This window comes from Nocardia sp. NPDC058114 (assembly GCF_042884695.1).
In the GTDB taxonomy this organism is placed as follows: Bacteria; Actinomycetota; Actinomycetes; order Mycobacteriales; family Mycobacteriaceae; genus Nocardia.
The window spans coordinates 1-57,671 of record NZ_JBHVTK010000011.1 but is presented as its reverse complement, the minus strand read 5'-3'; the positions used below and the strand labels follow the sequence as shown (position 1 = coordinate 57,671).

At 68.5% G+C, this 57,671-nt stretch carries 50 protein-coding genes (1 of these 50 running past the window's edge); 18 read left to right on the top strand and 32 right to left on the bottom strand.

The window, feature by feature from the left end; genetic code table 11:
- On the bottom strand, positions 1–1,143 hold the 5' portion of the coding sequence (gene lepA / locus ACFVVI_RS30100) for a translation elongation factor 4 (protein WP_387447717.1). 732 nt of this gene lie to the left of the window's left edge; 1,143 of the gene's 1,875 nt are visible here — the first part of the coding sequence; it begins with the start codon at positions 1,141–1,143; its stop codon lies off the left edge, out of view.
- Between the two features lie 114 nt (positions 1,144–1,257).
- Here lepA and ACFVVI_RS30095 point away from each other — a divergent pair, with 114 nt between their 5' ends.
- Complete coding sequence (locus tag ACFVVI_RS30095) at positions 1,258–1,809, top strand: type II toxin-antitoxin system PemK/MazF family toxin (RefSeq protein ID WP_387447716.1); 552 nt, start codon at positions 1,258–1,260, stop codon at positions 1,807–1,809.
- Positions 1,810–1,864: 55 nt separating this feature from the next.
- On the opposite strand, the gene ACFVVI_RS30090 is transcribed toward ACFVVI_RS30095, so the two are convergent.
- The 4 genes from ACFVVI_RS30090 to ACFVVI_RS30075 all read right to left on the bottom strand — a co-directional run bounded on the left by ACFVVI_RS30090 (position 1,865) and on the right by ACFVVI_RS30075 (position 6,154).
- Positions 1,865–2,641, bottom strand: a complete 777-nt coding sequence (locus ACFVVI_RS30090) for an aquaporin (protein ID WP_379314116.1) — start codon at positions 2,639–2,641, stop codon at positions 1,865–1,867.
- A gap of 66 nt (positions 2,642–2,707) precedes the next feature.
- Positions 2,708–3,550, bottom strand: coding sequence for a transglutaminase domain-containing protein (locus tag ACFVVI_RS30085; protein ID WP_378637428.1), 843 nt, complete (start codon positions 3,548–3,550; stop codon positions 2,708–2,710).
- Positions 3,547–4,524 carry an alpha-E domain-containing protein gene (locus ACFVVI_RS30080; protein WP_101463949.1) on the bottom strand — a complete coding sequence of 326 codons (978 nt, stop codon included), beginning with the start codon at positions 4,522–4,524 and terminating at the stop codon, positions 3,547–3,549. The genes ACFVVI_RS30085 and ACFVVI_RS30080 overlap by 4 nt, the downstream gene beginning before the upstream one ends.
- Positions 4,525–4,528: 4 nt before the next feature.
- Positions 4,529–6,154, bottom strand: coding sequence for a circularly permuted type 2 ATP-grasp protein (locus ACFVVI_RS30075; protein ID WP_378994041.1), 1,626 nt, complete (start codon positions 6,152–6,154; stop codon positions 4,529–4,531).
- A 310-nt stretch (positions 6,155–6,464) separates the two neighbouring features.
- On the opposite strand from ACFVVI_RS30075, the gene rpsT reads away from it, so the two are divergent.
- Together rpsT and ACFVVI_RS30065 are read left to right on the top strand one after the other, a co-directional pair.
- Positions 6,465–6,725, top strand: a complete 261-nt coding sequence (gene rpsT, locus ACFVVI_RS30070; protein ID WP_056821462.1) for a 30S ribosomal protein S20 — start codon at positions 6,465–6,467, stop codon at positions 6,723–6,725.
- A 110-nt stretch (positions 6,726–6,835) separates the two neighbouring features.
- Positions 6,836–7,090 (top strand): hypothetical protein, encoded by a 255-nt coding sequence (locus tag ACFVVI_RS30065; RefSeq protein WP_378637424.1) that lies wholly within the window; start codon positions 6,836–6,838, stop codon positions 7,088–7,090.
- On the opposite strand, the gene ACFVVI_RS30060 is transcribed toward ACFVVI_RS30065, so the two are convergent.
- The 4 genes from ACFVVI_RS30060 to ACFVVI_RS30045 all read right to left on the bottom strand — a co-directional run bounded on the left by ACFVVI_RS30060 (position 7,091) and on the right by ACFVVI_RS30045 (position 14,199).
- Complete coding sequence (locus tag ACFVVI_RS30060) at positions 7,091–8,299, bottom strand: LCP family protein (RefSeq protein WP_387447715.1); 1,209 nt, start codon at positions 8,297–8,299, stop codon at positions 7,091–7,093. It abuts the gene before it with no gap.
- A 178-nt stretch (positions 8,300–8,477) separates the two neighbouring features.
- Positions 8,478–9,449 (bottom strand): DNA polymerase III subunit delta, encoded by a 972-nt coding sequence (gene holA / locus ACFVVI_RS30055; RefSeq protein WP_387447714.1) that lies wholly within the window; start codon positions 9,447–9,449, stop codon positions 8,478–8,480.
- 202 nt (positions 9,450–9,651) lie between these two features.
- Complete coding sequence (locus ACFVVI_RS30050) at positions 9,652–12,648, bottom strand: ComEC/Rec2 family competence protein (RefSeq protein ID WP_387447713.1); 2,997 nt, start codon at positions 12,646–12,648, stop codon at positions 9,652–9,654.
- A gap of 510 nt (positions 12,649–13,158) precedes the next feature.
- On the bottom strand, positions 13,159–14,199 hold the full coding sequence (locus ACFVVI_RS30045) for a ComEA family DNA-binding protein (protein WP_387447712.1): 1,041 nt from the start codon (positions 14,197–14,199) through the stop codon (positions 13,159–13,161).
- A 180-nt stretch (positions 14,200–14,379) separates the two neighbouring features.
- Between ACFVVI_RS30045 and ACFVVI_RS30040 the strand changes: the two genes are divergently transcribed.
- Positions 14,380–15,342, top strand: a complete 963-nt coding sequence (locus ACFVVI_RS30040; RefSeq protein ID WP_387447711.1) for a DUF2332 domain-containing protein — start codon at positions 14,380–14,382, stop codon at positions 15,340–15,342.
- A 5-nt stretch (positions 15,343–15,347) separates the two neighbouring features.
- Here ACFVVI_RS30040 and lexA read toward each other — a convergent pair whose 3' ends face one another.
- From lexA to ACFVVI_RS29980, 12 genes are all read right to left on the bottom strand, one after another.
- Positions 15,348–15,998: a transcriptional repressor LexA gene (gene lexA, locus ACFVVI_RS30035; RefSeq protein ID WP_387447710.1), complete on the bottom strand. Its 651-nt coding sequence runs from the start codon at positions 15,996–15,998 to the stop codon at positions 15,348–15,350.
- A gap of 33 nt (positions 15,999–16,031) precedes the next feature.
- Positions 16,032–16,526: a GNAT family N-acetyltransferase gene (locus tag ACFVVI_RS30030; RefSeq protein ID WP_387447709.1), complete on the bottom strand. Its 495-nt coding sequence runs from the start codon at positions 16,524–16,526 to the stop codon at positions 16,032–16,034.
- Between the two features lie 72 nt (positions 16,527–16,598).
- A complete protein-coding gene (locus ACFVVI_RS30025; RefSeq protein ID WP_387447708.1) occupies positions 16,599–17,441 on the bottom strand; it encodes a DegV family protein in 843 nt (280 codons plus the stop codon).
- A gap of 3 nt (positions 17,442–17,444) precedes the next feature.
- The gene (gene octT / locus ACFVVI_RS30020) at positions 17,445–19,154 is read right to left on the bottom strand and encodes a diglucosylglycerate octanoyltransferase (RefSeq protein WP_387447707.1); all 1,710 of its coding nucleotides are present in this window, start codon (positions 19,152–19,154) and stop codon (positions 17,445–17,447) included.
- Positions 19,144–19,803: a histidine phosphatase family protein gene (locus ACFVVI_RS30015; RefSeq protein WP_101463961.1), complete on the bottom strand. Its 660-nt coding sequence runs from the start codon at positions 19,801–19,803 to the stop codon at positions 19,144–19,146. The genes octT and ACFVVI_RS30015 overlap by 11 nt, the downstream gene beginning before the upstream one ends.
- On the bottom strand, positions 19,800–20,216 hold the full coding sequence (gene rsfS / locus ACFVVI_RS30010) for a ribosome silencing factor (RefSeq protein WP_056821472.1): 417 nt from the start codon (positions 20,214–20,216) through the stop codon (positions 19,800–19,802). The genes ACFVVI_RS30015 and rsfS overlap by 4 nt, the downstream gene beginning before the upstream one ends.
- Positions 20,217–20,262: 46 nt before the next feature.
- Positions 20,263–20,904 carry a nicotinate-nucleotide adenylyltransferase gene (gene nadD, locus ACFVVI_RS30005; RefSeq protein WP_101463962.1) on the bottom strand — a complete coding sequence of 214 codons (642 nt, stop codon included), beginning with the start codon at positions 20,902–20,904 and terminating at the stop codon, positions 20,263–20,265.
- A 44-nt stretch (positions 20,905–20,948) separates the two neighbouring features.
- Entirely contained in the window at positions 20,949–21,872 is a 924-nt protein-coding gene (locus tag ACFVVI_RS30000; protein WP_387447706.1) for a hypothetical protein, read from the bottom strand.
- 239 nt (positions 21,873–22,111) lie between these two features.
- Positions 22,112–22,453: an MmcQ/YjbR family DNA-binding protein gene (locus ACFVVI_RS29995; protein ID WP_358071889.1), complete on the bottom strand. Its 342-nt coding sequence runs from the start codon at positions 22,451–22,453 to the stop codon at positions 22,112–22,114.
- An 11-nt stretch (positions 22,454–22,464) separates the two neighbouring features.
- Positions 22,465–23,862 (bottom strand): VWA domain-containing protein, encoded by a 1,398-nt coding sequence (locus ACFVVI_RS29990; protein WP_378994039.1) that lies wholly within the window; start codon positions 23,860–23,862, stop codon positions 22,465–22,467.
- On the bottom strand, positions 23,859–24,737 hold the full coding sequence (locus ACFVVI_RS29985; RefSeq protein WP_358071885.1) for a MoxR family ATPase: 879 nt from the start codon (positions 24,735–24,737) through the stop codon (positions 23,859–23,861). Before ACFVVI_RS29985 ends, ACFVVI_RS29990 begins: the two co-directional genes overlap by 4 nt.
- Positions 24,734–25,999: a glutamate-5-semialdehyde dehydrogenase gene (locus tag ACFVVI_RS29980; RefSeq protein ID WP_387447705.1), complete on the bottom strand. Its 1,266-nt coding sequence runs from the start codon at positions 25,997–25,999 to the stop codon at positions 24,734–24,736. The genes ACFVVI_RS29985 and ACFVVI_RS29980 overlap by 4 nt, the downstream gene beginning before the upstream one ends.
- A 166-nt stretch (positions 26,000–26,165) precedes the next feature.
- Here ACFVVI_RS29980 and ACFVVI_RS29975 point away from each other — a divergent pair, with 166 nt between their 5' ends.
- The 11 genes from ACFVVI_RS29975 (at position 26,166) to ACFVVI_RS29925 (ending at position 38,924) form a co-directional block, all read left to right on the top strand.
- On the top strand, positions 26,166–27,041 hold the full coding sequence (locus ACFVVI_RS29975) for a ribokinase (RefSeq protein WP_387447704.1): 876 nt from the start codon (positions 26,166–26,168) through the stop codon (positions 27,039–27,041).
- Positions 27,042–27,122: 81 nt separating this feature from the next.
- Positions 27,123–28,346, top strand: a complete 1,224-nt coding sequence (locus ACFVVI_RS29970) for an RtcB family protein (RefSeq protein WP_378993764.1) — start codon at positions 27,123–27,125, stop codon at positions 28,344–28,346.
- 62 nt (positions 28,347–28,408) lie between these two features.
- Positions 28,409–30,532 carry a RecQ family ATP-dependent DNA helicase gene (locus tag ACFVVI_RS29965; RefSeq protein ID WP_387447703.1) on the top strand — a complete coding sequence of 708 codons (2,124 nt, stop codon included), beginning with the start codon at positions 28,409–28,411 and terminating at the stop codon, positions 30,530–30,532.
- A 143-nt stretch (positions 30,533–30,675) separates the two neighbouring features.
- Positions 30,676–31,065, top strand: coding sequence for a hypothetical protein (locus ACFVVI_RS29960; protein WP_387447702.1), 390 nt, complete (start codon positions 30,676–30,678; stop codon positions 31,063–31,065).
- 216 nt (positions 31,066–31,281) lie between these two features.
- Positions 31,282–31,719, top strand: coding sequence for an EXLDI protein (locus tag ACFVVI_RS29955; protein WP_387447701.1), 438 nt, complete (start codon positions 31,282–31,284; stop codon positions 31,717–31,719).
- Positions 31,720–31,748: 29 nt separating this feature from the next.
- Positions 31,749–33,923 (top strand): MMPL family transporter, encoded by a 2,175-nt coding sequence (locus ACFVVI_RS29950; protein ID WP_378993758.1) that lies wholly within the window; start codon positions 31,749–31,751, stop codon positions 33,921–33,923.
- A 63-nt stretch (positions 33,924–33,986) separates the two neighbouring features.
- Entirely contained in the window at positions 33,987–34,946 is a 960-nt protein-coding gene (ligD, locus tag ACFVVI_RS29945) for a non-homologous end-joining DNA ligase (RefSeq protein ID WP_387447700.1), read from the top strand.
- A 151-nt stretch (positions 34,947–35,097) separates the two neighbouring features.
- Complete coding sequence (locus ACFVVI_RS29940; protein WP_387447699.1) at positions 35,098–36,048, top strand: D-isomer specific 2-hydroxyacid dehydrogenase family protein; 951 nt, start codon at positions 35,098–35,100, stop codon at positions 36,046–36,048.
- A 192-nt stretch (positions 36,049–36,240) separates the two neighbouring features.
- Positions 36,241–36,972 carry an ESX secretion-associated protein EspG gene (locus ACFVVI_RS29935; RefSeq protein ID WP_378993752.1) on the top strand — a complete coding sequence of 244 codons (732 nt, stop codon included), beginning with the start codon at positions 36,241–36,243 and terminating at the stop codon, positions 36,970–36,972.
- 36 nt (positions 36,973–37,008) lie between these two features.
- Positions 37,009–37,383: a hypothetical protein gene (locus ACFVVI_RS29930; RefSeq protein ID WP_387447698.1), complete on the top strand. Its 375-nt coding sequence runs from the start codon at positions 37,009–37,011 to the stop codon at positions 37,381–37,383.
- Positions 37,380–38,924, top strand: coding sequence for a hypothetical protein (locus ACFVVI_RS29925; RefSeq protein WP_387447697.1), 1,545 nt, complete (start codon positions 37,380–37,382; stop codon positions 38,922–38,924). Before ACFVVI_RS29930 ends, ACFVVI_RS29925 begins: the two co-directional genes overlap by 4 nt.
- 105 nt (positions 38,925–39,029) lie before the next feature.
- On the opposite strand, the gene proB is transcribed toward ACFVVI_RS29925, so the two are convergent.
- From proB to ACFVVI_RS29880, 9 genes are all read right to left on the bottom strand, one after another.
- The gene (gene proB / locus ACFVVI_RS29920) at positions 39,030–40,145 is read right to left on the bottom strand and encodes a glutamate 5-kinase (RefSeq protein WP_378993746.1); all 1,116 of its coding nucleotides are present in this window, start codon (positions 40,143–40,145) and stop codon (positions 39,030–39,032) included.
- A 105-nt stretch (positions 40,146–40,250) separates the two neighbouring features.
- The gene (obgE, locus tag ACFVVI_RS29915; RefSeq protein WP_378993744.1) at positions 40,251–41,714 is read right to left on the bottom strand and encodes a GTPase ObgE; all 1,464 of its coding nucleotides are present in this window, start codon (positions 41,712–41,714) and stop codon (positions 40,251–40,253) included.
- A gap of 122 nt (positions 41,715–41,836) precedes the next feature.
- Positions 41,837–42,103: a 50S ribosomal protein L27 gene (gene rpmA, locus ACFVVI_RS29910; protein WP_056821498.1), complete on the bottom strand. Its 267-nt coding sequence runs from the start codon at positions 42,101–42,103 to the stop codon at positions 41,837–41,839.
- Between the two features lie 24 nt (positions 42,104–42,127).
- Positions 42,128–42,439 carry a 50S ribosomal protein L21 gene (gene rplU, locus ACFVVI_RS29905; RefSeq protein WP_067456085.1) on the bottom strand — a complete coding sequence of 104 codons (312 nt, stop codon included), beginning with the start codon at positions 42,437–42,439 and terminating at the stop codon, positions 42,128–42,130.
- A 260-nt stretch (positions 42,440–42,699) separates the two neighbouring features.
- Positions 42,700–45,885, bottom strand: coding sequence for a translation initiation factor IF-2 N-terminal domain-containing protein (locus ACFVVI_RS29900; protein ID WP_387447696.1), 3,186 nt, complete (start codon positions 45,883–45,885; stop codon positions 42,700–42,702).
- 533 nt (positions 45,886–46,418) lie between these two features.
- Complete coding sequence (ndk, locus tag ACFVVI_RS29895; RefSeq protein WP_266298471.1) at positions 46,419–46,835, bottom strand: nucleoside-diphosphate kinase; 417 nt, start codon at positions 46,833–46,835, stop codon at positions 46,419–46,421.
- A 52-nt stretch (positions 46,836–46,887) separates the two neighbouring features.
- Positions 46,888–47,229: a DUF4233 domain-containing protein gene (locus tag ACFVVI_RS29890; protein WP_378994037.1), complete on the bottom strand. Its 342-nt coding sequence runs from the start codon at positions 47,227–47,229 to the stop codon at positions 46,888–46,890.
- Between the two features lie 56 nt (positions 47,230–47,285).
- Complete coding sequence (locus tag ACFVVI_RS29885) at positions 47,286–48,656, bottom strand: bifunctional folylpolyglutamate synthase/dihydrofolate synthase (protein ID WP_387447930.1); 1,371 nt, start codon at positions 48,654–48,656, stop codon at positions 47,286–47,288.
- A 107-nt stretch (positions 48,657–48,763) separates the two neighbouring features.
- A complete protein-coding gene (locus tag ACFVVI_RS29880) occupies positions 48,764–51,442 on the bottom strand; it encodes a valine--tRNA ligase (RefSeq protein ID WP_387447695.1) in 2,679 nt (892 codons plus the stop codon).
- Between the two features lie 299 nt (positions 51,443–51,741).
- On the opposite strand from ACFVVI_RS29880, the gene ACFVVI_RS29875 reads away from it, so the two are divergent.
- A complete protein-coding gene (locus ACFVVI_RS29875; protein WP_379314004.1) occupies positions 51,742–52,434 on the top strand; it encodes an AAA family ATPase in 693 nt (230 codons plus the stop codon).
- Here ACFVVI_RS29875 and ACFVVI_RS29870 read toward each other — a convergent pair whose 3' ends face one another.
- Positions 52,435–53,382: a YegS/Rv2252/BmrU family lipid kinase gene (locus ACFVVI_RS29870; protein ID WP_387447694.1), complete on the bottom strand. Its 948-nt coding sequence runs from the start codon at positions 53,380–53,382 to the stop codon at positions 52,435–52,437.
- Positions 53,379–55,007 (bottom strand): FAD-binding oxidoreductase, encoded by a 1,629-nt coding sequence (locus ACFVVI_RS29865; protein ID WP_387447693.1) that lies wholly within the window; start codon positions 55,005–55,007, stop codon positions 53,379–53,381. Before ACFVVI_RS29865 ends, ACFVVI_RS29870 begins: the two co-directional genes overlap by 4 nt.
- A gap of 196 nt (positions 55,008–55,203) precedes the next feature.
- Here ACFVVI_RS29865 and ACFVVI_RS29860 point away from each other — a divergent pair, with 196 nt between their 5' ends.
- Together ACFVVI_RS29860 and ACFVVI_RS29855 are read left to right on the top strand one after the other, a co-directional pair.
- Entirely contained in the window at positions 55,204–55,812 is a 609-nt protein-coding gene (locus ACFVVI_RS29860; RefSeq protein WP_387447692.1) for a TetR/AcrR family transcriptional regulator, read from the top strand.
- Positions 55,812–57,371, top strand: a complete 1,560-nt coding sequence (locus tag ACFVVI_RS29855; protein WP_387447691.1) for an FAD-dependent oxidoreductase — start codon at positions 55,812–55,814, stop codon at positions 57,369–57,371. The genes ACFVVI_RS29860 and ACFVVI_RS29855 overlap by 1 nt, the downstream gene beginning before the upstream one ends.
- The last annotated feature ends 300 nt before the right edge of the window (positions 57,372–57,671 follow it).

Here is a 57,671-nt window from a genome sequence, read left to right as displayed (position 1 = left end):
CTCGCGCTGCAACCGCTCGCGGGTGATCTCCATGTGCAGCAGACCGAGGAAGCCACAGCGGAAGCCGAAGCCCAGCGCCACCGAGGTCTCCGGCTCGTAGGTGAGCGCGGCATCGTTGAGCTGCAGCTTGTCCAGCGCGTCACGCAGATCCGGATAGTCGGAGCCGTCGACCGGGTACAGACCGGAGTAGACCATCGGGCGCGGCTCGCGGTAGCCGGTGAGCGCTTCGGTGGCGCCGTTGCGGGCGCTGGTGACGGTATCGCCGACCTTCGACTGGCGCACGTCCTTCACGCCGGTGATCAGGTAACCGACCTCGCCGACGCCGAGTCCCTGGGTGGCCTTCGGCTCGGGTGAGACGATGCCGACTTCCAGCAGTTCGTGGGTCGCGCCGGTCGACATCATCTTGATCTTCTCGCGTGGGGAGATCTTGCCGTCGACCACGCGGATGTAGGTGACCACACCCCGGTAGGTGTCGTAGACCGAGTCGAAGATCATCGCGCGGGCCGGTGCGTCGGCGTCGCCCACCGGAGCGGGGACGGCCTCGATCACCTTGTCCAGCAGCTCGGTCACGCCGACGCCGGTCTTGCCCGAGACCCGCAGCACGTCGCCCGGCTCGCAGCCGACGATGTGGGCCAGCTCGGCGGCGTAGCGATCGGGATCCGCGGCGGGCAGGTCGATCTTGTTGAGCACCGGAATGATCGTGAGATCCTTCTCCAGCGCCAGATACAGGTTCGCGAGAGTCTGCGCCTCGATGCCCTGGGCGGCGTCGACCAGCAGGATCGCGCCCTCACAGGCCTCGAGCGCGCGAGAGACCTCGTAGGTGAAGTCGACGTGGCCCGGGGTGTCGATCAGGTGCAGGACGTAGTCGGTGCCGTCGACCTGCCACGGCAACCGCACGTTCTGCGCCTTGATCGTGATGCCGCGCTCACGCTCGATGTCCATCCTGTCCAGGTACTGGGCACGCATGGCCCGCTCCTCGACCACACCGGTCAGCTGCAACATCCGATCGGCCAGGGTCGACTTGCCATGGTCGATGTGGGCGATGATGCAGAAGTTCCGGATCCGGGACGGATCGGTGAACGTCGTATCGGCAAAACTGGAAGCCACTCCACTCCTCGCGGGGTATAGGCGAACTGCGCCCATCGTCCCATGCGCCCAGCTACTCCACTCGCACCGGTGCACCCGACCGCGTCATTCCTGCGAGCCCGGGCCCTGTCGCCGGTGCACCGAAGTGCGAGTCGGCGTTATATTTCACAGATGGCCAGCAGTTGGAACAGTCTCGGCAAGCAGCTCGGCGTCATCGCCAAGGAGCAGGGGCCCAAAATCGTGCGCAAGCAGGGGCCACGACTGCTCGAGAAGCTGGTGGACGCACTGGCGACCAAGCAGGGACCCGCCGTCGCGGTGCGCCCGACGGCCTCGACCCCCGTGCCGACGGCGCATCGCGCCCGCCAGATCGTCTACTGCCCGCAGCTCGACGGGCGCGCCGACCCCGGGGAGATCGTGTGGACCTGGGTGCCGTTCGAGGAAGACCCGACCAATGGCAAGGACCGGCCCGTGCTGGTGGTCGGGCGCGACCGCAAGACTCTGCTCGGACTGATGCTGTCGTCGAAGGCCGACCGCGCCCACGACCACAACTGGGTGGGCATCGGCACCGGCCCATGGGATCACGACGGCAGGCCGAGCTGGGTACGGCTGGACCGGGTACTCGACGTGCCGGAGGACGGCATCCGGCGCGAGGGCGCGATCGTCGAGCGCAAGACCTTCGATCTGGTCGCGCACCGGTTGGTAGCCGAATACAGCTGGAGCTGAACGACAATCGAACCCCGACCCGGAGACATCCGGATCGGGGTTCGACGGTTCGTAGCTAGGAGTGCACGTCCTTGGACCGGCCGAAGATCAGGCCGTAGAGCAGTGCGCCCAGCGCCCCGCCGATCAGCGGGAACACGATGAACGCCCATATCTGCCCCATCGCCCCGTCCTGATACGGCGCGACGCCCAGGCTGCGCGCCGGGTTCACCGAGGTGTTGTCGATCGGCAGCGAGACCAGGTAGATCACCGTGAGCGTGACGCCGATCGAGAGCCCGGCCAGCGGCACATCGGAGATCTGGTCGGTCGAGGCCAGCACCACGAACACCAGCAGCGCGGTGAGCATCACCTCGATGATGATGGTGGCCGCCAAGCCGTACCCGTTCTGCACCACCACATCACCGAGCGGACCGGTCACCGCCGACGGACTGTGCGCACCCCAGCCGTTGGCGCCGAGACCGTCGACCGGCCGGTCGTAGGCGGGCAGATTATTGGCCAACGCGAACACCACCAGTCCGGCGAGGAACGCGCCGACCACCTGGGCGATCACATAGCCGACCGCGCCGATCGCACTGATCCGCCCGAGCAACATGTGCCCGAGCGTGACAGCCGGGTTGACATGGCAGCCCGAGATCGGCCCGATCGCGTAGACCAGGAACAGCAGCGACAGTCCGAAGGCGAAGGCGACACCGAGCGGGCCCACCCGATCACCCGCCAGCACCATCGTGCCGACGCCACAGACCACGAGGACGAAGGTGCCGAGCGCCTCGGCCACCCACTTCTTCGGCTCCGGGACGACTTCGATTTCGACGAGTTCCTGTGCAGTGGGAGACATCGGCCGCCACCTCTCCGGGAGGAATAAACCCCGCGGCGAGCGGGGTCCGCACGAGCCTCTCGGACACTACGCGAGCCGGGTGACCTCCACAACGACCTCCAGGTCTGTCGAGCCGCCGCCGGAGAACACGCCTTTCAACGGCGGCACATCGGCGTAGTCACGACCGACGCCGACCGACACGTGCTGCTCGTTGACGGCGAGATTGTTGGTCGGGTCGTAGCCCCACCACTGCCCGGTCCACGCCTCGATCCACGCGTGCGACTGGCCCGCCACCGTTTCGCCGATCGCCGCACCCGGCTTCGGATGCAGGTACCCGGACACGTAGCGACTGGGAATTCCCATGCTGCGCAACAACACCAGCGTCAGGTGGGCGTAGTCCTGGCATACGCCGCGGCGCTCGGCAAAGGCCTGCAGCGCCGAGGTGTGCACCGAGGTCGTGCCCGCGATGTAGTCCATCTCCTTGTGCACCCACTCGGCCGCGCGCACCACCGCCTTGGCCGGCTCCTCACCGCGCGAGAGCTGACGCGCCACCGTCGACAGTTTGCGATCGCGCGGCACATAGGCGGTGGGACTGAGCATTTCGTCGAATCGGTCGACGACCCGCCCGCCCTGCAGTTCGTCCCAGCTCAGCTCCTCGGTGGGTTCGGCGAACGGTTCGGTCTCGACCACCGAGGACCCGGTCACCTCGAGTTCGGTGTGCGGTGCGTGCAGGTCGAAGGCCGTGACGGCGGTGCCCCAGTAGTCGGTGTAGCGATAAGCCCTGGTGGCGGGCACGGTTTCGACGCGATTGAGGATCACGTTCTGCCTGCTGTCGGCGCGCGGGGTGAGCCTGGCCTCGTTGAACGAGCGCGTCACGGGCGCGTCGTAGACATAACCGGTGGTGTGCACCACCCTGATCCGCCAACTCATAGCTCTCCCTCTACCTGCACGCGGCTGTCCTGCTTGCTGCGCACGTCGGTCCACGCCACCCACGGGGCGGCATGGAAGTACTGGCGTGACACGGCTTCACTGAGCTCACGGCACGATTTCTGCAGGGCGAGCAGGCGGCTCTGCAGATCTTCCAACAACACTCCCGGCGGCAGGAACTCGAGTTCGCTGCGCGCGCGTCCGAGCACCCGTTGCGCCTCGTGCCGCGCGCCGACGCGACTGCCCGGCCGCTGATCCAGCTCGGTCAGGCAGGCCTCGGCGACGCGCAGCGTGTGGAACACCGAACGCGGGAACAGGCGGTCGATCAGGATGAACTCGGCGACTCTGGCCGCGTCGAGGGCGCCGCGATGGGTGCGCAGGTAGGTGTCGTGCGCGCCCGCCGAGCGCAGCACCGTCACCCAGGCGGGCGAGGAGGTCTTGTCACCGGCGCGCGAGAGCAGCAGGCGCACCATCATGTCCACGCGTTCGATGGAACGCCCGAGCAGCAGGAAGCGGTAGCCGTCGTCACGACTCAGGGTCGAGTCGGTCAGTCCGGTGAACATCGCCGCCCTGCCCTTGATGTAGGAGAAGAACTCGTGCGGACCGAGGCCACGCGCCGCCCGCTCCGCCGCGGCCATGCCGTTGTAGGTGGCATTGAGGCACTCCCACATCTCACTCGAGGTGACTTCGCGTGCGCCGCGGGCGTTCTCGCGGGCTTTGGTGATGGAGTCACTGATCGAGACGCCGTGGTCGTGGCTGTAGGCGACGAGATCGGTGACCGACCACACGTCGAGGCGAAGGCCCTCGGGTGGTTCGATCCCGAGCACCTTCAGCAGCACGCGAGACGTGCGGTCCGCGTCGACAGTGGCGTCTTCGAGCAGTTGGTGCACCGCCACGTCCAGGATGCGCGCTGTGTCGTCGGCGCGCTCGACGTATCGGCCGATCCAGTAGAGGGATTCGGCGTTTCGAGCAAGCATGTCTCTATTCCCCGATCAACCGCTGTGTCTGCTGTTGTTGCTGCTGTTGCTGATTGGCCTGCGGGGTGCTGAGTTCGCGACCCAGCTCGAACGAATCCGCTTGCGGCGGTTCGCTGACGAGCTCGGGTCCGGCCAGTTCCCGGTCTTCGGTCCCCGAGCGCCCGGCCAGCACCCAGGTGTCCTTGCTGCCGCCGCCCTGACTCGAGTTCACCACCAGTGAGCCCTCCGGCAGCGCGACCCGGGTGAGACCGCCGGGCAGCACCCAGATGTCGTCCCCGTCGTTGACCGCGAACGGGCGCAGGTCCACGTGCCGGGGCGCGAGATCGTCACCGATCTTGGTCGGCACCGTCGAGAGCTGCACCACCGGCTGGGCGATCCAGCCACGCGGGTCGGCCTTGATCTTGCGCTTGATCGTCTCCAGCTCGCGCGGCGAGGCGTCGGGCCCGATCACGATGCCGTAGCCACCGGAACCCTCGACCGGTTTGACCACCAGTTCGCCGACCCGGTCGAGCACCTCCTCGCGTTCGTCGTCCAGCCAGCAGCGGAAGGTGTCGACATTGGGCAGGATCGGCTTCTCGCCGAGGTAGTACTCGATGATCTTGGGCACGTAGGTGTAGATGAGCTTGTCGTCGCCGACACCGTTGCCCACCGCGCTCGAGATCACCACATTGCCCGCGCGGGCGGCGTTGAGCACGCCGGCGACGCCGAGCACGGAATCGGGGCGGAAGTGCATCGGGTCGAGGAAGGTGTCGTCGATGCGCCGGTAGATCACGTCGACCTGACGCTCCCCCGCCGTCGTGCGCATGTAGACGACATTGTCGCGGCAGAACAGGTCGCGACCCTCCACCAGCTCCACACCCATCTGCCGGGCCAGCAGCGAATGCTCGAAGTAGGCGGAGTTGTGCACGCCCGGCGTGAGCACCACCACGGTCGGGTCGACCTCGTTGGGCGCCGCGGAGGCCCGCAGCGCACGCAGCAGGTGGCCCGGATAGTCGCCCACCGCGCGCACCCGATGCGAGGAGAACAGATCGGGGAAGACCCGGGCCATCGTGCGCCGGTTCTCCATCACATAGGACACCCCCGACGGCGAGCGCAGATTGTCCTCCAGCACCCGGAAGTCGCCCTTTTCGTCGCGGACCAGGTCGATGCCCGAGACGTGGATGCGCACGCCGTTGGGCGGGACCAGCCCGGCGGCCTCGCGGTGGAAGTGCTCGCACGAGGTGACCAGACGCTTCGGGATCACCTGATCACGCAGGATGTTCTGCTCGCCGTAGACATCGGCCAGGAACAGTTCCATCGCGGTGACCCGCTGTTTGATGCCGCGTTCGAGCTTGGCCCACTCCGCGGCGGCGATCACCCGCGGCACCAGATCCAGCGGGAACGGGCGCTCCTGGCCCGACAGCGAGAAGGTGATGCCCTGGTCGATGAACGCACGGTCCAGCGCGTCCGATCGTTTGGCCAGGTCATCGACATCATTGGCGGCCATCGCGGCGTGGATGCCCTTGTAGGGCGCCCGTACCTTCCCCGATGCGTCGAACATCTCGTCGAACGCGTCGGCGAAGCGGCCGGGGCCATATCCCTCGAACAATCCGGTGTGGGTGGCTGCCGGATGGCCGTTCGTTCTCACCATCGCCGGTGATGCAGATCGAGCCGTACTCGGCGCAGTGGTGGAGGTCATGACAAAAACTGTGCATCACCCGGCGGCAGGGTCGTGTGTGACACAGGTAAATTCTTTGCATCACCTGAAACGGGTGAAATCGGCGCCCGCTCGCCCGGCCGAGTGGATCGAGGGCCGATTTCGCCGGGGGATGCCGAGCTGGTAACCTCGATCTTCGGCGCGGTGTTACCCGTAGTTCAGCACCATCTGCTGCATCGTGGGCGCGCGCCCGACGAGCTTTCAAGGAATACCACCCAGCGACAGGAAACCAGAGGATACAGGCGTGGCCAACATCAAGTCCCAGATGAAGCGGATCCGTACCAACGAGGAAGCGCGCAAGCGCAACCAGTCGGTCAAGTCCGCGCTGCGCACCGCGATCCGCAACTTCCGTGAAGCTGCCTCCAGCGGTGACAAGGAAAAGGCTGCTGAGCAGCTGCAGTTCGCGAGCCGCAAGCTCGACAAGGCCGCGTCCAAGGGCGTCATCCACGCCAACCAGGCGGCCAACAAGAAGTCCGCGCTCGCGCTGGCTCTGAACAAGATCTGATCGACGGCGAGCCTGGTGCTCGCTGGCAATACTTCGCAAGACGCAGCCGCCGTGGCCTCGATGACCACGGCGGCTTTTGTCGTTCCCTTCCACCGGCTACCATTCGCGCCATGCTGACGGTGTACGCGAATCAGACGGTGGTACGAGGCGATGACCTGGCCGAGGTGATCCGCGCGGCGGAGATCCTGGGCATCGGTCTCAAGGTCGAAAATGTGATGGTGCCCGACGAGGACGGTGGCTACGGCGCCGCGTGGATCGTCACCCGTGAGGACGAGGTTCCCCTCTACGACGAGTGGGAGGGACGCTACGACGACCTCGACGACGACGAGGATGTGGACGTCTCGCTGGTCGTCGCCGGCGAGTAGTCAGTTCACGCAGGGCACCTGGCCCGAGGTGATGTCGCTGCGGACCGGCCTGCCCGCGTCGGGAGTCTGTGGCGCCGACGTGGTCGTGCTGGTCTGCCAAGCGCCCGCTGTCGACTCCGACGACCAGGCGGCAGGCGGTTCGGTGCGTTGTCCGGTGCGCCCGGCCGTGGTGGAGGCCGGGACCGGCATACCGAAGGCCGCGGCCATCTCGCGGCGGATCGCCGACCGGTCGACGATGTTCACGTCCTGGCCGTTGATCACGTCGTAGCGCAGCACCGGCAAGGTGCGGAACTCGACCTCGGGATCGTCGGCGGCGCCCAGGGTGCGGACGAATTCGGTCATGTTCCAGCCGTCCGACAGCACGATATTGCGATGCGCCACATCCATCAGTGCCGAGAGCTTGCGCGGGTCGGTGAGGGTGCCCGCGCTGCGAAGCTGGCGGGCCACCGAGGTCAGGAACGCCTGCTGGCGGTGGGTTCGGTCCAGATCGCCGTTCTCCAGCCCGTGCCGCTGCCGGACGAAAGCCAGCGCCTGCGCGGGATTCAGCTGCTGACGCCCGGCGGGAAAATCGGCGCCGGAGAACTCGGAGTCCTGGACCGGCTTGTTCAAACACACTTCCACGCTGCCCAGCGCAGCGGCCAGATCATAGAAGCCCGCCAGGGTCACCTCGGCGAACCTGTCGATCGGCACGCCTGTCAGATCCCGGACCGCGGCCACGGTAGCGGCCCGCCCCGCCTCCCTGCCCGCCTGTTCCAGCTTCCGCTGATCGGTGACGCCCCGCGCGATCAGCCGGTCCTGCACGGCCGCCTTCTTCAACCCGTACGCCTCCTTGATCTTGGCGTGGGTGTAGCCCGGGATCCCGGTGACCGGCACATAGTCGTCGCGCGGTATCGACACCGCGACGATCTTGTCCATCGACGCCGGAATATGCACCAGGATCAGGGTATTGGCGTTGTATCCGCCTTCGTCACCGTCACCGGCGTGCAGTTGCTCGAGGACCTCGGCCGGTAGCTCGTTGCCGTTCTGATCGCGGCGGGTATCCAACCCGATCAGCAGGATGTTGAGATCGCCCCCGAGTGAGTGCGGGGCGTCGTCACCGATCGCCCGCGACCGCAGGAACCCCGCATCGAAACTCCCCGCCGTCGACCACCCATATGCCGTGACCACCACCACCGTGGCCGACAACACCGCCGCGACCACCTGCACCACCCGCCGAGCTACCCGCCCCGCCGATCCCCGACCGCGTCGACCGCGCCCGCCTCGTCCATCCCGGCTACCACTCGGCTCAACCATCTCATGATCAACTGTGCCAGCCGCGAGAGCGACCGGACATCGCGATTGGATCCCGATTGGATGGCGGTGCGACGCGCCTGCTCAGCCGCGCTGGTCAGCCAGTGGCGCGGAGGTCGAGGATGCGGGCGAGGGCGTGTTCCACCGCGTAGGTGGCGTCGGCGGCGCCGCCTTTGACGTCGGCATTGAGGGTGGCTACCACCTGTAGGGCGGTGCCGATGGTGGTGGGGTTCCAGCCGCGGGCTTGGGCTTGGGCTTTCTTGATCTTCCAGGGGGGCATACCCAGTTTCTGGGCGAGGGCGAACGGGTCGCCGCGGCCTGCCGAGCCGACTTTGGCGATGGTGTGGACTGAGTCGGCGAGCGCGTCGGCGAGCAAAACGTGGGGAACGCCGCGGTCGGTGGCCCAGCGCAGGGCTTCCATCGCGCCGGGACGGTCGCCGGCGACCGCGAGGTCGGCGACGTCGAAGCCGGTGACCTCGGCCCGGCCGGAGTAGTAGCGGCGGACCGCGTTCGCGTCGACCTTGCCACCGGTATCGGACACCAATTGTGAACAGGCGGCGGCCAATTCACGCAGCTCCGAACCGACCGATTCGAGCAAGGCTTGCACGACTTCGGTCGAGACCTTGACCCCGAGGGCCCGGAACTCGCCTCGCACGAACTCCACGCGCTCGGCGCCCTTGTTGAGTTTGGTGCACTCGTGGACCGTCGCGCCCTTCTTCTGCAGTGCGGGTGCCAGCGCTTTGGCCCGTCCGCCGCCCGAGTGCAGAACCATGAGCACCACACCGTCGGGCGGATCGGCCGCAGCCTCGGTGATCACCGCGACCGCGTCCTTGCCCGCTTCCGCTGCCGACTCGAGCACGATCACCCGGTCTTCGGCGAACAGCGAGGGGCTGAGCAACTCGGCCAGTTCCGCCGTGCTGGCGTCACCGGCGCGCAATCGGTCGACGGGTACCGAATCCGGATCGGGCGCACAGGCCCGCACCTGCGCGGTCACCGTCGCAACCGCACGTTCGACCAGCAGTTCCTCGTCGCCGAGGACCAGATGCACCGAGGCAGGGCGTTCGCTCACCAGGCGATCCTACGTACGCCCACCGACATCCCTTGGCGCCGACCTCGGGCATGTTGCCGAGCACCGTCGTCCCGCTGCGCCCGGCCGAGTTCGACCAGCTCCCGAGGCGGCCGGACGCGACTCGACCACCGGGAATCGACGTGCTGCTCGTTCTTCACGGTGACCTTCGAGCATCGGTCCGAGACGTCAGTCGTGGCGGGTATCAACGTGCCCACCGACCGGATCGAGATCCTCGACGCCATCCAGGCGTGGGGCCGTGCCGCGTCTGCGGTGCTCGTCGACGAGACGTGACGGTCCGCAGATCGGCGGCGGTACCCACGATCACGACGTCACCCTCGAGGTCGGTCCGAGCGACGGTTGCGCCGAGCGCGGCGAGGGTCGAGGTCACCGTGGGGTGCGGATGCCCGAAGGTGTTGTCCGACCCGGCACTGACCAACGCCAGGCGTGGTCCGACGGCACGCAGGAATGCCGTTGTGGTGGTGCGTGATCCGTGATGGGGCACCTTGAGGACGTCCGCCCGGACATCCTCACCGCGCATGATCCGGGCCTGTGCCTCGGCCTCGATGTCGCCGGTGAACAGGATCGTTCCGGCCGGCGTGCGTGCTCGCATCACCAGTGACCGATCGTTGGCCGCATCGGCCGACAGTGACGTCGGCAGGTCCCGGCTCGGTGCCAGCACACGCAATCCGACTGCGCCGAAGGTCATTTCGTGCCCCGCGTGCAGTTCCATCAACGGAATATCAGCCGCACCAGCCAGTTCCGTCACCCGCTCCACTCCCTCGGTGTCGTCACCGTGGCCATGCGATTCTCGTTGGGAAACAGTCTGTTCCGCGGAACGGCGACCACTTTTCGCCGGCCTCTCCCCCGGCGTCCCACGCGGGCACACGACATGATCGTCTCCCGTCTGCCGCACCTCGGCGCCCACCGTCGACGCTCGCTCCATCGGATGTGAGGTTGCGGTCGGCTGCGGTCGCCCCGGCATGGTCGGCGTCGCCGAGCGCGACGGCGGTCCGCCCGAGTCGTCCGGATGCAACGGTGGGACAGCCGAATCCACAGAGGGCACCCGCACGGCGGCTACCCCCTGCGCAGGTGGTGACGATTCCGCTGTTCGCGATGGGTATCTCTCGATTTCTGTGGGATGCGAGGGAGTTCCGGTCGACGGGGTGAGGTTCGGCGGCGTCGGCGCAGTGCTCGGTGTCGGCGCTGTGCCCGGTGTCGGCGCAGTGCTCGGCGTCGGCGCTGTGCCCGGTGTCGGCGCAGTGCTCGGCGTCGGCGCAGTGCTCGGCGTCGGCGCAGTGCTCGGCGTCGGCGCAGTGCTCGGCGTCGGCGCAGTGCTCGGCGTCGGCGCTGTGGTGCGGTCTGCGGCGGCACAGGTTTCGGCGATCGCTGAGCGGAGTTCGCCCGGGGCGGTAGCTATAGCGTCGACAGTGCGGCCTCGGAGAGCGCCGGCGAGTCCGTTGATGTGATCGGCATGGGGGTGAGTGAGGACCAGCAGCGGGATGTGGGTGATTTTCAGGCGATCCAGGCAGGCCCGGATCGGGCGTGGGTCCGGGCCGACGTCTACGACGACCGCGGCACCGGGAGCAACAGACAGAGCCAGGCCGTCGCCCTGCCCAACGTCACACATCGCGAGTACCCAGCCCGATGGTGGCCATCCTGGCTGCAAGAAGCGCACCGGGAGCAGCACAATCGACACTCCCAGCACCACCACCGCGAGGAGTCTGCGGGTGTGCGACCAGCGCAGTGCCGCCACGACCACGACGACGATCACCGCCGCGACCGATCCTGCGACCACGCCGCCAGGCACCGTGATCGTGGCGCCCGGCACCGCGGCCGCGCGATCCGCGACGCCGAGCAACCACCACATCGGTGGCCGCGCGCACCACAGCACCCATACCGCGGCATCACCCCATACGCAGGCCACGACCGCGCCCACCGCGCCGATCACCGTGATCAGCCCGACCACCGGTGCGACGAGCGCGTTGGCCACGATCGCCACCAGGCTCACCCGCCCCGACAGGGCAACCATCAGCGGCACGGTGACCACGAACGCGGCCACCGACACCGCGACGATCTCCGCGGGTGCGCGCCACCAACCATGCGCCCGCAACCAGTCCGCCCAGCTGGGCGCGAGCAAGATCAGCCCCGCGGTCGCGAGCACCGACAGCGCGAATCCCGCGCTCACCGCCAATTGCGGTGCAACGGCCAGCAATCCGATCACCGCCGCACACAACGCCGGCAGCGCCTGCTTGCGTCTGCCGGTGAGCAGGGCGAGCACTGTCACCGAGCCCATCGCTGCCGCGCGCAGCACACTCGGGTCGGGGCGGGCGATCACGACGAACAGCGCGACGGCCCCCGCCGCCGCGGCAGCACTGGTCCGCGGGCCGGCCGTGAGCAGGCGGGTGAGTGCCAACAGGGCCGTCAGCAGGATGGTGAAATTGGCTCCACTGACCACACAGAGGTGCTGCAATCCAGCAATTTCGAATGCGTCACGCACTTGTTCCGGCAGCGCGACAGTGTCACCGACAACGAGCGCGGGCAGCAACCCCGCCGCAGCAGGTGGCAGTGCCTCGGCGGACGCGTCCACCAGATCCGTTCGCACGCTCGCCGCGACCCGCTGCCACCACGGCGGCTCACCGATCCGCTTTGGTGCGTCGGCGGCGTGCAGGGTGGCAACCGTCAGATCGGCGCGGTTCGGCTCGCTGACCTCAGCCCGGAATCGCACCACTTGCCCAGGCGACAGCTCAGCCCACTCACTGCCCTGCGCGAGCACCACAATCGAACCGCCTGCCTGCGTCCATGTCGGGCCATGACCGAACTCGCGCAGACCCGCACGAACAATCCACCGCCGCTCACCACCGAACCCACCGGCGCGCAGGGGCTTCGCGTCATCGGTGACCACCGCGAGCACGTTCACCGACCGGCCGAACGATTCTCGCAACGGATGTGCCTGGACATGGTGCTCCTGCCAAGCACCGGCCGCCGCGAACCCCGCACCGAGCAGCATCGTCGCCAACCCGGTCACCGCGACAACCCGCCACCGCTCCCGCCGATGGGCCATCGCCCACAGCAGCACCACCCACAACCCGATCGCGACCACGATCGACGCAGCAGCCAGCACCAATCCCGCGACCCACCCCACAGTCACCGCGACAATCGTCGCCACCCAGCACCCGAACGCCGCAGGAACCAACCGCATATCGAGTACCTGTAGCTCCGGTTCCCCTTTGCCCGTTTGTTGTCCCACACGAACCCGGCGTCCTGGCCCCCGCCCCGCCGACTCCCAGAGCTCTGCTGCTCGCGTCCACCGACGCCGATCCGACCTTTCCTGCGAAGCGCCCCCGCGTTCAGCCGTTCCCAGCCGCCCACGCCGGTCCGAATCTCCCGGAATCGTTCCCCCGTGCTGTACGACTCTCGGTCGCCGGCGCGGTTCCTCCCGAACCGCTCCCTCGCCCGGCTCGTGTCTCATCCGCCTGCCGTGTCGTCAGGTCGGGGCGTACCGATGCCCAGGTCCACCACATCGTTCGCAGAACGAGGTTTTTCGCCCGATCCGAGTGGACATGCGAGGCGGCGGAGATCGCCTGATCCCGGCGCGCAGTCCTCCACTGTTTCGATGGGTTGAGCTGTGGCGGGTCCGGTACCGAGCCGTGCGCAGGGCCACACCGGGCAGGTCACGCGATCACCTCCGCGCGGGGTGTCTTCGCATGGATCATGCCGTCACCAGGTCGCGGAGTCGAGCCAGCCGGGCGGGACCGATGCCGTCTACCTCGCCGAGTTGAGCGACATCGGTGAAGCGTCCGTTGGTGGTGCGCCACGCGAGAATTGCCTTGGCGGTGACCGGTCCTACGCCGGGCAGTGCGTCCAACTCGGCTTCGGTCGCGGTGTTCAGATCGATGCGCGAATTGCCGGACGAGACACCGCCACTGAGGCCTGCGGTGCTCGAACCTGCGGTGCTCGAACCTGCGGTGCTCGAACCTCCTGGTTTCGAGCTCGCGGTGTTCGAGCCACCGGTACCGGGCGTGGTCACAGGTGCGCGACCAGCACCGATCGTGATGCTGCCGAGGCGTGGTTGACCGGTTTGAGGATCGGTGGCTCCGACTATGACCTGGTCCCCGTCCACCAGTCGTTGAGCCAGGTTCAGGCCTGCCAGGTCGGCACCGTCACGAATCCCTCCCGCCTTCTCCAAGGCGTCGGCGATCCGGGAACCGTCCGGCAATCGGTGCAGCCCGGCTCGTTCGACCAAACCGACCACGCTGACGACGACATCGGCACTCGAGGTCGGACCTGGACCGGACACGGCCGCGACCACCGTGGTCGGGCCGGGCTGTACCGCAACGCTTTCCGCCCGCAGTACCGGTACCGGCGGAACCGCCCGCGCCACCGGCTGATCGCGTAGCACCATCACACCGGTGAGCACCACAGCGATGACCCCGACCAGCCCGAGTACCAGCGCGCCGCGACGCCCCGGATCCAGCCGTGCGTGTTGGAAGCGCGCTGGCACCAGGCGGTTTCGCCTGCCCGATCCACCATCGTCGAGCCACCCGGGTGTCCCCACTGGGCCTGCCGGTCCGGCCGACGGCGCGAGTTCGTCATCGTCCCACTGTCCTTCGCCGTCGCCAGAGCGCGCAGCACTGTTCCCGGCCTCCAACCCTGACGCGCGCAGCGGCTGACTACTCGGTCGCGCTCGCTCGCGGACCGCCAGCCCGCCCAGCCGCTGCCGTACTCGCTCGTGCTCTTCGTGTCGTGACATGGCAGCGACGCTAGGCCGACGCCGACCTGACGAACCCCCGCCGACCTGGGCTTCGAGGAAACCTGTGGATAACTCCGAACCTGTGGACAACTCACCGGTCAGCGTGGCTTCGCACCCGGAATCTCTTCTGCCCGAGTGGATACCGTGCGCTCATGGCCGATTCGACGTACCCAGGAACCCATGGAACTCGCACAACGATTCCGCGACTTCGCACTTCTCGAAGCGCGCGGAAATTCCCCGCTCTATCACCGGCGAGCGCTGGATATCAGCGTCGACGCGGAGGTACTGGCGCTGATCGCCCAATTGCCCACGGACAAACAGCAACCCAACCTGATCCTGGCCGCCGCGCGAGTGCACGGCGCGACCGCGGTTCCCTATCACGAGTTCCGCGACCAACTGCACGAGAACTGGTCGGCGATCTCCGCGACCGCGCTGCGCAGACGTACACAGACGAACGAGGCGGGCCGGGCGGCCACCCTGCTGCCGGTGCTGGCCCGCCTGCCCGGACCCCTGTCGCTCATCGAGGTCGGAGCATCGGCCGGACTGTGCCTGTACCCGGACCGTTTCAGTTATCGCTACAACACCGCCGCGCTGGATCCGGCAGACGGTCCGTCATCGGTTGTGTTGACCTGCAAGACAACCGGAGCGGTGCCGATCCCGGACCGGCTCCCCCGGGTCGTCCATCGGGCTGGAGTAGATCTGAACCCGCTCGATGCCGGGAACAGCGACGACCGGCAGTGGCTGTCCGCGCTGGTCTGGCCGGGACAGGACGAGCGGCTGTCGCGCTTGCGTTCGGCCTGCGCGATCGCGGCGGCGGACCCACCGGCCATCGTCACCGGCGACCTGAACGAGCAGGTCACCGAGCTGGTACTCGCGGCGCCACGCGCCAGCACCGTAGTGGTTTTCCACAGTGCTGTGCTGAGCTACCTCTCCCCTCAGGCGCGGGCGGACTTCCGGGCGACGGTGCGGGACCTGCCCTGCCACTGGGTGTCGCAAGAGGGCACCGGGGTTCTCAGCACGCTGGCCGACCGGTTGCCCCCGCGCGAGAGCACAGCGGCCCGATTGGTGCTCGCCCTCGACGACGAGCCGTTGGCTTTCGCCGGGCCGCACGGCCAGTCGCTGGACTGGTTCGGCCCGGCGTAGCGACCTCAGAGTCGGCGCATCACCGACACGACGCGGCCCAGGACGACGGCTTCGTCACCGTCGATCACGGAGTAGGCGGGGTTGCGCGGTTCGAGCTGCACGTGCCCGTTGCGGCGGCGGTACACCTTGACCGTGGCTTCCTCGCCGATCATCGCCGCGACGATATCGCCGGAGTTGGCCTCGCGCTGGCTACGCACCACCACGAGGTCGCCGTCGCAGATCGCGGCATCGATCATGGAGTCGCCACGCACCCGCAAGCCGAATACCTCACCACGGCCGACCAGTTCACGCGGGAGGGTCATGACGTCGTCGGGGTTGTGCTCGGCCAGGATCGGAGTGCCCGCCGCGATGTCGCCGACGACGGGCACCGACACCGAGGCGTCGGAGTCGGCGGCGGAGGCGCCACGCAGGAACAGGCGCACGTCGATGGGTCGGGTCATGGTGGCGGCACGGCGCAGGAACCCGTCCGCCTCCAACGCCTTCAGGTGTTGGGAGACCGTGGATGTGGAGCGCAGGCCCACCGCGTCGGCGATCTCCCGCGTGCTCGGCGCGTAGCCGTGGGCGAGCACCGAATCCCTGATCACGGCGAGGATGTGTTGTCTGCGGGGAGGCAGGCTCGCGGCGTCGAGGTGGTCGAAGTCGTCGTATCCGGTCATCGGGGAATCGTAGATCCCCCCGCGATCATCACTTCAGTCCAGGTTCCTCGCGAAACAGTTCGACTGCGGCAGGACGTGATACGGCGCGAACAGCGGAATCCGGTGATAGCCACTGCGCTCGTAGAAGCGCACCGCTTCCGGCTGCAGGTGCCCGGTCTGCAGGATCATCCGCGGCCGACCGGCCGCGCGCACGGATGCTTCGGCGGCGTGCAACAGCGCGGTCGCGGTTCCGGTGCCACGGTAGGCGGGACGCACGAACATCCGCTTGAGTTCGAGGTCACCGGCGTTCCAGCGCACCGCGGCGTGCCCGACAGGCTCCGCGCCCACGTACGCGACGAACGTCTGGTGCACGGTCGCGTGATCGACCGCGATCGGCGAGGGACCGCGCAGGGCGAGCTCGAGGTGGGCGTAGCGGGGACGGACCTCGGCCGACATCTCCGCGCGCAGCGACTCGGCATCCGGGTCGTCCCAGTCGACCACGAGCACTCGTGGCGAAACGTCGGTCTGTGGGGATGTGTGGCCAGCCATGACAACCACGGTAGGCACCGGATCATCGTCACCGGACTGTTTGCCCTCAGCGAGATTCTGAACCGGCAGCGTTCAGACGCATCCGCCGGGCAACACCGCGACACCGAGTGCGCCGACACCGAGGTGCACACCGAGTGCGGGGCCGAACTCGGCAACGTAGAGCTCTTGCACCTCCGGCAGCTGCTCACGCAATTGCGCCGCGATGTTTTCGGCGGCCTCGGGGGCACCGAGATGCTGGATGCCGAGCGCCGCACCATCGGATGCGGCCGCCTCCACCGCGGCAGCCACCAGCTTGGCGTAGGCACGCGATCTGGTTCGCACCTTCTCGCGCATTTCGAGCTTGCCCTCCACCAGCTGCAGCAGTGGTTTCGTCACCAGTTCACTGCCGAAGAACGCTGCGGCGCTGCTCAGCCTGCCACCCTTGCGGAGTTGCTCGGTGCGGTTGACCAGGATGAACGTGCGCGAACGGGTCGCGGCCGACACCGCGCGCTCGTAGACATCGTTCAACGCCTCGCCTGCCCACGCCTTACGCGCGGCGGCCAGCACGGGCAGACCGGTCGCCAGGCCTGCCCCGAGCGAATCGACAACGCGCACACGATCTTCGGCGCCCATGTCGCGTACCGCCTGACGGCCCGACTCCCACGTCGCCGACAATCGGCGCGACAGATGGACGGCCACCACACCGTCGCCGTCGCTGAGGCTCAGCGCTCGTTCGTAGGCTTCGCGCAGTTCTCCGGGCGAGGCGGCCGACGTGGTGACCGAGTCGGCGGTGTAGTCGATCTCGATCGGGTCGACGCCTTCCCGGATCTCGTGCTCACCGACGAGCACATGCAACGGCACCACTTCGATACCGAGCTCGGCGACGAGATCGGCGGACAACCCCGCCGCCGAATCGGTCACCACCACAACGGCCACGGACTACCGGACCTCCTGCAGCGCCTTCGTCATCGCCGTCGCCACCGCCGCGTGCCCGGCCCAGCCCCAGTGGATGCCATCCGGGTTCGCCGATCCCGACTCGATGTCGTCGCGCACGGCCTCGCCGAGGTCGACGAGCGGCACCGACGTACGGCCCGACCACGCCTGCAATGCCTTGACCGCCCGCGCCCTGCCCCGGTGGACCCGCCCGTAGGCGTCGCACTTGTGGACCGACGGCAGCACCGCCACGACAGGCAGCTCCGGACGCAGATGATTCAGCGCGGTCCGCGACTGCTCCAGGTAGTCCACGCTCACCTTGGGCGGAAGGGCAACCGGGCGACCGAGTTTCGACAGCTTCGGCTGCAGCCAGTTGTAGGACGCCCGCACGCCACGGCGCAGACGCGGCGGACGGATATAGCGAATCATCTCCCGCAGCGCGGTGGGCAGCGGGGACGGCAACGTGTCCATGCCGCCGACGGCGAATACGACCGCCCCGGCGCGCGGCACCGCGGCCCACACGCGCGGATCTCCGATCAGCGCCCAGTAGGCATCGCGACAGGTCCAGCCGATCCGAGCGATCAGTTCGACATCCCAATCCAGTTCCGCGGCAACCATATTCGGCCAGATCCGTGGATCATCGGCAGGCAGCCCGCCCTTCGGCCCGTAGTAGGCGAGCGAGTCGGCGATCACGAGCAGCACTGGACGCGGTGCGGCCGACTCGACCGGCCTGGGCGACACGGCTTCCTCTACGAGCAGCGAACCGGCGGTCTCCGCAACGCCCGATTCACCGGGCGAGACAGCAGGTTTCGCGGACACCTCGACCGCGGGATCCGCGACAGAAGTTGCCGAAGATGTCAGCAAGCTGTCCGCGATATCGAGGTCCACGTCCGGAAGTGCGGCGGGAGGATCGACCTGCGCATCAGCAGAACCGGTTTCGACGGCGGTCGCCACCTCAGCCGAAGAAACTTCGGACGAGGTAGCGGCATCGACCCGAACCGGATCGCTCGCCTCCGGCCGGAGTGGTTGCGGCGCAGCCGTATCCGTAGATCCGGCGGCATCCACGATCGACTCGGCGACTGCCGGGTCATCGACGGACTGCTCCGTGGGCTTCTCACTGCCGGCAGCCGATACCGCATCCGCAACAGCGGTGGCGATATCCGCAGCGGACTCGACGGTATCGGTCTGTGCAGCACCGGAATCCACATCGCCGAGTTCGTCTGTCGAACCGTCATCTGCGACAACATCCACCGATGCCGTGGCACCGGAAGTCTCGCTGTCCGCTTCCTGCACAGCGGAACTGGATGCGACGTCGACAGCGCCGCGTGCGGCCTCGGCATCGTCACCGATCGAGGTCACCGCACTATCGCCGTCGACACTGCCGTCTGGGGAAACATCGGCGGTCGGGGACCCGGAATCCGCTGTCCCCGAGCCGGACTCGACGACGTCTGCCGCCGAGTCGACCGGCTCGGGTTCCGCGACGACCGGCGGGGGCACCGGGCCGAACAGGGCATCGGGCAGCGATCGCGCGCTGCGTGCGGTGACCTGCTTGAAGAGCTCGTCCGGTACCGAACGGATCGGCTCCTCACGCTCTGCGCGCGCGGGCCGAGCGGGTGGCGGACCGAATAGCGCGTCCGGCAATTGCCGTCCGGCTTTGGCCGTCACCTGCTGGAACATCTCATCAGGTACTGATCGGTCGGGCTCTTCATTGGACATCGGGAGCTACCTTCGCCGCTGCGTTCCACACATCGAGGCGCCAGCCGGGTCGATCGATGTCCGGGCCGTGGCTGGAAAGCTGCACCCAGCTGGTATTGGCCAGCCCACCCAGGGCAGGCCAGTTCTCCGGTGGCAGTTCCAGCAACGCGGCCGTCAGAGCAGCGATCAGCCCGCCGTGCGCAACCAGGATGATAGTCCGACCGGGCCAATCCTGCCGCTCGTTGTACAGTTCGCGCACCACAGGCAGGGACCGGGCACCCACCTCGAGCTTGCTCTCGCCGCCGGGCGGTGTGTAGGTCGCATCGAGACGCCACTGCACGCGCGCGCCGGGGTAATCGGCGTCGACTTCGAGGTGGGTCAGGCCTTCCCAGTCGCCCAGGTTGGTTTCGCGCAGTCGCGGATCGGTGATGACAGGCAGATCGCTGATGTCACCGAGTGCCTGGGCGGTTTCCTTGGCGCGACGCAGATCGGAGGCGTGGATCGCGATGGCGTTGCGTGAACCCAGTTCGCGCGCGGCCTCTTTGGCCTGCTGGCGACCGAGTTCGGTGAGATCGGTGTCGATCTGACCCTGCATCCGGTCGGCCGCGTTCCATTCGGTCTGCCCGTGCCGCAACAGGATCAGGTTGCGCACATGGGCGTACTTGCTCACTCGTTGATTCCCTCTACCTGCGCGTCGTCGTCCGCGGCCGGAGTCGGGAGTGCGGCGATGCCTTCGACGGGAACCGCCGGGCAGTCACGCCACAGGCGCTCGAGTGCGTAGAAGTTGCGCTCGTCGTTGTGCTGGACGTGCACGACGATATCGACGTAGTCGAGCAGCGCCCAGCGACCCTCACGGGTGCCTTCGCGACGGACCGGCTTGTGGCCGGCTTCGCGCAGCTTGTCCTCGATGTTGTCGACGATCGCGTTGACCTGGCGCTCGTTGGGCGCCGACGCGATGACGAAGCAGTCGGTGATCACCAGCTGCTCGGAGACGTCGAGGACGACGACATCGGTGGCCAGCTTGTCGTCGGCGGCGAGTGCGGCGACCGTGGCCATCTCGATCGCTTCGGTAGAGGCACTCATACGGTCTCCTCCTGCGGGGTCAGACCCTCGCTCATGTGGCTCAACGTCAGCTACCTTCCGTTCCTGCGGGCACGTAGAGGTGCCGCTTCGATATGTACTGCACCACGCCGTCGGGGACGAGGTACCAGACCGGCCGACCCTCCGCGGCGCGGCGGCGGCATTCGCTCGACGAGATGGCCAGCGCGGGGATCTCGACCATCGTCACGGCGTCGGCGGGAAGGTCCCGCAAATGCTCCTCGAGATGATCGGTGTTCAGTTCGTAACCCGGTCGGCTCACCCCGACGAACTTCGCCAGTTCGAACAGTTCGGTCCAATCCTGCCATGTCAGGATGTTGGCCAGCGCGTCCGCACCGGTGATGAAGTACAGCTCCGCGTCGGGATGCGCGTTTTGCATCTCGCGCAGGGTGTCCACCGTGTAGGTGACCTTGTTGCGTTCGATGTCGGCCCGGCTGACGGAAAACCTCGGGTTGGACGCGGTGGCGATGACCGTCATCAAATAGCGATCCTCGGCGGGGCTGACCTGCTTGTTGACCTTCTGCCACGGCTGGCCGGTCGGCACGAAGATCACTTCGTCGAGCTCGAACCGGTTCGCGACCTCGCTCGCCGCGACCAGGTGGCCGTGGTGGATCGGGTCGAAGGTGCCGCCCATGACGCCGAGCTTGCGGCGCGGCCGAGCTGTTTCGTGCATGAGGTCTGAGCTTAATCCGGCCCATGAGATCGGGGCGGACCGGACTACTCCGCGCCATCGCGACGCTCGCGAGGTCCCGACGCCTGGGCGCACATCTGCGCGAACTGGGCACGGGTGCGTTTCAGCTCCTCGACGAGGTGTGCGGCCGGCTCGGCGGCTACCCGGCGGTCCAGCTCGGTCAACAACACATCGATCGTTACCCACCAGGGCCCACGCACACGCCCCTGCGGTCCGCGCAGTTGCAACCAGGCGGCGGCACGCAGGCAGCGGGCCCGCGGCACGATCTTGTCCTGTTCGCCCCACAGGCCCGCGGCGCGCAGGTAGCCGCCGAGCGCCTCGGTCTCCTGTCCACAGCACTCCCGGGCGACCGCGGCCGACCAGACCAGATCGGCATGGCGGCGGCGCAACGAGGGCATACCGCCGATCAGCCGTGCCGCCTCGGTGAACTGCCAGGCGGCCTGGCGGTAGCGACCGACGTGGTTCAGCGATTCGGCGAACTGGGCACGTACCAGCGCGAGCTCGGCAGGTGGGTAGCCGACGGGGCCGGTGAGCAGTGGGCGGTCGAAGGCGACCACCGCTTCGCCGTGCCGACCCGCACGATGCCAGGCACGACCCGCGACCAGCCACAGGTGGACCGAGTCCGCACACGAGATCGGCTGCCAGCAGGCAGCAGCCGAGGCCGCGGCGCGGGCTACGTCGCGGTCACGGCCCGGCTGGGCGGCGACCGCGGTCACCAGCTGCGTGCGCATCGCGGCTAGTTCGCGCCCGGCCAGCTCACCCGCACCGACAACCAGGGCCCGACGCAGTTGCTCCTCCGCTGCCGCGGGAGCGTCTGCCAGCCGAGCGGCGGCGATACCGGCCAGTCGCCGCGCCGCCCGCGCCCCTGAACCCGGCGCCAGCGGACCGGCATCCGCACCGAACGAACCTGCCGCGAGCGCCGTGGCCTGCCCTGCGCCGGCCGAACCCACCTCGCGGCCACCGGCAGGCGGAAGGTGAGGTTCTTCTTCTCGAAGCGAATCGTTCTCGTTCGCGAACGCATCGTTCACCGGGCGGAGCTCGCCGACCGCGCGAGCGCACAGCCCGGCAGAACCACCACTGCACCCGATATCCGTCGATCGGATCGCTCGTCGTCGCGCGACGCCCCTGCCAGCATGGGCGTGATCTTGGTAGCCGTGCCATGTGAGCCGCTTAACGTCGGCTGAAGTACTCAGGCGGTGGGGCGCTTCGACTTCGGGAGCTTGGCGACGACCGCGTCGTAGGAGGCGTCGATCAGTTCGCGTAGTTCGTCGTCCGGCACCGCGCCGCCGACGCGGATGCTGTTCCAGCCGTAGCGGCCGATGTAGGCCGACACGGTGACGTCGTCGGGGTAGATGTCGACCAGCTCGTCGGCTTCGGTGCGGTCACGCCCGCACTTGAGCCCGATCGACGTGCCCGCGCCGAGGAACGCGAAGACTTTGTCGCCGACCTTGGCGACGGTGTCGCCCTCCCACGGCTCGTCTTCCCAGGCGCCCGGTTTGGCCAGGCAGTAAGCCAGGACGTCGACACTCATCGTCAGCTCCTTCAGACGGGCAACAGTCGGGAGACCACCTCGGTCAGCTGCCGAGCTGATCGGCATTCGTGCATCTCGATCACCGAACCGTAGTCGCGGGCCGCTGAATCGCCTGTCCCCCACAGGTTCTGGGGTTCCGGATTCAGCCAGTGCGCGTGCCGGGCGGTGCCGACCAGTTCGCGCAGGGTGTCCAGCTGCGGGTTGCGGTAGTTGGTGCGGCCGTCGCCGAGAACCAGCAGTGAGCTGCGGCTGGTGACGGCCTCACCGAAGTTCTCGGCGAAGCTGGTCAGCGCGTAGCCGTAGTCGGAGTGCCCGTCGGCGTCGATGATGCGCGACTCGGTGAAGATCCGGGTCATCACATCGTCGAGACCCGCGTACGGCTCGAAGAAGCTCGTCACCTCGTCGGTGCGGTCGACGAACGCGAAGATTCGCACCCGGGAGAACTGCTCCCGCAGCGCGCTCACCAGCAGCAGTGTGAAGTTGCTGAACCCGGCCACCGAGCCCGAGATATCGCACAGCAGCACCAGTTCCGGTCGACCGGGACGCGGCTTGCGGTTCACCAGATCGATCGGCACCCCGCCGGTGGACATCGAGGCACGCAGGGTCTTGCGCAGATCGATTTCGCCGCGCCGCGCTCGTTTGCGCCGCACCGCCAGCCGGGAGGCCAGGATCCGGGCCAGTCGCTGGGTGCCGCGCCGCAGTTCGGTGAGCTCGCGTTCGGACGCGCGCAGGAAGTCGGCGTCCTCGGCCTGGCGCGCGACACCGTAGGTCGCGACGCGTTCGCGCCCGATCTGCTCTGCCACGCGCCGATTGGTCTCGGCTTCCACGCTGGCCCGAAACCCCGCGATGCGTTCCCGTGCGACGCGGCGGGCAACCTCGGTGTCGCGCTCGCTCGCGTCCGGCGGGAGAGCGAGACCCGCGAGCACCTTGGCCAGCAACGACTGGGGCGCGAGATCTTTGAGAGCCTGGTACGCGGAGAACGACGGTCCGCGCGCGGACTGGTACTGCCCGAGCTGTTCGACCACCTGCCCGGCCAGCATCTGCAACTGCTCGCCACCGCCGTCGGCGGCGAGCAGTTCGGCGAGCTGCTCACGGAGGGCGGCCAGGTCGATCTGGCCGTCGGGAGTGCGTGGCAGGTCCGGAGTCTCAGCGGTGCGATCCCCCACGGCAACGGGGAACCACAGATCGAACAGGCCGTCGAAGGTGGCGCGGTGGGTGGGCCTGCGCAGCAGCGCACAGGCCAGCCCTTCGCGCACCGCTTCGCGATCGAGCAGATCCAGCACGGTCAGTACCCGGCCCGCATCGACGGTTTCCGAGGGTCCCACCGGCACGCCACGGGCGCGGAGCGCACCGACGAAACCGGCGACGTGGCCGCCGATTCCGTGGGGTGCTGGCGCAGTCACGATCAGGCCAGTTTCAGCTCGGCCAGCGCGCGCTGGTGATCGCTGCGGTGCTTGAGCACCACGCCGAGCGTGGCGCGCACGGTCGCGTCGTCGAGGTCGGCGGCGCCCAACGCGAGCAAGGTGTTGCCCCAGTCGATCGTTTCGGCGACCGAGGGCAGCTTCTTGAGTTGCATACCGCGCAACACGTGCACGACCCGTACCAGTTGCTCGGCCACGGTGCTCGGGAGTTCCGGCACACGGCTGGCCAGGATGCGGCGCTCGAGATCTTCGTCGGGGAAGTCGAGGTGAAGGTACAGGCAGCGGCGTTTGAGCGCCTCCGACAGTTCCCTGGTGGCGTTCGAGGTGAGCACCACGAACGGCTTGCGTGTGGCGGTGATGGTGCCCAGCTCGGGCACGGTCACCGCGAAATCGCTGAGCACTTCGAGCAGCAGACCCTCGATCTCGACGTCGGCCTTGTCGGTCTCGTCGATCAGCAGCACCGTCGGCTCGGTGCGGCGGATGGCGGTGAGCAACGGCCGCGAGAGCAGGAACTCCTCGGTGAAGACGTCGGCTTTGGTTTCGGCCCAATCATTTTCACTCGACGCCTGGATCCGCAGGATCTGCTTGGCGTGATTCCACTCGTAGAGCGCGCGCGCCTCGTCGACGCCTTCGTAGCACTGCAGGCGGACCAGTTCGGCATCGGCGACCTGGGCTACCGCCCGCGAGAGTTCGGTCTTGCCGACACCGGCCGGGCCCTCGATGAGCAGCGGTTTGCCCAGCCGGTCGGCAAGGAAGACCGAAGTGGCCGTTGCTTTGTCGGCCAGGTAGCCGGTGGTGGCGAGGCGGGAGATGACATCGTCTACCGACGTGAAGATCGGTTCCTGTACGAGAGTCACGATCACACCGGCCGAGTCTGGCCGTCGCCCCACACGATCCACTTCGTGGAGGTGAGTTCGGGCAGTGCCATCGGGCCGCGGGCGTGCAGTTTCTGGGTGGAGATGCCGATCTCGGCGCCGAACCCGAACTGCTCACCGTCGGTGAACGCGGTGGACGCGTTCACCATCACCGCGGCGGCGTCCACGCGGGCCGTGAACTCGCGAGCGGCGGCCAGATCGGCGGTGACGATGGCCTCGGTGTGGCCGGTCCCCCAGGTGTTGATGTGGTCGACGGCGGCATCGAGGTCGTCGACCACCTTCAGCGCGATATCGAGGGTGAGGTACTCCTCACCCCAGTCGGCGTCGGTGGCCGGGATCTGACCGGGCAGGTCGCCGTGGATGGTGACGCCCGCGTCGTCGAGCGCCTTGCTGAGCCGCGGCAGCGCGGTCTCGGCGACGGCGGCGTCGATGAGTACGGTCTCGGCGGCGTTGCAGACGCTGGGTCGGCGGGTCTTGGCATTGAGCACGATGGCCTCGGCCATGTCCAGATCGGCGGCCGAGTGCACGTAGACGTGGCAGTTGCCGGTGCCGGTCTCGATGGTGGGCACCTGCGCGTCGCGGACGACGGCGTTGATCAGGCCCGCGCCGCCGCGCGGGATCACCACGTCGACGAGGCCGCGGGCCTGGATCAGGTGGGTGACGCTGGAGCGGTCGTTGCTCGGCAGCAGTTGCACGGCGTCGGCCGGAACATCCTGGGCGACAAGGGCCTCGCGCAAGACCTCGACCAGTGCGGCGTTGGAGTTCGCCGCCGAGGACGACCCGCGCAGCAGCGCCGCGTTGCCCGATTTGAGAGCGAGACCGAACGCGTCGACGGTGACATTGGGCCGCGCCTCGTAGACCATGCCGACCACACCGAGGGGGACGCGGGTCTGGCGGATCTCGAGGCCGTTGGGCAACGTGGAACCGCGCACGATGACACCCACCGGGTCGGGCAGAGTGGCGACCTGCCGCAGCCCCGAGGCGATGCCGTCGATGCGGGCCTTGGTGAGCCGCAGCCGATCGAGCAGATTCTCCTCGGTACCGGCGGCCTGCGCGGTCGCGATGTCCTCGGCGTTGGCCGCGAGTACGCGATCGGCGGCGGCGAGCAGGGCGTCGGCCGCCGCGTGCAGGGCGTCGTTCTTCTGCGCCGTGGTCAGCTGAGCCAGCACACGGGACGCGACGCGAGCCCTGCGGGCGGCGTCGTGCACCGCTGCGCGGATGTCCAGCTCGGGGGTCACTTCTACCGTCATGGCTATCAGCCTACGCAGGCCGCCTCGCGCGCTCGACGCCACCCGGGACCCGGAATAGCCCTCCGACCGGCACCGGGACCGGGACCGGGACCGAGTTGTGCACAGGTTCGGCGACGCCGTCGACAAAGTTGTCCACAGCAACGCCGTCGCCACTAGATTCGGCGTCATGGATCGCACCGGTTCACCGACCGTCGTCGTGCTCGGCAGCGTCAATATGGACCTGGTCACGACGGTCCCACGCAGGCCCGCGCCGGGTGAGACGGTGCTCGGGAGCGACTTCGCAACCGTGCCCGGCGGTAAGGGGGCGAACCAGGCGATCGCGGCCGTGCGATCCGGGGCGCGGGTGCGATTTCTCGGGGCGATCGGCGACGACGCGTTCGGGACGGACCTGGCAGCCACGTTGTCGGGGGCCGGCGTCGACATCACTTTGCTCCGCAGGGTCGATGGCGCCAGCGGGATCGCCTCGATCGTGGTCGACGAGGCAGGCGAGAACAGCATCATCGTGGTGGCGGGGGCCAACGGGCGGGTGACCGACCTGACGGCAGCCGAACTCGCCGCGATCGCACGTGCCGACATCCTGTTGTGCCAGTTGGAGATTCCGATCCACACGGTGCTCGCCGCAGCACAGCACGCCCGCGCGTCGGGCACCGTCGTCGCGCTCAATCCGTCCCCGGTTCAGCCGCTGCCCGACGAATTATGGGCGGCCGTCGATCTCGCGATCGTGAATTCCCTGGAGTCCGAGCAGTATTCGGACGAGCTGACGCACGTCGCGCATCTCGTGCGCACGCTCGGTGGGGACGGCGCCGTTTATCGCGACGCCGACGGAAACGAGCGATCCGTCGGCGGTCGCACCGTCGACGTCCTCGACACGACGGGCGCGGGCGACGCGTTCACCGGCGCACTGGTCGCAACCTGGAATCAGGGCGTGTCTACCGCGCTGAACTGGGCGAACACCGCCGGAGCTCTGACGACCACCCGGCTCGGCGCGAGCTCGGCGATCCCCGGAAGCGACCGGATCGCGGCGGCCCTCACCGCCGACTGACCTGTCGGGCGCGGCGAAAATCAGGTGCGCCGCCTCCACCCCATCCCTACCGTTGGTCCTTCATCAAGGAGAGGACCGACCATGTTTCCCGTCGAGCTGCGCGGTACGCGAGCGCAGACGCTCATGTGGGCCGACGAGCACGAGATCGAGCAGTCAGCGCTGCGCCAGCTTCGCAATATCGCGAACCTGGAATGGGTGCACGGACTGCGCGTGATGCCCGATGTGCACCTGGGCAAAGGGGCGACGGTCGGGTCCGTGATCGCGATGCGTGATGCGGTGGCGCCTGCCGCGGTCGGGGTGGATATCGGATGCGGGATGGAGAGCGTGAAGACCGATCTCACCGCCGCCGACCTGCCGGATGACCTGCGCTCGTTGCGCAGCCGGATCGAGAGCGCAGTACCGGTCGGCTTCCAGGCGCACAAGGACGCGGTGAACGTCACGAAGCTGGGTGCGGAGTTCGCGGGGTCGCATGGGCAGGCCGCGTTGCGGGCCAACAGCTGGGAGCGGTTCTGGCGTTCGTTCGGCGAGCTGCATCCCGGGGTCTCCCAGCTGGAGTCCAAGGCGCACAAGCAGATCGGATCGCTCGGGTCGGGCAATCACTTCATCGAGGTCTGCCTCGACCAGGACGATGCCGTCTGGATTCTGCTGCACTCCGGTTCGCGCAATATCGGCAAGGAGCTCGCCGAGCGGCACATGGCGGTGGCCCGCGCGCTGCCGCACAACCAGTCGCTGCCGGATCGCGATCTGGCCGTCTTCGTCTCCGGGACAGCGGAAATGGACGCCTACCGGCGTGACCTCACCTGGGCGCAGGAATACGCCGCGCGTAATCGTGCGGTGATGCTGTCGCTGGTGTGCCGTGCGGTACGCGATGAATTCGCCGGGCGCGAGGTGCGTTTCGACGAGCCCATTTCCTGCCATCACAACTATGTGGCCGAGGAGATCATCGACGGTGAGCCGATGCTGGTGACCCGTAAGGGCGCGGTGCGGGCCGGATCCGGTGAACTCGCGTTGATTCCGGGTTCGATGGGGACGCGGTCGTATGTGGTGCGGGGCAAGGGGAATCCGGCGTCGTTCCAGTCGGCCTCGCACGGTGCGGGGCGGCGGTTGAGCCGGTCGGCGGCCAAGCGGCAGTTCACGGTCGCGGATCTGGTCGCGCAGACCGAGGGTGTGGAATCGCGTAAGGACGCGGGCGTGGTCGATGAGATCCCGGCCGCGTACAAGGACATCGATCAGGTGATCGCGGCACAGGCCGATCTGGTCGAGGTGGTGGCGACGCTGCGGCAGGTGCTGTGCGTGAAGGGCTGATTCATGGTCGGCTGTCTGTGTTGCCCATCGAACCTGTCGGAGGTGTACGGCACGATAGGCGCATGACCTCACCCGCAGGCAACGATGTGCTCGACCTGACGGCTCCTGACCTGCGCGAACGAGCCGAACAGCTGCTTCGTGAGCTCGCCGGACCCGATGCGCGGCTGCGGGAAGATCAGTGGATCGCGATCGAAGCGCTGGTGGTGCAGCGCAGGCGGGCGCTGGTCGTGCAACGGACCGGGTGGGGTAAGTCGGCGGTGTACTTCATCGCGGCCAAGTTGCTGCGCGGAGCGGGGCGTGGGCCGACGGTGATCGTGTCGCCGTTGCTGGCGTTGATGCGCAACCAGGTGGCGGCCGCCGAGCGCGCCGGGGTGGTGGCGGCCACGATCAACTCGGGCAACGTCACCGAGTGGGACGAGATCCATCAGCAGGTGGCCGACGGTGCGGTCGACGTGCTGCTGGTGAGCCCGGAACGGTTGAACAACCCCGACTTTCGCGATCAGGTGCTGCCTCGCCTTGCTGCCGACGCCGGGCTGGTCGTCATCGACGAAGCGCACTGTGTATCGGACTGGGGCCACGACTTCCGGCCCGACTACCGCCGCATCCGCACGTTGATCGCCGACCTCGGGTCGGAGGTGCCGGTCCTGGCGACCACCGCGACCGCCAACGACCGGGTGGTCACCGACGTGGCCGGACAGATCGGCACCGATACGTTGGTGCTGCGCGGCACTTTGGATCGCGAATCACTGCACCTGTCGGTGGTGCGGTTCGACGACGCGGTGCAGCGCACGGCGTGGCTGGGCGAACAGCTGCATCGGATGCCGGGCTCGGGCATCATCTACTGCCTCACGGTCGCGGCGGCCAACGATCTGGCCGACCTGCTGAATTCACACGGCCACACCGTCGCCGCCTATACCGGCCAGACCGACCCGGCCGAACGCGAGGTGCTCGAGGCCGCGCTACTGAACAACGAGGTGAAGGCGTTGATCGCGACGTCGGCACTGGGCATGGGTTTCGACAAGCCGGATCTCGGATTCGTCGTGCACGTCGGTGCGCCGTCCTCGCCGATCGCCTACTACCAGCAGGTCGGTCGCGCGGGGCGCGGTACCGAACGCGCCGAAGTGGTCCTGCTGCCCGGCCCCGAGGACGCGCGGATCTGGAGCTACTTCGCCTCCGTCGCCTTCCCGCGTGAACACATCGTGCGCTCGGTGCTCGACGCGCTGGACACCGACCGGGCGATGTCGACGGTGGCGCTCGAACCGCTCGTCGAGCTGAACCGATCGCGTCTCGAGATGGTGCTGAAGGTGCTCGACGTCGACGGCGCCGTGCGCCGGGTGCGCGGCGGGTGGCTCTCGACCGGCCAGGACTGGACCTACGACACCGAGCGCTACGAGGGCCTGGCCGCGGCACGCGACGCCGAACAACAGGCGATGATCGATTATCAGTCGACGGCGTCGTGCCGGATGACCTTCCTGCGCCGCCAACTCGACGACCCCGGCCTGGGCGGGCTCGCGACAGCGGAGCTGGATTGCGGCCGCTGCGACAACTGCACCGGCACCCGTGCCGACACCACCGTCGACGACGCCGCGATCGCCGCGACCCGAGCCCGCCTCGATCGTCCCGGCCTCGACCTCGCCCCCCGCAAACAGTGGCCCAGCGGCATGGCGAAATTGGGAATCCCGTTGTCGGGCAAGATCTCCGGCGGTGCCGAGACCGGCCGCGTCCTCGGCCGACTCACCGACCTGGGCTGGGGAATGCGGCTGCGCGCCCTGCTCGACGCCACCGACGCACCGGTCCCCGACGCGGTCTTCGACGCCTGCGTCGCGGTACTGCGTGACTGGACCTGGACCACCCGTCCCACCTCGGTGCTGGCTCTCGAATCCCCCCGATATCCCCAGCTCACCGCCAGTCTCGCCGAACGCCTGGCCCAGATCGGCCGACTCGACAACCTCGGCACCCTCCGCACCAGACCCGACCGTCCCCCGGTCTCGGCGGCGAACTCCGCCCATCGGGTCGCCGGGCTGTTCGACTCCTGGGAGATCCCCGACCTCTCCGGGGTCGACGGACCGATCCTGCTCGTCGACACCCTCACCGACACCGGCTGGACCATGACCGTCGCCGCCCATGCCCTGCGCACCAGCGGCGCCGACGCCGTCCTCCCCTTCGCCCTGGCTACCCCGACCTGACCCGGCCCGAGCTCCCCGATCCCGAGGGGCGGCCGGGTCGCCCCTCGGAGCCGCGAACACGTGTGCCCCGGCGCGCCGAAAACACAGCCCAACACGCCGCCCAGATTGTGGGCACCCATCACCACCAGTGCTTGAATGCGCCTATGACCAGGACCACATTTGCTCGAACCCTGATGGCCGTTGCCGCGGGCTGTGCGGCCGGATTCACCCTCTTGACCGTTCCCGCCCAGGCGTCGAACGAGAACCCGCTCGACTGCGCCGGCGTCCCCGGCGCCCAGGCCGCCGCCGACCGTGAGAGCGCGATCCGCGGCATCGCCATCACGCCGCTGTGCTTCAGCGGCGGGCTCTACAGCGGCGTCCACGCCGGTATCCCCCTGGCGGTGCTCAATCCGTTGACGATGCCGGGCACCGCGAGCGTGTGCGTCGCCGAACGCGAAAACGTCGAGGCGGCAGCGAGATTCGAATGGACCGACCGGGTCCACGTGATGCCGATGTGCATCCAGAATCGGGCGTTCGGCGTGTACGAGCTGTAGCTCGCCCCGCACGGAGCGGTCCGCACGGAGTCGATCCGTGCGGACTTTTTTTGCCTCTTGCCCTATACGTATACATCTACTTATAGTGAGTCGGACGGAACGAGTACCGCTACCGCACAACTGAACACAGACCCACGACGACGGCCCGAAACGCAGGGCACGCCGCTCGTATACCCATGCCCACATGCGCACTGCCTTATCAAATCGGAGCAATCGATGACCATCGAACCCGCATACGACACTGCAATAGACACCACCGAGCCGAACACCGACAACGACGGGTTCGCCCCGGTGCTCGTCAAGGTCGGTCCAGGTGGCGGCCGCACCCAGCGCTTCACCGGCCGCGAGGTCGGCCGGTCACGCCGGGTAACCCGCAAGACCATCGAAACAGTCCGGGTCTACCTGACCCGCAAGGGCAACTTCCTGGTGCACAAGCAGACCTCGGCATGGTCGGACTACAACGAGCTCGGCGACTGGACCGTGGACTGGAAGAACTGGCGCTCGATCCTCGGCAAGGGCGAGCAGAGCTGGGGCGACTACACCACCGAGGTCGTCGATTCGCTCGACGCTGTGCGCCCACTGGTCTCCCCGAAGGCGCACCTGATGATCGTCGACCGCGTCCAGCACCCGCGCAACCACGACCTCGACATCTGACCAGCCGGGCCGGGAAAGGACCTACCACTATGTTCGCCAGACTGGGACGCGTCGTCGTCCACCATCCCTGGAAAGTGATCGGGCTGTGGGTGCTCGCGATCGTCGCCGTGTTGTCGACGGCGCCGACGCTCACCGCGACGACCGACCAATCCGAGTTCCTGCCTTCGCATTACGAGTCGATCCAGGCGATGAAGTTGCAGGAGCAGGCATTTCCGCAGCATTCCGCGCCCGCCGCGCTCATCGTGATGGTCCGCGCGGACGGCGCGGCGCTCACCGACGACGACTCGACTACGGTCGGCGCGGCAGCGGCAGCGCTCACCGCACGCAATATCAAGGGGGTCACCGGCATTCAGGTGACACCACCGTCGGAGAATCGCCTGGTTCAGGTCGTCGCCGTGCAGATGACCAAACTCACCGACGCCGCCGACAAGACGCAGGGCGAGGCGGTGAAGAGCCTGCGCGAACAGCTGAAGGAACAGGTGCGTGACACCGGGTTGAAGGCAGGCATCACCGGCACCGCGGCACAGACCCTCGATCAGACCGAGGAGGGCGAGAAGGGCATGGCGATCATCGGCATCGCCACGATCGTGCTGATCCTGGTGCTGCTGCTGATCATCTTCCGCAGCCCGGTCATCGCCTTGCTGCCGGTGATCACCATCGGCGCGATCTCGAGCACGGTCAGCGGCCTGATCGCCATGGCGGCCAAGGCATTCGACCTCGATATCGACACCTCGATCAGCGCCATCCTGCTGGTCGTACTGTTCGGCGTCGGCACCGACTACATCCTGTTCCTGATGTTCCGCTACCGGGAACGGCTGCGAGCGGGCGACGATCCCAAGACCGCGATGATCAACGCGGTGGCCCGCGTCGGTGAGGCCATCACCTCGGCGGCAGCCGCCGTGATCATCGCGTTCATGGCGCTGACCCTGTCGAGCCTCGGCATGTTCCGGGCGATGGGTCCCGCGCTGGCGATCGCCGTCGCGGTGGCGCTGCTGGCCGGTCTCACGCTGGTACCCGCGATCGTCTCCCTGCTGGGCACCAAGGTGTTCTGGCCCTCGAAGGCGTGGCAGGTCGAACCGAGAGGCGCGCGCTTCGGCGCGATCGGCGCGGCGATGGGCAGGCGGCCGGGCGTATTCGCTGTCGCCTCCGGCGGAGTGCTGGTGGCGCTCGGGGTGTTCGCGGTCGGCTTCAACCCGACCTTCGATCTGAGCTCGGGTTCCACCTCCGACGCCTCCGAGTCGGTGGTCTTCACCACCGAGCTGCTCAAGGGAATGCCCGCGGGCGCCACCCAGCCCTCCGACGTGCTGCTGCACTCGCCCGGCGGACCACTGAGCGAGGACCAGCTCACGACCTACCGAACGGCGTTGACCCAGGTCGAAGGCGTCGGGCAGGTCGGGCAGGCGCAATTGTCACCGGACCGCACGATCGCCGACTTCCAGGTGACGCTCGCCGACGCACCGGAATCCGATGCGGCGCTCGACACGGTGGCCGGTCCGCTGCGTACGGTCGCGCATCAAGCGGCGCCCGCGGGAGCCACGGCGGCGGTCGGCGGCATGACCGCGGTGTTCGTGGACTTCAAGGACGCCATGAACCACGACTACGCGATCGTTTTCCCGGTGGCCGCGATCCTGATCATGCTCGTGCTGGCGCTGCTGCTGCGCAGTCTCGTCGCACCGTGGTACCTGATGGCCTCGGTGTTCCTCGGCTTCGCCGCGACCTTGGGTGCCACGGTGCTGGTGTTCCAGCAGATCCAGGGCGAGAACGGCCTGATCTTCACGCTGCCGGTGATCATGTACCTGTTCGTCGTCGCGCTGGGCACCGACTACAACATCCTGATGGTCGCCCGGTTGCGCGAGGAAGCCCGCGAGGGGCACACGCCACGCGAAGCGGCGGCGCTGGCCGTGCGGCACACCGGGCCGACCGTCGCGGCGGCCGGACTGATCCTGGCGGGCACCTTCGCCTCGATGATGCTGGCGGGCAACAGCACCCTGTCGCAGATGGGCTTCGCCATCTCGGTGGGCATCGCGATCGCCGCGTTCGTGATGGCGCTGTTCTTCACCCCCGCGGTGACCGCGCTGCTCGGGCGGCGCGCGTGGTGGCCCGGCCACGGTGGTGACAGCGACGCGGACGCGAAGTCCCGCTGGGCAGAGCACTCCTACGCCGAGAGCTACTACACCCCGCCGACGGAGCACAGCCGCTGGTAACGGCCACACCGACGCAGGCTCGCTCCCCCACGGGGGCGGGCCTGCTCGTCTATCGTTGGGCGGGTGGCCAAGTCTGCGGCGCCTGCGGTCGAACTACCGGTGGGTGAGCACACCGTGCGGGTCAGCAATCCCGACCGGGTGTATTTTCCCGAGCTCGGCGTGACCAAGCTCGACCTCGCGCAGTACTACCTGAGCGTCGGGGACGGGATCGTCAACGCCCTGCGGGATCGGCCCTGCATGCTGCACCGATTCCCCAAGGGACTGCCGGGCGGAAAGGTGCACCAGAAGCGGGTGCCCGCGGGTGCGCCGGACTGGATACCGACCGTGCGCGTGTATTTTCCGCGCTACGGCAGGCACGCCGACGAGCTCTGCGTGCACGAGCTCGCCGAGGTGATCTGGGCTGTGCAGATGTCCACCGTGGAGTTCCATCCCTGGAATTCGCGGGCCTCCGATACCGAGTCGCCCGACGAATGGCGCATCGACCTCGATCCGATGCCCGACTGCCCGTGGTCGCGGGTGCAGCGGGTGGCCGGGGTGGTGCACGAGGTGCTCGACGAGCTCGGCGCGGTCGGCTGGCCGAAGACCTCCGGTGGGTCCGGACTGCACGTGTACGTGCGGATCGCGCCGGAGTACGGGTTTCAGGAGGTTCGCCGGGCCGCGCTCGCGTTCGCGCAGGAGATCGAACGGCGTGCGCCCGAGGATGTCACCACGGCCTGGTGGCGCAAGGACCGCGATCCCGCGCAGCTGTTCGTCGACTACAACCAGAACGCGCGCGACCACACCATCGCCGCCGCCTACTCCGTGCGTGGCGTGCCGGAGGCCACCGTGTCGACGCCGGTTCGCTGGACCGAGATCGACGACATCGTGCCCCGCGACTTCACCATCCAGACCGTGCCTGCCCGCTATGCCGAACTCGGCGACCTACAGGCCGACATGGACAACGCCGTCTTCGACATCGCGCCCCTGCTGGAACTGGCCGACCGGCACGGCGTCGAGGAACTCGTCGACCTCGACGAACAGTGAGCAGTCCCGGATCACTTCGCGAGACCGGGAGGGTGCGGGGGCGCCGTCGACAGCGACGAGGAAGAATCAGGGTCCGGTACCGCGTGCGGTGCCCAGGACAGCGCTCGAGCCGCAGTGCGGCACCAGCAGCCGATCGACCCAGGAGGTCTCTGTGCAGGAATCCGCGACCACGATCGCGATCGCCCCGGATCAGCCGGCGCCGCGCTTGCTCGAGAAAGCGGTCGTCGGAGCGGGCGCTCGGGTGGGTGAGGTGGCGGAGGCCGACGCACTGATCTGGACCGGCAAACCCAGCGATTTTCCGGCGACCCTGCCGTCGTCGGTGCGCTGGGCGCAGTTGCCCGCCGCGGGGATCGAGGACTTCTTCGACGCGGGCGTGTTCACCGCGCATCCGGACGTGGTGTTCACCTCCGCGGCAGGGGCGTTCTCGCACAGTGTCGCCGAACACGCGCTGATGCTGTTGCTGGCCGGGGTGCGGTACCTGCCCGAACAGTTACGGGCGACGTCGTGGCAGCAGCGGGAGTTCTTCCCGCACGTCGGATCGCTGCGCGGCAAGACCGTGACGATCGTCGGCGCCGGCGGGATCGGTCGCGCGCTGATCCCGATGCTGGCGCCGCTGGGCGCCCATGTGATCGCGGTGAACCGGTCGGGACGTCCGGTGACCGGCACCGGCATTCCCGCCGATGTCGAGACGGTGCCGACCGATCAGCTCGCGCGGGTGTGGTCGCACACCGATCATGTGGTGGTCGCGGCACCCGCGACGGCGCAGACGCGCCACCTCATCGGCGCCGACGAACTGTCCAGGCTCAAGCCGTCATCGTGGGTGATCAATGTGGCCCGTGGCAGCCTGATCGACACCGACGCGCTGGTGGACGCGCTGACCGGCGGGGTGATCGGCGGCGCCGGACTCGACGTCACCGACCCGGAACCGCTGCCCTACGGGCACCCGCTGTGGACATTGCCGAACGCGATCATCACCCCGCACGATTCGAACCCACCGCAGTTGCGGTTGGCGGCGTTCGCCGATCATGTCGGCGCGAATGTGGCACGGTTCGTCGCGGGCGAGCCGTTGGACGCGATCATCGACACTGCGCGCGGTTACTGAGAGGTCCGGCCGCTGACCCGGACAGCGATCGTAAAAACGTCGGCCGACCTCAGCGTCCGCCGGAACAGTCAGCTGAGGTACTCAGAGCGGGAAAAGATTCCGTTCGGAGATATGAGGCTCGATCGGCACGCCGGAATCGGACAACGCGGGTTAGGCTGTCCCCGTCCTGGTTCGGTAAGGATGGGATCGGCAATGGGATGGACCTTCACCGCTGACGAATTCGCGCACGTCTGGCGGGAATCGGGTCAGGATCGCATGCCGTTTCCGTTGCGCGTGCTCGAGTCGCCGCACACCGAGAACGACGCGGCGCGGCTACGCGCGGGACTCGACGACCGACTACGCGGGGGTGACCCCGACCTCGCCGCCTGTCTGCGGATCATCGCCGAACCACACGCCAGGATCGTGCTGGTCGGTGGCGCCCATACCCCAGGCAGCGAAATCCGGCTGCTGGCCTGCGCGGTCTACGACCATGCGGTGCTGGTAAGGCAGGAACCGAGTACCCGGCCCGATTACGGTGGCAGCGTGCGTGTTTCGATCGGGCACACCGCGGGGATCGGCGCGCGCGTCACCGCCTGCCTGCCCGATACCCCACCCGGACGCGAACCCGCGCGCGAGGCCGCGACCGAGGCGGTGCGCGACGAGGAAACCGTGCTCGCGACCCATCCCGCCGTGCCCCGCATCCAGCGATTATTACGCAGGCCGCACACCGCCGAGGGCCACATCCGCATCGAAACCGGGCTCGACCGTCCGGTGCCGAACCCACCGGTGCACTACAGCTGGATCGACGTGGCCAACGACGGCCGCTACCTGCTGCGAGCGGGCGAAACCGTGCACGTGGTGCCCGCGTCCACTGGGCAACTGGCCGCGCAATTGCAGCGCAGATTGGTGCCGGCGCACAGTTCGCACAGCAGAAGGTCCGGCTAACCTGGACTCCACCGCATCATCTGGAGGGGAGACGCGATGACGATCGAGAGCAGCAGAGCCGAGATCTCCCGGTTCCGCAGCGCCGCCGTGGCGGGGACACTGACATTCGACCCCGATGCCGCGCGCCGGTGCGCCGACCTTTACGAACAGCAGGCCGAGCATCTCGCCCAGCTGCGACAGGGGCTCGAGAACGCTGCCGAGGCAGCGGGATTCGGCGGCTTCGTCTCCGCCCAGCAGTTGCAGGCGGGCTTCGCGCACAAGGCACGCGACGCCGCCGAACTGCTCGATCGCTACATCGAGGCGGCCTACCGGATGAAAGAGGCGTTCCTGCTCAGCGCGGGCCTCTACGAGGAAGCCGACGCCGCCGCGGCCGCCGCCCTGCGCGCCGTCGATACGCGGGTGCGCGGATGAGCACCGACCCCACCTACATCAGTGCGATGGAACATTTCGAATCCATGCCGCACGAACAGATCTACACGCGCGCCCAGCAGATCGACGCCGGTGCCGTTCTCGGCGCGTCGATGACCTGGCTGGAGACCGCCGCCACCCTCTCCACCTCGATGCCGCTGACCAAATCCGGCGCCGAGCGGGTGATCGACGACACCGGCTGGTCCGGCGCCGCCGCCGATGCCGCCGCCGCGAGCACCCGCAGCTTCGCCGCCTCTATCGACGAACTGGCCACGGTGATGGCCGAAGTCGGCGCCCGCCTGGGCGGTGTCGCCGCGGCCGCCGAAGCCGTGAAGCTGGCCGTGGTGGCGCCGGGCGGTTCAGGCCCGATCGGGGCGATCGCCCGCCTGCTGGAGAGCGCGCAGGTGATCGACGCGCAGATGGCGGCCGAGGCGCTACGCCAAGAAGCTGTGCTGGCGATGAACATGATCTACAAGCCGGCGTATTCGCTTGCCGGAACCGGTGTCCCAGCACTGCCCACCGCACCAGGGGAGACAGAAACGCCGTCGGGCCGAGGTGGTTCACCGTCGCCGGGTAACGGGTCGACTCCGAGCCCCTCCGCACCACAAGGCAATTCGCCCCAGGAACCAGAATCCGGCGCGGCGCCCGGTGAAGCCCCCGCACCCGGCGCCACCGTGACGCCAGGCGAAGCCCCCGCACCGTCGGAAACCCCTGCACCCCAAGGTCAGAGCTCGACCCCACAGTCTCCGGCATCCGAGACCCCCTCGCCCACCACCGAAGCGCCCGCACCGTCTTCCGAAGCGCCCGCACCTACTACCGAAGCGCCCGCTCCCACCACCGATGCGCCAGCGCCACCCGCACCGCCTACCGAAGCACCTGTGCCGTCTTCCGAAGCGCCCGCACCCGCACCCACCACCGAAGCGCCAGCGCCGTCTTCCGAAGCGCCCACACCCACCACCGAAGCGCCAGCGCCACCCGTGCCGCCTACCGAAGCGCCTGTGCCGTCTTCCGAAGCGCCTGCACCCACTACCGAAGCGCCCGTGCCGTCTTCCGAAGCGCCCGCACCCACTACCGAACCGCCAGCGCCGCCTACCGCAGCACCCGCGCCGCCTACCGAAGCGCCCACACCCACCACCGAAGCGCCCGTGCCGTCCACCGAACAACCCGCTCCACAGAGCCAGGGCCCGACCGTTCCGCCGACGAGTTCGCCCAGCGAGGCGCCCGCTCCCCCGCCCACGCAGCCGAATCAGCTACCGACACAGCAGGATTCGAATCCACCGGCACCGAGGCCCCCGACCACGGAAACCCCGCGGCCGACCGAAGCGCCCGCACCGACCTCGGAACAACCGGCCTCCCCGGCACCACCCGGCCGCCAAGCGCCACAACCACTTCCGCTGCCGGGCATGCCCGACATGTCCGACCCGGGCGGTCAGCCCGGCGTCACCGGCCCGGTTCCCGGATCCGACGTGTCCCCGTCACAGCCGGCCACACCCAAGGCGCCACCGCCCGAGACCGATCAGCCAGGAGTAGTCCCGCCGCGGTAGATCATCGACCGCAATACGTCCACGGCCCTTTCGTCGGAGTGCCCACCTCGAACCCAGGTCATCACGCCCCGCAGCCGTGTGAACACCCCGAACGAAGGTCTCCGTTCAGACCTTCACCAGATCGTCCGCGTGAATCACCGGACGTTGCATCGTGTCGGGGAGATCAGTCGTAGACCGGCCGAGCATAGAGACGAGCTCGGCACTGTCGTATTCGATAACCCCCCGAGCCACAACCGCGTCATCAGGGCTGACCAGATCCACCACATCCCCCCCGAAGAAGCGACCACGAATCCCGGTGATACCCGCCGCCAGCAACGAGTGTCGTTGAGCCACCGCATCAACCGCCCCCGCATCGAGCAGAACCGCGCCCCGCGGATCAGCGGCATGGCGAACCCAGAACTTACGACCGGAGAGCCGGATCGGGCGAGCAGCGAACGCCGTACCCACGGTGCCGCCGGTGAGGGCAACCGCAGCATCAGCGGCCGAAGCCAGCAGGACAGGAATGCCCGCATCGGCGGCGAGGCGGGCAGCGGAGAGCTTGGAGGCCATCCCGCCGGTCCCGAGCGCGCCACCGCTACCCGCGATCACGCCGTCGAGGTCGGCACTGCTGCGCACCTCGGGAATGAAGTTGGCGGCACCCTTACGCGGGTCGCCGTCGTAGAGCCCCGCCACGTCCGACAGCAGGATCAGGGCGTCGGCGCCCACCAGGTGCGCCACCAGGGCGGCGAGGCGGTCGTTGTCGCCGAAGCGGATTTCCTCGGTGGCGACCGTGTCGTTCTCGTTCACCACCGCGATCGCGCCGAGCGACCGCAACCGGTCCAGCGTGCGCTGGGCGTTGCGGTGATGCTCCCGGCGGGCGAAATCGTCGGCGGAGAGCAGGATCTGGCCGACGGTGCGGTCATAGCGGGCGAACGATGTGCCCCACGCGTGGGCGAGAGCCAGCTGTCCGACGCTGGCCGCGGCCTGCTTGGTCGCGAGATCCTTGGGCCGTTTCGACAGGCCGAGCGGAGCGAGTCCCGCGCCGATCGCGCCCGAGGACACGACCACCACATCCGAACCGGCCCGCATCCGCGCCTCGACCGCGTCGGCCAGCAGATCGAGGCGGGCGGTGTCGAGGCCACCTTCGAGGCTGGTCAACGCCGACGAGCCGATCTTCACCACCACGGTGCGCGCCGACACGATCGCCGCGCGTCCCTGACTCAGCTCCGAACCCACCTGCATCGTTCAACTCCCTGCACCACGATCACCGAGCTACCTCGTCAACCATCGCAGTATGCCGATCCAATGGCCGCGCCCGACAGCGATTTTCGCCGGGCGCGACCCACCTCACTCTTTGCGTTCGCCGTTTTCGTCGAGCAGACCACGTCGCGCCTGCGAGGCGAGCTTGCGCTCGGCCGCACCGATACGATCGTTGGTCTCGAGCCGGAGGTCGGTTCCGCGGCCGGTCGGCTGCATATCGACACCCGCCGAGATCATCGGCTCCCATTCGAAGGTCACACCGGCGATGGTGACCGGGCAGCCCGGTTGCGCACCCTGTTTGACCAGCGCGGCTTCGACACCCAGGCGAGCCAACCGGTCGGCCAGGTAGCCGACGGCCTCGTCGTTGTTGAAGTCGGTCTGGCGAATCCAGCGCTCGGGGCGAGTGCCGCGCACGATGAAACCACCCGCCTCCTCCGGGTCGGCGATGACGCTGAAACCGGTCTCGTCGGTCGCGATCGGGCGGATGATGGTGCGCTTGGGCGCGGCCTTGGGGTGATCCTCGCGATACTGACGAACCATGTCGGCCAGCGCGAACGTCAACGGGCGCAGGCCCGCGCGGCTCACGGCGGAGATCTCGAACACCGGCCAGCCACGCTCGGCGAACTCGGCGGACACCATTTCGGCCAGCTCGGCCGCATCGGGCACGTCGGTCTTGTTGAGGATGACCACGCGCGGGCGGTCGGCCAGATCACCGAGGCTGGCGTCACCTGACAAGGCGGGCTTGTAGGCGGCGAGCTCGGCCTCGAGTGCATCGACGTCGGAGACCGGGTCGCGGCCGGGTTCCAGGGTCGCGCAGTCGACGACGTGGGCGAGCACCGCGCAGCGTTCGATGTGGCGCAGAAAGTCCAGGCCGAGGCCGCGGCCTTCGCTGGCACCGGGGATCAGGCCGGGCACGTCGGCGATGGTGAAGGTCGTGTCACCGGACAGCACGACGCCCAAGTTGGGGACCAGCGTGGTGAACGGGTAATCGGCGATCTTCGGCTTGGCCGCGGACAGCACCGAGACCAGCGACGACTTGCCCGCGGACGGGAAGCCGACGAGTCCGACGTCGGCGACCGACTTCAGCTCGAGTACGACGTCGACCTCGTCGCCCTCTTCGCCGAGCAGCGCGAAACCGGGCGCCTTGCGTGCCTTGGACGCCAGCGAGGCGTTGCCGAGGCCACCGCGGCCGCCACGGGCGATGATGAACCGGTTGCCCGCGCCGACGAGGTCGCAGACCACCTTGCCGTCGTCATCGACGACGACCGTTCCGTCGGGGACCTGCAGCACCAGATCGGCGCCGTTCTTGCCCTCTCGGTTGCTGCCCTCGCCGGGCTTGCCGTTGCCGGCCTTGGCGTTGGGGTGGAAATGGAAATCGAGCAGGGTGTGGACGTTGGCGTCGACCTCGAGGATCACGTCGCCGCCACTGCCGCCGTTGCCGCCGTCGGGCCCGCCGAGCGGCTTGAACTTCTCACGATGCACCGAGGCGCAACCGTGTCCACCTCTACCGGCACGAACATGCAGCACGACGCGGTCGATGAATTTGGACATGGGTTGATCCTCCTCCTTCTGACTAGTCGTTTGCGGTAAGGGGTGGGGAGAACACGACAGAGCGGGTCAGGGAATCAACCCTGACCCGCTCTGGTGTCTGTGGGGAGCGAAGCTCCAGGCGGTCAGGCCTGGACCGGCTCCGGAACGACGATGTTGACGGTCTTGCGGCCACGCTTGGTGCCGAACTCGACCGCGCCCGCCTCGAGGGCGAACAGCGTGTCGTCGCCACCACGGCCGACGTTCACGCCCGGGTGGAAGTGAGTTCCACGCTGACGGACCAGGATCTCGCCCGCGCTGACCTTCTGGCCGCCGAAACGCTTCACGCCGAGGCGCTGGGCGTTCGAATCGCGGCCGTTCCGGGAGCTGGATGCGCCCTTCTTATGTGCCATTGCTTCGTCTCCTCGGGAAAATTCTTACTTGATGCCGGTGACCTTGATGACCGTCAGCGGCTGACGGTGACCCTGGCGCTTGTGGTAGCCGGTCTTGTTCTTGAACTTGTGGATCCGGATCTTCGGGCCCTTGGTCTGGTCGATGACCTCAGCGGCCACGGAGATCTTGGCCAGCTTGTCGGCGTCGGTGGTCAGATCGGTGCCGTCGACGACGAGAACCGGGGTCAGCGCCACGGCGGTGCCGACCGCGCCCTCGATCTTCTCGACCTTCACCAGGTCACCGACCGCGACCTTGTACTGCTTTCCGCCGGTCTTGACGATTGCGTACGCTGCCATCGGTCGGCTTCCTCCACTCACATTGGTCCTGCACATGTCCACGCCGCAGCTGCGACGCGTATTCCTGGGCTCATCCCCGCACGAGCGGGGGAAGAACGTTTGCTGCCTGCGGTATCACCCGGCCTGCTCGGCTGGATGCTCAATCACTGGGCAGCGACCGACCTAGGTTACCAGAATGGTATCCACTCCCCCAATTCGGCCGGTCAGGGGCCGAATCGGGGCTTGCGTGCGCGGAGCGATCCGCGCACGCAAGCATCGGGTTACTTCGATTCGGCGGCCGGCGCGCCCGCGGGACGACCCACGGCGCGACGACGCGGCTTGCGCTCCGGGACGACCACCGGCTCCGCCGCGAAGTCCACGACGGCCGCCGCGGGCGGCTGCTCGTTCGCCGACAGGACGAACACGGCTCCCGCGCTGTCCGGCGCGGGCGCTGCCGTCGACCGGGCTACGCGACGCCTACGAGGCGCCCGCGGTGCGGGTTCCTCGGCGGCGGCAGCCGGTTCAGGCTCGGCGACCGGGGCCGGCTGCGCGGTCTCGACCGCGGCCGGTTCGGGCTGCGAGGTCTCGACGACCGGGGTCTCGGCGACAGCGGCGGTATCGGCAGCTGCCGAGATCACCGCTTCCTCCTCGGCCTCGGGTTCCGCCTCGCCGGAGATGACCCCAGTGAGCGGCCCCTCGGCGCTCTGCTCGGTATTCGCCGCGGCGGCACCACGACCCGACCGGCGCGAACGCGAACGCGACCGCGACCTCGTCGGCTCGGCGGGCGCCTCCTCGACGACCTCGGTGTGCTCGTCGCTGGACTCGTCGTCGTGATGACCTGCCATCGCGAGTACCACCGGGTGGGCCCGCTTGACCGCGATGTCCTCTTCGGCGTGCTCGGCGGCCGGTGCGGTGCCGTTGGTCGCGGGCGCCGCGGCGGCCGCGGGCTTGTCGCGATCCTTACCGCGACGACGACGCGAACCGCCCTCCTTCGACCGCGGCTCCTCGACCCCGGACCCGGAATCCACCGGGTAGGAGTGCACGAGAATGCCGCGACCGTGGCAGTGCTCACAGGTGGTGGAGAACGCCTCGACCAGCCCGGTGCCCAGCTTCTTGCGGGTCATCTGGACCAGGCCCAGCGAGGTGACCTCCGACACCTGGTGGCGGGTGCGGTCGCGTCCGAGCGCCTCGGTGAGACGACGGAGCACCAGGTCACGGTTGGATTCGAGAACCATGTCGATGAAGTCGACGACGATCATGCCGCCGATATCGCGCAGCCGCATCTGGCGCACGATCTCCTCGGCCGCTTCCAGGTTGTTCTTGGTGACGGTCTCTTCGAGGTTCGACGAGCCCGAGCCGGTGAACTTGCCGGTGTTGACGTCGACGACGGTCATCGCCTCGGTGCGGTCGATCACCAGGGTGCCGCCCGAGGGCAGCCACACCTTGCGATCGAGCGCCTTGGCCAGCTGCTCGTCGATCCGGAAGGCGTCGAACACGTCGACACCGTTGTTCTCGTGCCGGTTGACCCGCGGCAGCAGGTCGGGCGCCACCGTGCGGACATAGGTTTCGACGGTGCTCCACGCGCGGTCACCTTCGATGACCAGCTTGGCGAAGTCCTCGTTGAACAGGTCGCGGATGACCTTGACCAGCATGTCGGGCTCTTCGTAGAGGGCCTTCGGTGCGTTGGTCTCCTTGGCGGCGGCCTCTTCGATGGTGCGCCAGGCGGCCTGCAGCCGCTCGACGTCGCGAGCCAGTTCGGGCTCGCTGACACCCTCGGACGCGGTCCGGATGATCACCCCGGCGTCGGACGGGACGATCTCGCGCAGGATCTCCTTGAGCCGCTTGCGCTCGGTATCGGGCAGCTTGCGACTGATCCCGGTGGACGTGCCACCGGGCACGTACACCAGGAAGCGACCCGCGAGGGAGATCTGGGTGGTGAGACGGGCGCCCTTGTGACCCACCGGGTCCTTGGACACCTGCACCAGCACCTGATCGCCGGGCTTGAGCGCCTGCTCGATCTTGCGCTCGCGACCGCCGAGACCGGCGGCTTCCCAGTTCACCTCACCGGCGTAGAGCACACCGTTGCGGCCGCGGCCGATGTCGATGAACGCCGCCTCCATGCTGGGCAGCACGTTCTGGACCTTGCCGAGGTAGACATTGCCCACCATCGACGCCTGACCGGAACTGGTGACGAAGTGCTCGACGAGGATGTTGTCCTCGAGGACCGCCACCTGGGTGGTGGTCTGGTGACCGGGCGCGTGCTCGGCGGGGTCGAACGCCTTCTCGCGCACGACCATCACCCGGTCGACCGCCTCGCGGCGAGCCAGGAACTCCGACTCGGTCAGGATCGGCGGACGACGACGCCCGGCTTCCCGGCCGTCACGCCGACGCTGACGCTTCGCTTCCAGCCGGGTGGAGCCGGAGATGCCCTGCACTTCGTCGGGGTTGCTCGCGCTGGAACGACCGCGGCTCTTGTTGCGGGGCTCGCGCTCGTGCACCACGGTGTTCGGCGGATCGTCTTCGGTCGCCGACTCGGCGTCGGCGGACTCGCCACCCACCTTGCGGCGACGGCGACGACGGCGACGACGGCTGGCGCCATCGGAGGAGCCGTCTTCGTCATCGGTGTCGGATTCGGTGTCCTCGGCCTGCTCGGCTTCGGCGGTGACCTGCTCGGCCGGCTGCTCGGCCTCGTCGGTGTCGTCGTCATCGCTGTCGGAGTCGGTGTCCTCGCCGTCGGCGGACTGCTCGCCACGACCACGACCCCGGCCACGACGGCCACGACGGCGGCGGCGCGGCTGGCCGTCGGCGTCGTTGTCACCGGACTGATCGGCGGACTCGTCCTCGGCCTCGGCGTCGAGCTCCTCGGCCTTGGGCGCGACGGTTTCCTCCACCGGCGGCGCGGCGGGCTCTTCGATCTTCTTCGGAGCCCGTTCGGCCCGACGGCGTTTGCGGGTCTCCTCGGCGGCGGTGGCGTCCGGCGGGAGGAACAACGGCATATCCACCGAGGCGGGCGCCTCGAAGGTCACCGGCTCGGCCCGCACGGGGGATTCCGACGCCCGGTGGGTGAACAGATCCGTGTGCGCGTCCTCGCGCATCGCGGCGAACACCTCGTCGGTGCGCGCGACGTGGGGCGCGGAGAACAGCGACGCGGGCGCCGCGGACGTGTCGGCCGGCTGCTCGGCGACGGGGGTGGACGCGGCGCTCTTCTTCGCGCGCGTCGCGGGTGCGGGTGCTGAAGGTTCGCCGGGTTCGGCGTCAGCGGCGGCGATCGCGTCGCGCACCGTTTCGGCGACCGAACGGTCGACATTGGATTGAACGCTGCGCGCCTCGGCGCCCAACTCGGCCAGTTTGGCCAGGATGCGTTTGCTGGTCACTCCCAACCGCTTGGCCAGTGCATGAACTCGAATTCGCTCCGGCAATTGATCGGCATCCTGTTGTGTTGTGTCCAGCGGCTCTTTTTCGGCCACGAAGTCTCCTCGGGCCCCCGGGCGCGTCCTTCCCCGGTACGGGAGTGACGCGGCCGACGCGGGGGCATCGTCCGTGCACCTCGTACCCGATGGTACGAGGGTCATCTGGTCTCGCCCCGCGTGTCCGGTCGCACCTTGATCGATCATCTGGCGGGCCAACCGGTCACACGGCGCCTGGCTGTACGGCGTGGCACCGCGCTTTCGAGCGCTCATCCAGCGTGCCTGCGCGGGCGACCCCAGCAACAGGGCCATCCGTGGCAGCGATGATCGGCATCAACCGCGGTGTCATCCGGTCATGTCCGACACCGCGTCACGTACCTGCGCGACAGGTCGGCGTCGAACACATCCGTAATCAGTATCCCATACGGTTCGCGCGGGGATCGCCATCGGCGCAACTCACGCGAACTCCGCCCCGCTCACGGCGGTGGTATCACCCGGCGGATCCGGCAAGCGAGGGCGCCCCGGCCGAGCGGAGTTCGATACCGCCTGACCGGGTGTCCTTCTACCTTTGCTGCGCTACCGACCGCTGCGGGTCAGGCGGGGAATTCGGGGAACCAGAGGGCGATCTCGCGCTTGGCGGACTCGGGCGAGTCGGATCCGTGGACCAGGTTGAACTGGGTCTCCAGGCCGAAGTCGCCGCGGATGGTGCCGGGCACGGCCTTCTCTACCGGGTCGGTGCCACCGGCGAGCTGACGGAACGCCGCGATCGCGCGCGGGCCTTCGAGCACGGCCGCGACGACCGGGCCGGAGGTGATGAATTCGATGAGCGAGCCGAAGAAAGGCCGCTCGGCATGTTCGGCGTAGTGCTCGGCCGCGAGTTCCGCGGACACGTTCTTCAGCTCCAAGGCCTGGAAAGTGAGGCCCTTGCGCTCGATGCGCGCGAGGATCTCGCCGGTGAGGCCTCGGGAGACACCGTCCGGCTTGATGAGTACCAACGTCTGCTCAGTCACGGGGTAACCCTAGCGTCGGCCGTGTCAGGACGCCGATCGGGCCCTCGAGCGGTCAGGACTTGGTGCCCATTCGCTGGCTGGGGAGCAGTCCCGCGTCCATTCGGCGCTGGACATCCGAGCGCAGGACGAGGATGAACGCCCAGACCGCGATGAACACCACCGCGATCACGCCGATCGACAGGTGGATGAAGGCGCCCGCGAGCAGCAGCACCTGCAGGCCCAGGTTGAACGGGATCGCCCACGGCTTCCGCTGTACACCCGCGCCCAGGATCATCAGCACCGAGAGCACCACGAGATAGGTTCCGGAGAACCACGTGACCCCGCCGCCCACGTCGGCGACCACCGGCAAAGCCAGCAACACCACGATCGCCTCGAGGATCAACGTCCCCGCCATGACGCCGCGCAGACCCTTCCACGGATCGTTGGCGGGAGGAGGCACTTGTTCTTCACTCACGCCGGAGCCTTTCCGAACAGGGCGCGCGCCGCGCCCGCGGTGACGACCGACCCGGTGACCACCACGCCGGCGCCGGAGATCACGTCGCCCTCGTCGCCGGCCTGCTCGGCCAGCGCGATCGCCGACTCCAGCGCGTCGGGCAGGGTCTCGGCGGTGATCACGCGTTCATCGCCGAACCGCTGCACGGCCAGGTCGGCCAGCGAGTCCACGTCCATGGCCCGCGGCGAGCCGTTGCTGGTGACGACGATTTCGTCGAAGACCGGTTCGAGCGCGTCGAGGATCCCGGCCGCATCCTTGTCGGCGAGCACCGCGACCACCCCGACCAGCTTGCGGAAGTCGAACTCGCCGGTGAGCGTCGCGGCCAGCGCCTGCGCACCCGCCGGGTTGTGGGCGGCGTCGACGAAGATGGTCGGCGCGTTGCGCATCCGTTCCATCCGCCCCGGGCTGGCCACCGTCGCGAAACCGGCGCGCACGGCCTCGATATCGAGCTGACGATCCGCGCCCGCCCCGAAGAACGCCTCCACCGCGGCCAGGGCCAGGGCCGCGTTGCGGGCCTGGTGCTCGCCGTGCAGCGGCAGGAAGATCTCGTCGTAGACGCCGCCGAGCCCCTGCAGGGTGAGCAGCTGCCCGCCGACGGCGACGCCCCGTTCCAGTACCCGGAACTCCGCGCCCTCGCGGGCCACCGCGGCGTCCTCGGCGACGGCCCGGCGCAGCAGCACGTCCATCACCTGGGGTTCCTGCTCGGCGATCACCGCGACGGTGTCGGTCGGGATCAGCGCCTCGGGTGCGCGCTTGATGATCCCGGCCTTCTCCTTGGCGATCGACTCGAGGTCGGGACCGAGGTACTCGGTGTGGTCGAGGCCGATCGGGGTGATCACCGCGACCTGCGCGTGGATCACATTGGTGGCGTCCCAGGTGCCGCCCATCCCGGTTTCCACGACGGCCACATCGACCGGCGCCTCGGCGAACGCGGCGTAGGCCATGCCGGTGAGCACCTCGAACTTGCTCATCGCCGGGCCGTCGGATTCGGCGGAACGCTGGTCGATCATGCCGATATAGGGCGCGAGCTCGTGATAGGTCGCCACATAGCCGGCCGGGGAGATCGGCGCGTTGTCGATGCTGATCCGCTCGGTCGCCAGCTGCAGGTGCGGGCTGGTGATCCGGCCGGTGCGCCGATGCAGGGCGGTGAGCAGGGCGTCGATCATCCGGGTCACCGAGGTCTTGCCGTTGGTGCCCGCGACGTGGATCGCCGGATAGTTGTTCTGCGGGTTGCCCAGCAGATCCATCAGGGTGGCGATCCTGGTGAGCGAGGGTTCGATCTTGGTTTCGGGCCAGCGCTTGTCGAGCTCGGCCTCGACCAGCGCCATCTCGGCGAGGTCGACCGGCGACGGCCCGGTGCTGAGCTGGGCCGCGCTGTAGTCGCTGCCGCCGAAGTCGGCGTCTTCGGGGTCGAGGTCACCGGGGCCCATGTCGCTCACTTGGCGCTCAGCTCCGCCAGACGGGCGCCGATGCGCGTGACTTCGGCCGCGGCCACATCGCGTCGACCGGTGATCTTGTCGACGACCGGCTGCGGCGCCTTGGCCAGGAAGGCCTCGTTGCCGAGCTTGGCCGTGGTGGTGTCGAGATCCTTCTGCGCGGCCGCGAGATCCTTCTCCAGCCGGCGACGCTCGGCATCGAGGTCGATCGCGCCGGAGGTGTCGAGCTGCACGGTGACGGTGCCGCCGGACAGCCGCACCTCCACCTCGGCGGTGGTGGCGAAGTCCTCGCCCGGTTCGGTGAGCCGGGCCAGATTGGCCACCGAGTCGGCGAACCCGCCGAGCCCGACCTCCTCGATCCCGACGAGCGTGGCCTTCACCTTCTGCTTGTCGGCCAGGCCCTGATCGCCGCGGAACCGGCGGATCTCGGTGATCAACCGCTGCGTATCGGCCACGCGTTGCGCGGCGAGTTCGTCGATCGCCACGCCACTGGCCTGCGGCCACGCGGCGATCACCACCGATTCACCGCCGGTGAGCGCCTGCCACAGGGTCTCGGTGACGAACGGGATCACCGGGTGCAGCAGACGCAGCACCGCGTCGAGCACACTGCCGAGCACGACCGCGGTGCTCTCGGCGCGCGCGTCGGATTCGGCGAACTGCACCTTGGACAGCTCCAGGTACCAGTCGCACAGCTCGTCCCACGCGAAGTGGTAGAGCGCCTCGCAGGCCTTGCCGAATTCGTAGGCGTCGAAGGCGGTGTCGACCTCGGCGCGGACCGCGTCGAGCCGGTCGACGATCCAGCGGTCGGCGTCGGTGAGGGTCTCGCGCGGGGGCAGCTCACCGGTGCGCGCACCGTTCATCAGGGCGAACTTGGTGGCGTTGAACAGCTTGGTGACGAAGCTGCGCGAAGCCAGTGCGTGCGCGTCGCCGACGGACAGATCGCCGCCGGGCTGGGCGCCGCGGGCCAGGGTGAAGCGCAGCGCGTCGGCGCCGTAGGAGTTGATCCAGTCGAGCGGATCGATGCCGTTGCCGCGCGACTTCGACATCTTCTTGCCGTGCTGGTCGCGGATGAGGCCGTGCAGGAACACGTCTTCGAACGGGACCTGCTTCCGGCCGCCCTTACCGGCGGTGAGCACCGGATCGTCGCTCACGTACATGCCGAACATCATCATCCGGGCCACCCAGAAGAACAGGATGTCGTACCCGGTGACGAGGACGCTGGTCGGATAGAACTTCGACAGCTCGGGGGTCGAGTCGGGCCACCCCATCGTGGAGAACGGCCACAGACCCGAGGAGAACCAGGTGTCGAGCACGTCCGGGTCCTGCACCCAGCCCTCGGGCGCTTCCTCGCCGGGGCCGAGGCACACGATCTCGCCTTCGGGGCCGTACCAGATCGGGATGCGGTGGCCCCACCACAGCTGACGCGAGATGCACCAGTCGTGCATGTTGTCGACCCAGTCGAACCAGCGCGGTTCCTGGCTGGCCGGGTGGATCTTCACGTCGCCCTCACGCACGGCGTCGCCCGCGGCCTTGGCCAGGGTGTCGACCTTGACCCACCACTGCATCGACAGGCGCGGCTCGATCGGCTCGCCGGAGCGCTCCGAGTGACCGACCTGGTGCTTGTAGGGGAACTTGCGGCCGACGATGCGACCTTCGGCCTCGAGCCGTTCGCGGATCTTCACGCGGGCCTCGAAGCGGTCCATGCCGTCGAATTCGGTGCCGCTGTCGGCGATCCGGCCGGTCTTGTCCATGATCGTCGGCATCGGCAGGCCGTGGCGCAGGCCGAGCTCGAAGTCGTTGGGGTCGTGCGCCGGGGTGATCTTCACTGCGCCGGAACCGAATTCGGGGTCGACGTAGTCGTCGGCGACGATCGGGATCTGACGGCCGGTGATCGGGTGGTACAGCGTGGTGCCGATCAGCGCCTTGTACCGCTCGTCGTCCGGGTGCACCGCGACGGCGGTGTCACCGAGCATCGTCTCCACGCGGGTGGTGGCCACGATCACGTGCGGTTCGTCGTCGTTCAGCGAGCCGAACCGCATGCTCACGAGCTCGCCGTCGACCTCCTTGTGGTCGACCTCGAGGTCGGAGATGCCGGTCTGCAGCACCGGCGACCAGTTCACCAGGCGCTCGGCGCGGTAGATCAGCCCCGAGTCGTAGAGCCGCTTGAAGATCGTCTGCACGGCGCGCGAGAGGCCGTCGTCCATGGTGAAGCGGTCGCGGCTCCAGTCGACGCCGTCGCCGAGGCGACGCATCTGGCCCTGGATCTGCCCGCCGGACTCCCGCTTCCAGTCCCACACCTTGTCGATGAAGAGCTCACGTCCGAAGTCCTCTTTGGACTTCCCGTCGACGGCGAGCTGCTTCTCCACCACCGTCTGCGTGGCGATACCCGCATGGTCCATGCCCGGCAGCCACAGCACCTCGTAGCCCTGCATCCGCTTGCGGCGGGTGAGCAGGTCCATGATCGTGTGGTCGAGCGCGTGGCCCATGTGCAAGGTGCCGGTGACGTTGGGCGGCGGCAGCACGATCGAGTACGGCGGCTTGCTCGAGGAGGCGTCGGCGGCGAAGTACCCGGCGTTGACCCAGCCCTCGTACAGGTCGGCCTCTACCTCGCCGGGGTTCCAGCTCTTGGGCAGGGCATCGGCACGATTACGCGAGTTGTCAGGGGCTGCGCTGGTCACGTCCCAATCCTAAGGGGAGCGGCAACCAGCTTTTTCCCCGCCTACCCGAGCACAAAAAAAGACGGAATCTTCGGTGGATGAGGGACACCGAAGACTCCGTCTACAGCTCTGATACTACCGGCGATCGACCCCACTCAGCAGAATCCATATGGAATTCTCAGCTTCTACCCGGCCCTGGTCAGCACGGTCTGTGACGCGCCACGACGACACGCGGAAACCGTTGTCTCCCAACCCTCCAGCCGAAATATCCGGGCAACCCCCGATTGCCGTTTTGTCCGTTTTACCGGACCCTGGAGAGGGTGACGCCCCCGCTCGATTCCTCGTCTCCCGTTCCCGCGTCGGCACCGAGGATCATCACCCCGATCGCCCTGCTCGACCTGCGCGCGAGCGAGGTCCAAGAACTGCGCTACCCGAGCACCACCGTTCTGGTCTTCGCCGGTGTCCCCGGCGCGGGAAAGTCCACCGCACTACACCGCTTCTTCGGCTCGGGACCCGATGCCGAGCAACCGGTGCGGACCGCGTCCGGCGCCCTCGTCCTCGACTCGAATCACACCCGCAATCGCCTGCGTCACCGGTTGGGCTGGGCGCCGTATTCCCTGTGGCGCCCGCTGGTCCACCTCGCGCACTACCGCGCGATCCGCGACGCGGTCCGCGACAGCGACGGACCGGTCGCCATCCACGACTGCGCCACCTTCCGCTGGAGCCGTCGCCTGATCGCCCGCTGGACCGAGCAGGGCCGCCGCGAACTGCACATGGTGCTCATCGATGTGCCCGCCGAGCAGGCCAGATCGGGTCAGATCAGCCGAGGCAGAAGCGTCAACAGCCTGGCCTTCACGGGACACTGCCGCCGCTGGGAAACGATGATGGACTCCCTGGGAGCCCGCGGCACCGCCCTCGCGCCGGACCCGCAACCGCTGTCCTCGACCTCGGTGGTGATCATCGACCGCCCGACACTGCACGCGGTGTCGCGGATCGCCTTCGACCCGGCCTGATCAGGGCACCAGCACGCTCAGCGCCCCGGGCATCGCCTGCACCGTCACCGGCAACATCCCCGCGGGCTCACCATCGGCCGTGGCGTATCCGCCCTCCGCACCGACCGTGATCCGCCGGGCCCGATAACGCTTGGTCGCCGGATGGTCGATCCGTTTGCCCGCCGACAACGCGGGCAGCAGCCGCGCCATCTCCAGCCGTGACACCGCGCCGACCACCGTGATGTCGAGGTACCCGTCGTCGGCGAGTGCTTCCGGACACACCAGCATGCCGCCGCCGTAGGTGCGGGTGTTGCCGATCGGCGCCATCACCGCGTCGGTCAGGATCACCACGTGGGAGTCGGGCGGATTGTCCAGCGCACCGGGCGCGAGGCCGGACAGCTCGATCCGGAACGGCAGTGTGTAGCCACGCATCAGCTCGACGACCGCGGCAGCGGTGTAGCGCAGCGGGCCACGGGGATAGCGCATCTTGTTGGCGCGCAGCGTGACTCGCGCGTCGAAGCCGGTGCCGACCACGGTCGCGAACCAGGTGGGTGCGGCGTCCGCCGATTCGATCCGCCCCAGATCGATGGTCCGGGCTCGACCGCCCAGCACGATCTCGACGGCAGCAAGGGGGTCACCGGTCGGTATCCCGAATTCGCGCGCCAGGTCGTTGCCGGTGCCCGCGGGCACCAGCCCGAGCGGCACCCCGCTGTGCGCGACAGCGGCCAGCAGCACGTTCATCAGCCCGTCACCGCCGACGCAGATCACCGCATCCGGCCGGTCCTCGCCGGCCAGGAGCGTCCTGACCTGTGTCACCGACTCGTCCGCGCTCGGGGCTCGCACCTCGACCACCTCGACACCGCGCGCCAGCAGTTCGGCCAGCACCGCCTCGGCGACGTCGTCGCCCCGGCCCGACCCGGAACGCGGGTTCGTGACGACGACAACGCGCCGCATCGAATGTTCGCTCACGGCACCAGCTTCCCAGGGTTGAGCACTCCGGTGGGGTCGAGTTCGCGCTTCACCGCACGCAACACCCGAACCCCCAGGTCACCGATTTCAGCGCCCATCCACGGCCGGTGGTCGGCGCCCACGGCGTGGTGGTGGGTGATGGTGCCGCCCGCGGCGACCATCGCGTCGCTCGCGGCGGATTTGGCGATGCGCCACTGCGCGATCGGATCATCGAGCTGCTTGGCGACGACGGTGAAATACAGCGATGCCCCGGTCGGATAGGTGTGCGAGATGTGGCACATGACCAGCGCGGGCGTGCCCTGCGCACCGAGCGCGTCCATCAGCGCGCCGGTGACCTTCACTTTGAGATTCGCCAGATTGGCCCAGCTGGTAGCGGTTTCGAGCGTCTCGCACAGCACGCCGACATCGAGCAGCGCGTCACGCATGTAGGGCGCGGCGAACCGGCCGTGCTCCCACTGCTGGGCAGGCGCCTCGCCGAGTGCGGTGCCGCCCGCGGCAGCGAGCAGCTCGCTCGCCTCGGCGGATCGGGCCGCGACATGGGCCCGGCTGCCCTCGAAGGTGGTGATGGCGAGACAGCCCGATACCGGATGGCCGCCGACGTCGGCGGAGCGCGCCAGATTCAGACCCGTTTCGGCCTCGTCGGACAGCCGCATCACCGTCGGCGCGGCGCCGGCCTGCACCACGCTGCGCAGCGCAGCGGAGCCGGTGGCGAAGTCGGGGAACGACCAGGCTTGGTAGCCCACGGTTTCCGGCACGGGATGCACCCGCAGGGTGACCGAGGTGATGATGCCGAGCGCGCCTTCGGATCCGACGAACAACTCGCGCAGGTCGGGTCCGGCTGCCGACGCGGGCGCGCGCCCGAGGTCGAGGGTGCCCTGCGGGGTGGCGATCACCAGGCGCTCGACCATGTCGTCGAACCGGCCGTAGCCCGCCGACGCCTGACCCGACGACCTGGTCGCGGCGAACCCGCCGATGCTGGCGAATTCGAAGCTCTGCGGAAAGTGCCCGAGCGAGAGTCCGTGCGCACCGAGCAACTCCTCGGCCTGCGGGCCGGTGAGTCCGGCGCCGAGGGTGGCGGTGCCGCTGGCCGGATCTACCGCGGTGAGCGTGTCGAGCCTGCGCAGGTCGAGTGCGATCACGGTGCCGAACTGCCCGCGCACGGGATCGACGCCACCGACCACGCTGGTTCCGCCACCGAACGGTACGACGGCGACGCCGTGTTCGGCGCAGTACTCCAGCAGCGCCAGGACCTGCGGGTGATCGGCGGGGAAGACGACGGCGTCGGGGGCGTCCTGCGGGGTGTTCGCGCGTCGGCGCAGCAGGTCGGGGGTGCTCTTGCCGCCCGCGTGCCGCAGCCGGTCGAGATCGGCGGTAGTGAGATGTTCGTCACCGACGATCGCCGCCAGGCCTGCCCGATCGGCGGCCGTGAGCGTGGTGGGGATCAGCGGCACGTCGTTCTCGTCGCGGCGCACGACCGGCTCACCCGAGATCCCGAACACCTGCGCGAGCAGGCCACGGATCTGCGCCGACAGCGGCTGGTGACCGGCGGCTACGCCCCAGGCGTCCCACACCATGCTCGGTGCCACGGTGGCGGACCCGGTTTGTTCGTGTTGCGTCTCGACCATGCGTTACATAATGACATATACTGTCAAGCAGTAACCAACGATATGTCCCAGAGTCGACATCCGTACCGCTGTCGGATGTCACTACCGACCCTTCGCGACGGAAACCCCGCTGGTCCGCTCGATACCCTTGGGCGGTTCCAGCCCGACCACGGCGCAGCTGTCCCGGCGCCACCGAACCCACCGGCGGTGAAGCACGATGATCGATCTCGCGACCCACGCTGACCAGCTTTCGCCCACCGACGTGGCGATTCTCGATGCCACGCGGGCCTGCGTCGTCGACTTCGGGGTTCGCCGAACCACGCTCACCGAGGTGGCGCGCCGGGCCGGGGTGAGCAGGCCGACGGTTTACCGCCGCTGGCCCGACACCGGATCGCTGATCGCCGAACTGCTGGTGCGTGAACTGCGCACGATCGTCGCCGAAACCATGCCCGACACCGGCCTCGGCCGGGATCGGCTGGTCCACGGCATCGTGACGGGCTCGGCGGCGATTCGGTCGAACGCGGTGTTCGCCAAGATCTTCCGCACCGACACCGACCTGATGCTCACCTATGTGTTCGGCCGGCTCGGCCGCAATCAGCGCACGCTGATCGGGCTGTTCGCGACCGTGATCGAGCTCGGGCACCGAGACGGGTCGATCCGGTCGGGTGATGCCGAGCACATGGCCACCATGCTGCTGCTCATCACCCAGTCGGCGGTGCAGTCGGCGGGCACGGTGGAGTCGCTGCTGGCCGGTGCGGAGTTCGACGTCGAATTGTCCAGGGCTATCGAGGGTTATCTGCTCCCGCCACCCGAGAAGGACTCCTGATGCCTGCTGACTTCCCCATTTCCGGTGCCACCCTGAACGCGGCGCGCCGCACCACCGACCTCACCGCACTGGGCGAGAACCCCGAGGTCGACGTGGTGGTGATCGGCGCCGGTGTGACCGGAACCGGCGTCGCCCTCGACGCCGCCGCGCGCGGACTGCGCACAATCCTGGTGGAGCGCAACGACTTCGCCTTCGGCACCAGCCGCTGGAGTTCGAAGCTGGTGCACGGTGGGCTGCGGTATCTGGCGAGCGGACGGGTCGGGATCGCGCACGAGAGCGCGGTCGAACGCGGCATCCTGTTGCGCACCACCGCACCACATCTGGTGCGCCCACTCCCCCAGCTCGTTCCCTTGCTGCCCGGCATCAAGCTCGGCCAGAGCTCACTCATCCGCGCGGGCTTCGCCGCCGGTGACGCCCTCCGGATCGCCGCGCACACCTCGGTCGACACGTTGCCGCGCTCGCGCCGGGTGGCCGCCGCCGAGGCCCTGCGCCTGGCACCGACCGTGCGGCGCGACGGGCTGCGCGGTGGATTGCAGGCCTGGGACGGTCAACTCGTCGACGACGCCCGCCTGGTCGTCGCGCTGGCTCGCACGGCGGCCGCGCACGGCGCGACGGTGCTCACGCGCATGGAGGCGGTTGCCGCGAAGGGTGATTCGGTCCAGCTGCGCGACAGCCTGACCGGCGAGACCTTGACGGTTCGGGCGCGCGCGGTCGTGAACGCGACCGGAGTCTGGGCGGGCGAGGTCGACCACAGCATCGAACTGCGGCCCAGCCGCGGCACCCACCTCGTCTTCGACGCCGCGGCGTTCGGTGGCCTCAGCGCCGCGTTGACGGTGCCGGTACCCGGCAGCATCAGCCGGTTCGTCTTCGCGCTGCCCGCCGCGCACGGCCGCGTCTATCTCGGTCTCACCGACGAGGACGCGCCGGGCCCGATCCCCGACGAGCCACAGCCCACCGAGGCCGAGGTCGACTTCCTGCTCGACACCATCAACACCGCGCTGCGCGAACCGTTGACCCGCGCCGATATCCGCGGCCGGTTCGCCGGCCTGCGCCCGCTGCTGAAGACCGCCGACGACAGCACCGCCGACATCTCCCGCGAACACGCGGTCCTCACCGCTCCCGACGGCCTGATCACCGTCGTCGGCGGCAAGCTCACCACCTACCGCCAGATGGCCCAGGACGCCGTCGACGCCGCGGTCACCCAGGCCGCCCTCACGGCAGGCCCTTGCCGCACCACCCGGATCCCCCTGATCGGCGCGGTCGCCGGTGCCGCCCGCGACCGGATCGACGCCCCACCGGTCCTCATCGAGCGCTACGGCAGCGAGGCGAGCCAGATCGTGTCCGCCTGGCTGGCCGATCCCACCCTCGCCGAACCGGTCGCCCCCGGAATCGACGTCACCGCCGCCGAATTCGACTTCGCCATCACCCACGAGGCCGCCCTCACCGTCGACGACCTCCTGGATCGCCGCACCCGCATCGGCCTGGTCCCCACCGACCGCGAAGCCGCCACCCCCGCCGCCGAAGCCGCCTTCACCAGACACGCCGCCATCACCACCTGATCAACCAAGCCTTCCCCCGACCGCACTCCCAACCACACGGTCCACCCAACCCCGTCCCCGTCTCGAACAACCACCGCGCGCACCCAAGCCAGTCCCCTCATCAAAACCACCGCGCGGATACCAGCCAGTCCCCCTCGTCAACAACCACACCGCACACACCCAGCCTGTCCCCCTCTCCAACAACCACACCGCGCGCACCCAGCCTGTCCCCGTCTTCAACAACCCACCCAACCCAGCCACCGCACTCCCGACCCCTAGGGAGGGACGGCCACGAAGTGGCCGGTCCGCGGCCGGGCCGCC

Coding starts and splice junctions, on each gene's coding strand:
- ACFVVI_RS30095 (WP_387447716.1), top strand. CDS start 1,258: ATGGCCAGCAGTTGGAACAGTCTCGGCAAGCAGCTCGGCGTCATCGCC.
- ACFVVI_RS30090 (WP_379314116.1), bottom strand. CDS start 2,641: ATGTCTCCCACTGCACAGGAACTCGTCGAAATCGAAGTCGTCCCGGAG.
- ACFVVI_RS30085 (WP_378637428.1), bottom strand. CDS start 3,550: ATGAGTTGGCGGATCAGGGTGGTGCACACCACCGGTTATGTCTACGAC.
- ACFVVI_RS30080 (WP_101463949.1), bottom strand. CDS start 4,524: ATGCTTGCTCGAAACGCCGAATCCCTCTACTGGATCGGCCGATACGTC.
- ACFVVI_RS30075 (WP_378994041.1), bottom strand. CDS start 6,154: ATGGTGAGAACGAACGGCCATCCGGCAGCCACCCACACCGGATTGTTC.
- ACFVVI_RS30065 (WP_378637424.1), top strand. CDS start 6,836: ATGCTGACGGTGTACGCGAATCAGACGGTGGTACGAGGCGATGACCTG.
- ACFVVI_RS30050 (WP_387447713.1), bottom strand. CDS start 12,648: ATGCGGTTGGTTCCTGCGGCGTTCGGGTGCTGGGTGGCGACGATTGTC.
- ACFVVI_RS30045 (WP_387447712.1), bottom strand. CDS start 14,199: ATGTCACGACACGAAGAGCACGAGCGAGTACGGCAGCGGCTGGGCGGG.
- ACFVVI_RS30040 (WP_387447711.1), top strand. CDS start 14,380: ATGGAACTCGCACAACGATTCCGCGACTTCGCACTTCTCGAAGCGCGC.
- lexA (WP_387447710.1), bottom strand. CDS start 15,998: ATGACCGGATACGACGACTTCGACCACCTCGACGCCGCGAGCCTGCCT.
- ACFVVI_RS30030 (WP_387447709.1), bottom strand. CDS start 16,526: ATGGCTGGCCACACATCCCCACAGACCGACGTTTCGCCACGAGTGCTC.
- octT (WP_387447707.1), bottom strand. CDS start 19,154: ATGTCCAATGAAGAGCCCGACCGATCAGTACCTGATGAGATGTTCCAG.
- rsfS (WP_056821472.1), bottom strand. CDS start 20,216: ATGAGTGCCTCTACCGAAGCGATCGAGATGGCCACGGTCGCCGCACTC.
- nadD (WP_101463962.1), bottom strand. CDS start 20,904: ATGCACGAAACAGCTCGGCCGCGCCGCAAGCTCGGCGTCATGGGCGGC.
- ACFVVI_RS29995 (WP_358071889.1), bottom strand. CDS start 22,453: ATGAGTGTCGACGTCCTGGCTTACTGCCTGGCCAAACCGGGCGCCTGG.
- ACFVVI_RS29980 (WP_387447705.1), bottom strand. CDS start 25,999: ATGACGGTAGAAGTGACCCCCGAGCTGGACATCCGCGCAGCGGTGCAC.
- ACFVVI_RS29975 (WP_387447704.1), top strand. CDS start 26,166: ATGGATCGCACCGGTTCACCGACCGTCGTCGTGCTCGGCAGCGTCAAT.
- ACFVVI_RS29970 (WP_378993764.1), top strand. CDS start 27,123: ATGTTTCCCGTCGAGCTGCGCGGTACGCGAGCGCAGACGCTCATGTGG.
- ACFVVI_RS29965 (WP_387447703.1), top strand. CDS start 28,409: ATGACCTCACCCGCAGGCAACGATGTGCTCGACCTGACGGCTCCTGAC.
- ACFVVI_RS29960 (WP_387447702.1), top strand. CDS start 30,676: ATGACCAGGACCACATTTGCTCGAACCCTGATGGCCGTTGCCGCGGGC.
- ACFVVI_RS29955 (WP_387447701.1), top strand. CDS start 31,282: ATGACCATCGAACCCGCATACGACACTGCAATAGACACCACCGAGCCG.
- ACFVVI_RS29950 (WP_378993758.1), top strand. CDS start 31,749: ATGTTCGCCAGACTGGGACGCGTCGTCGTCCACCATCCCTGGAAAGTG.
- ACFVVI_RS29935 (WP_378993752.1), top strand. CDS start 36,241: ATGGGATGGACCTTCACCGCTGACGAATTCGCGCACGTCTGGCGGGAA.
- ACFVVI_RS29930 (WP_387447698.1), top strand. CDS start 37,009: ATGACGATCGAGAGCAGCAGAGCCGAGATCTCCCGGTTCCGCAGCGCC.
- ACFVVI_RS29925 (WP_387447697.1), top strand. CDS start 37,380: ATGAGCACCGACCCCACCTACATCAGTGCGATGGAACATTTCGAATCC.
- proB (WP_378993746.1), bottom strand. CDS start 40,145: ATGCAGGTGGGTTCGGAGCTGAGTCAGGGACGCGCGGCGATCGTGTCG.
- obgE (WP_378993744.1), bottom strand. CDS start 41,714: ATGTCCAAATTCATCGACCGCGTCGTGCTGCATGTTCGTGCCGGTAGA.
- rpmA (WP_056821498.1), bottom strand. CDS start 42,103: ATGGCACATAAGAAGGGCGCATCCAGCTCCCGGAACGGCCGCGATTCG.
- rplU (WP_067456085.1), bottom strand. CDS start 42,439: ATGGCAGCGTACGCAATCGTCAAGACCGGCGGAAAGCAGTACAAGGTC.
- ACFVVI_RS29890 (WP_378994037.1), bottom strand. CDS start 47,229: ATGGCGGGGACGTTGATCCTCGAGGCGATCGTGGTGTTGCTGGCTTTG.
- ACFVVI_RS29885 (WP_387447930.1), bottom strand. CDS start 48,656: ATGGCGCTGGTCGAGGCCGAGCTCGACAAGCGCTGGCCCGAAACCAAG.
- ACFVVI_RS29865 (WP_387447693.1), bottom strand. CDS start 55,007: ATGGTCGAGACGCAACACGAACAAACCGGGTCCGCCACCGTGGCACCG.
- ACFVVI_RS29860 (WP_387447692.1), top strand. CDS start 55,204: ATGATCGATCTCGCGACCCACGCTGACCAGCTTTCGCCCACCGACGTG.
- ACFVVI_RS29855 (WP_387447691.1), top strand. CDS start 55,812: ATGCCTGCTGACTTCCCCATTTCCGGTGCCACCCTGAACGCGGCGCGC.